At 39.0% G+C, this 57,671-nt stretch carries 40 protein-coding genes and 1 tRNA gene (1 of these 41 running past the window's edge); 17 read left to right on the forward strand and 24 right to left on the reverse strand.

What is annotated here, in order from left to right:
• The first annotated feature begins 299 nt into the window (after positions 1-299).
• The 4 genes from thrS (at position 300) to rplT (ending at position 3,514) form a co-directional block, all read left to right on the forward strand.
• Positions 300-2,240, forward strand: coding sequence for a threonine--tRNA ligase (gene thrS, locus KIM67_RS09045; RefSeq protein ID WP_213831018.1), 1,941 nt, complete (start codon positions 300-302; stop codon positions 2,238-2,240).
• A gap of 37 nt (positions 2,241-2,277) precedes the next feature.
• Positions 2,278-2,826 (forward strand): translation initiation factor IF-3, encoded by a 549-nt coding sequence (infC, locus tag KIM67_RS09050; protein WP_213831155.1) that lies wholly within the window; start codon positions 2,278-2,280, stop codon positions 2,824-2,826.
• A gap of 54 nt (positions 2,827-2,880) precedes the next feature.
• Positions 2,881-3,078 carry a 50S ribosomal protein L35 gene (gene rpmI, locus KIM67_RS09055; RefSeq protein ID WP_046744547.1) on the forward strand — a complete coding sequence of 66 codons (198 nt, stop codon included), beginning with the start codon at positions 2,881-2,883 and terminating at the stop codon, positions 3,076-3,078.
• Between the two features lie 91 nt (positions 3,079-3,169).
• Positions 3,170-3,514: a 50S ribosomal protein L20 gene (gene rplT / locus KIM67_RS09060; RefSeq protein ID WP_163419764.1), complete on the forward strand. Its 345-nt coding sequence runs from the start codon at positions 3,170-3,172 to the stop codon at positions 3,512-3,514.
• Positions 3,515-3,574: 60 nt separating this feature from the next.
• On the opposite strand, the gene KIM67_RS09065 is transcribed toward rplT, so the two are convergent.
• Positions 3,575-3,997, reverse strand: a complete 423-nt coding sequence (locus tag KIM67_RS09065) for a secondary thiamine-phosphate synthase enzyme YjbQ (protein WP_213831019.1) — start codon at positions 3,995-3,997, stop codon at positions 3,575-3,577.
• A gap of 72 nt (positions 3,998-4,069) precedes the next feature.
• Here KIM67_RS09065 and KIM67_RS09070 point away from each other — a divergent pair, with 72 nt between their 5' ends.
• Positions 4,070-4,864, forward strand: coding sequence for an HAD family hydrolase (locus tag KIM67_RS09070; RefSeq protein WP_213831020.1), 795 nt, complete (start codon positions 4,070-4,072; stop codon positions 4,862-4,864).
• Position 4,865: 1 nt separating this feature from the next.
• On the opposite strand, the gene KIM67_RS09075 is transcribed toward KIM67_RS09070, so the two are convergent.
• The 5 genes from KIM67_RS09075 to tgt all read right to left on the reverse strand — a co-directional run bounded on the left by KIM67_RS09075 (position 4,866) and on the right by tgt (position 11,161).
• Entirely contained in the window at positions 4,866-6,149 is a 1,284-nt protein-coding gene (locus KIM67_RS09075) for an asparagine synthetase B (RefSeq protein ID WP_213831021.1), read from the reverse strand.
• A gap of 31 nt (positions 6,150-6,180) precedes the next feature.
• Positions 6,181-7,728, reverse strand: coding sequence for a replicative DNA helicase (gene dnaB / locus KIM67_RS09080; RefSeq protein WP_213831022.1), 1,548 nt, complete (start codon positions 7,726-7,728; stop codon positions 6,181-6,183).
• Between the two features lie 167 nt (positions 7,729-7,895).
• Positions 7,896-8,849 (reverse strand): acetyl-CoA carboxylase carboxyltransferase subunit alpha, encoded by a 954-nt coding sequence (locus KIM67_RS09085; RefSeq protein ID WP_213831023.1) that lies wholly within the window; start codon positions 8,847-8,849, stop codon positions 7,896-7,898.
• 99 nt (positions 8,850-8,948) lie between these two features.
• A complete protein-coding gene (locus KIM67_RS09090) occupies positions 8,949-10,031 on the reverse strand; it encodes an LptF/LptG family permease (protein WP_213831024.1) in 1,083 nt (360 codons plus the stop codon).
• Positions 10,031-11,161, reverse strand: coding sequence for a tRNA guanosine(34) transglycosylase Tgt (tgt, locus tag KIM67_RS09095; RefSeq protein ID WP_213831025.1), 1,131 nt, complete (start codon positions 11,159-11,161; stop codon positions 10,031-10,033). The genes KIM67_RS09090 and tgt overlap by 1 nt, the downstream gene beginning before the upstream one ends.
• 157 nt (positions 11,162-11,318) lie before the next feature.
• On the opposite strand from tgt, the gene KIM67_RS09100 reads away from it, so the two are divergent.
• From KIM67_RS09100 to KIM67_RS09110, 3 genes are read left to right on the forward strand one after another with little or no spacing between them, the layout of a single operon-like run.
• Entirely contained in the window at positions 11,319-12,164 is an 846-nt protein-coding gene (locus KIM67_RS09100; protein WP_213831026.1) for a transketolase, read from the forward strand.
• Between the two features lie 17 nt (positions 12,165-12,181).
• A complete protein-coding gene (locus tag KIM67_RS09105) occupies positions 12,182-13,135 on the forward strand; it encodes a transketolase family protein (protein ID WP_163419754.1) in 954 nt (317 codons plus the stop codon).
• 50 nt (positions 13,136-13,185) lie between these two features.
• On the forward strand, positions 13,186-13,797 hold the full coding sequence (locus KIM67_RS09110; protein WP_163419753.1) for an outer membrane beta-barrel protein: 612 nt from the start codon (positions 13,186-13,188) through the stop codon (positions 13,795-13,797).
• 68 nt (positions 13,798-13,865) lie between these two features.
• Here KIM67_RS09110 and KIM67_RS09115 read toward each other — a convergent pair whose 3' ends face one another.
• Entirely contained in the window at positions 13,866-14,828 is a 963-nt protein-coding gene (locus tag KIM67_RS09115) for an FKBP-type peptidyl-prolyl cis-trans isomerase (RefSeq protein WP_213831027.1), read from the reverse strand.
• A gap of 78 nt (positions 14,829-14,906) precedes the next feature.
• On the opposite strand from KIM67_RS09115, the gene KIM67_RS09120 reads away from it, so the two are divergent.
• Positions 14,907-15,278: an RNA-binding S4 domain-containing protein gene (locus tag KIM67_RS09120; RefSeq protein WP_213831028.1), complete on the forward strand. Its 372-nt coding sequence runs from the start codon at positions 14,907-14,909 to the stop codon at positions 15,276-15,278.
• A 36-nt stretch (positions 15,279-15,314) separates the two neighbouring features.
• Positions 15,315-15,812, forward strand: a complete 498-nt coding sequence (locus KIM67_RS09125) for a phosphoribosyltransferase family protein (protein ID WP_213831029.1) — start codon at positions 15,315-15,317, stop codon at positions 15,810-15,812.
• On the opposite strand, the gene KIM67_RS09130 is transcribed toward KIM67_RS09125, so the two are convergent.
• Positions 15,804-16,319 (reverse strand): shikimate kinase, encoded by a 516-nt coding sequence (locus KIM67_RS09130; protein ID WP_213831030.1) that lies wholly within the window; start codon positions 16,317-16,319, stop codon positions 15,804-15,806. The two genes, KIM67_RS09125 and KIM67_RS09130, sit on opposite strands and share 9 nt — an antisense overlap.
• Before the next feature lie 122 nt (positions 16,320-16,441).
• Here KIM67_RS09130 and KIM67_RS09135 point away from each other — a divergent pair.
• Positions 16,442-16,514: transfer RNA gene (locus tag KIM67_RS09135), tRNA-Lys, on the forward strand.
• 234 nt (positions 16,515-16,748) lie between these two features.
• On the opposite strand, the gene KIM67_RS09140 is transcribed toward KIM67_RS09135, so the two are convergent.
• The 4 genes from KIM67_RS09140 to KIM67_RS09155 form a co-directional block, all read right to left on the reverse strand.
• Positions 16,749-18,182, reverse strand: a complete 1,434-nt coding sequence (locus KIM67_RS09140; RefSeq protein ID WP_213831031.1) for a glycoside hydrolase family 125 protein — start codon at positions 18,180-18,182, stop codon at positions 16,749-16,751.
• Positions 18,183-18,370: 188 nt separating this feature from the next.
• Positions 18,371-19,780 (reverse strand): sulfatase-like hydrolase/transferase, encoded by a 1,410-nt coding sequence (locus KIM67_RS09145; protein WP_213831032.1) that lies wholly within the window; start codon positions 19,778-19,780, stop codon positions 18,371-18,373.
• Between the two features lie 37 nt (positions 19,781-19,817).
• Positions 19,818-20,402, reverse strand: a complete 585-nt coding sequence (lpcA, locus tag KIM67_RS09150; protein ID WP_213831033.1) for a D-sedoheptulose 7-phosphate isomerase — start codon at positions 20,400-20,402, stop codon at positions 19,818-19,820.
• 3 nt (positions 20,403-20,405) lie between these two features.
• The gene (locus KIM67_RS09155) at positions 20,406-21,335 is read right to left on the reverse strand and encodes an ROK family protein (RefSeq protein WP_250149216.1); all 930 of its coding nucleotides are present in this window, start codon (positions 21,333-21,335) and stop codon (positions 20,406-20,408) included.
• Between the two features lie 167 nt (positions 21,336-21,502).
• On the opposite strand from KIM67_RS09155, the gene KIM67_RS09160 reads away from it, so the two are divergent.
• Positions 21,503-22,906 (forward strand): sugar MFS transporter, encoded by a 1,404-nt coding sequence (locus KIM67_RS09160; protein ID WP_371815716.1) that lies wholly within the window; start codon positions 21,503-21,505, stop codon positions 22,904-22,906.
• A gap of 53 nt (positions 22,907-22,959) precedes the next feature.
• Here the strand turns inward: KIM67_RS09160 and KIM67_RS09165 are convergent, their stop codons facing one another.
• From KIM67_RS09165 to KIM67_RS09190, 6 genes are all read right to left on the reverse strand, one after another.
• Complete coding sequence (locus KIM67_RS09165; RefSeq protein ID WP_213831035.1) at positions 22,960-25,248, reverse strand: GH92 family glycosyl hydrolase; 2,289 nt, start codon at positions 25,246-25,248, stop codon at positions 22,960-22,962.
• Between the two features lie 192 nt (positions 25,249-25,440).
• Positions 25,441-26,544: an AraC family transcriptional regulator gene (locus tag KIM67_RS09170; protein ID WP_213831036.1), complete on the reverse strand. Its 1,104-nt coding sequence runs from the start codon at positions 26,542-26,544 to the stop codon at positions 25,441-25,443.
• A 116-nt stretch (positions 26,545-26,660) separates the two neighbouring features.
• Entirely contained in the window at positions 26,661-28,199 is a 1,539-nt protein-coding gene (locus KIM67_RS09175) for an arylsulfatase (RefSeq protein ID WP_213831037.1), read from the reverse strand.
• A 38-nt stretch (positions 28,200-28,237) separates the two neighbouring features.
• Entirely contained in the window at positions 28,238-29,884 is a 1,647-nt protein-coding gene (locus tag KIM67_RS09180; protein WP_213831038.1) for a sulfatase-like hydrolase/transferase, read from the reverse strand.
• Between the two features lie 101 nt (positions 29,885-29,985).
• Positions 29,986-31,572 carry a hypothetical protein gene (locus KIM67_RS09185; protein ID WP_213831039.1) on the reverse strand — a complete coding sequence of 529 codons (1,587 nt, stop codon included), beginning with the start codon at positions 31,570-31,572 and terminating at the stop codon, positions 29,986-29,988.
• Positions 31,565-33,499, reverse strand: coding sequence for an ADP-ribosylglycohydrolase family protein (locus KIM67_RS09190; RefSeq protein ID WP_213831040.1), 1,935 nt, complete (start codon positions 33,497-33,499; stop codon positions 31,565-31,567). The genes KIM67_RS09185 and KIM67_RS09190 overlap by 8 nt, the downstream gene beginning before the upstream one ends.
• 357 nt (positions 33,500-33,856) lie before the next feature.
• Between KIM67_RS09190 and KIM67_RS09195 the strand changes: the two genes are divergently transcribed.
• The gene (locus KIM67_RS09195) at positions 33,857-36,970 is read left to right on the forward strand and encodes a TonB-dependent receptor (protein WP_213831041.1); all 3,114 of its coding nucleotides are present in this window, start codon (positions 33,857-33,859) and stop codon (positions 36,968-36,970) included.
• A gap of 16 nt (positions 36,971-36,986) precedes the next feature.
• On the forward strand, positions 36,987-38,555 hold the full coding sequence (locus tag KIM67_RS09200; RefSeq protein ID WP_213831042.1) for a RagB/SusD family nutrient uptake outer membrane protein: 1,569 nt from the start codon (positions 36,987-36,989) through the stop codon (positions 38,553-38,555).
• Positions 38,556-38,638: 83 nt separating this feature from the next.
• On the opposite strand, the gene KIM67_RS09205 is transcribed toward KIM67_RS09200, so the two are convergent.
• From KIM67_RS09205 to KIM67_RS09215, 3 genes are read right to left on the reverse strand one after another with little or no spacing between them, the layout of a single operon-like run.
• The gene (locus KIM67_RS09205; RefSeq protein ID WP_213831043.1) at positions 38,639-39,772 is read right to left on the reverse strand and encodes a hypothetical protein; all 1,134 of its coding nucleotides are present in this window, start codon (positions 39,770-39,772) and stop codon (positions 38,639-38,641) included.
• A complete protein-coding gene (locus tag KIM67_RS09210; RefSeq protein WP_213831044.1) occupies positions 39,756-41,183 on the reverse strand; it encodes a sulfatase in 1,428 nt (475 codons plus the stop codon). Before KIM67_RS09210 ends, KIM67_RS09205 begins: the two co-directional genes overlap by 17 nt.
• Positions 41,184-41,192: 9 nt before the next feature.
• Positions 41,193-44,549, reverse strand: a complete 3,357-nt coding sequence (locus KIM67_RS09215) for a glycoside hydrolase family 38 C-terminal domain-containing protein (RefSeq protein ID WP_213831045.1) — start codon at positions 44,547-44,549, stop codon at positions 41,193-41,195.
• A 164-nt stretch (positions 44,550-44,713) separates the two neighbouring features.
• Between KIM67_RS09215 and KIM67_RS09220 the strand changes: the two genes are divergently transcribed.
• Positions 44,714-46,144 (forward strand): cytosine permease, encoded by a 1,431-nt coding sequence (locus KIM67_RS09220; protein WP_213831046.1) that lies wholly within the window; start codon positions 44,714-44,716, stop codon positions 46,142-46,144.
• Positions 46,145-46,433: 289 nt separating this feature from the next.
• Positions 46,434-47,990: a sulfatase gene (locus KIM67_RS09225; RefSeq protein ID WP_213831047.1), complete on the forward strand. Its 1,557-nt coding sequence runs from the start codon at positions 46,434-46,436 to the stop codon at positions 47,988-47,990.
• Between the two features lie 64 nt (positions 47,991-48,054).
• Here KIM67_RS09225 and KIM67_RS09230 read toward each other — a convergent pair whose 3' ends face one another.
• Positions 48,055-49,086 carry a glycoside hydrolase family 43 protein gene (locus KIM67_RS09230; RefSeq protein ID WP_213831048.1) on the reverse strand — a complete coding sequence of 344 codons (1,032 nt, stop codon included), beginning with the start codon at positions 49,084-49,086 and terminating at the stop codon, positions 48,055-48,057.
• A 186-nt stretch (positions 49,087-49,272) separates the two neighbouring features.
• Between KIM67_RS09230 and KIM67_RS09235 the strand changes: the two genes are divergently transcribed.
• Complete coding sequence (locus KIM67_RS09235; RefSeq protein ID WP_213831049.1) at positions 49,273-53,673, forward strand: choice-of-anchor D domain-containing protein; 4,401 nt, start codon at positions 49,273-49,275, stop codon at positions 53,671-53,673.
• Between the two features lie 712 nt (positions 53,674-54,385).
• Here the strand turns inward: KIM67_RS09235 and KIM67_RS09240 are convergent.
• Both KIM67_RS09240 and KIM67_RS09245 read right to left on the reverse strand, forming a co-directional pair.
• The gene (locus tag KIM67_RS09240) at positions 54,386-55,726 is read right to left on the reverse strand and encodes a RagB/SusD family nutrient uptake outer membrane protein (RefSeq protein WP_213831050.1); all 1,341 of its coding nucleotides are present in this window, start codon (positions 55,724-55,726) and stop codon (positions 54,386-54,388) included.
• A gap of 9 nt (positions 55,727-55,735) precedes the next feature.
• Positions 55,736-57,671: the 3' portion of a TonB-dependent receptor gene (locus tag KIM67_RS09245; RefSeq protein ID WP_213831051.1), read on the reverse strand. The gene runs 1,238 nt beyond the window's last position; only the last 1,936 of its 3,174 coding nucleotides appear in the window; the start codon falls outside the window, past its right edge; its stop codon occupies positions 55,736-55,738.

Raw genomic sequence — 57,671 nt, forward strand, 5'->3', positions numbered from 1 at the left:
ACCCCGCATAAGAACTATACAATCCCTCTCTCAAACGCCTGCCTTATCAGCTAAGCGGGTGCAAATATAGAAAGGTTTAAATGATCCTACCAAACAAATTTGAAAAAAAAATCAAAAAAATTTTAATTACCTAAAAATCAATTATTTAAAAACAAAAAACATGATTTAGCGATATACCATTTCACTATTTTAAAGACAAGTTATTGATTAAAAGACCAATATGCTTGAAAGCATTTATCTGTTGTAGGCATCAACTCAAGATAGTATCTTTGCAGACTATCCAAAATAACGGAGAACAAATGATTGAAATTACCTTGCCAGACGGGGCAGTAAAGAAATTTTCTGAAGGCACTACCTCGATGGAGGTTGCAAAAGATATTAGCGAAGGATTGGCCAGAAACGTTATTTCTGCAAAGTTCAATGATACTATTGTTGAAACGACAACTCCTCTTACCCAAGACGGAAACCTTACTTTGTATACTTGGAACAATGAGGAAGGAAAGAAGGCTTTTTGGCATTCTACCTCACATGTTCTTGCTCAAGCGCTTGAAGAATTGTATCCAAGAGCAAAATTAACTATAGGTCCGGCTATTGAAAATGGATTCTATTATGATGTAGATTTTGGTGAGCAATCAATTTCCGAAAAAGATTTTCCCGCTATAGAGAAAAAAGCTTTAGAAATAGCAAGAGGTAAACACGATTACAAAATGCGAAGTGTTTCCAAAGCAGAGGCCTTGTCCTATTACAAAGAGCAAAATAATGAATATAAGGTAGAGTTGATTGAAAATCTGGAGGATGGCACCATAACTTTTTGCGACCACAGTTCTTTTACAGATTTATGTCGCGGTGGTCATATTCCCAACACAGGTATAATAAAAGCTATCAAAGTATTAAGTGTTGCCGGTGCATATTGGAGAGGTGATGAAAATAACAAACAACTCACCAGGGTTTATGGTATTTCTTTTCCAAAGCAAAAGGAGCTTACAAAATACCTTGAACTCTTAGAAGAGGCAAAAAAGAGAGATCATAGAAAATTAGGAAAAGAGTTAGAACTCTTCACTTTTTCTAAAAAGGTAGGTCAGGGATTGCCTTTGTGGTTACCAAATGGTGCTGCTCTAAGGGAGCGACTTGAACAATTTCTGAAAAAAGCCCAAAAGAAGGCAGGCTATGAAATGGTAGTCACTCCTCATATTGGACAAAAGGAACTTTATGTAACGTCTGGACACTATGCCAAATATGGGGAAGATAGTTTTCAACCTATCCATACTCCAAAAGAGGATGAGGAATTTCTCTTGAAACCAATGAACTGTCCGCATCATTGCGAAATATATAATAGCAGTCCTTTCAGCTACAAGGATCTCCCAAAACGATATGCAGAGTTTGGTACCGTGTATCGATATGAGCAGAGCGGTGAACTACATGGTCTTACAAGGGTGAGAGGTTTTACCCAAGATGATGCACATATATTCTGTACTCCAGACCAATTAAATGATGAGTTCAAAAAAGTAATAGATCTTTCTTTATATGTATTGGGTTCTCTTGGGTTTGAAAATTTTACGGCCCAAGTTTCGGTTCGTGACCTAGGCAAGCCAGAAAAATATATAGGAGAACCTGATAATTGGGAAAAGGCAGAGCAAGCAATTATTAATGCAGCAGATGAAAAAGGACTAACTTATATAGTCGAAAGTGGGGAAGCCGCTTTTTACGGTCCAAAGCTAGATTTTATGGTCAAAGATGCCCTAGGCAGAAATTGGCAGCTTGGCACCATTCAAGTAGATTACAATTTGCCGGAACGTTTCGACCTCACCTATAAGGGTAGTGATAATGAACTGCACAGACCCGTCATGATTCACCGTGCACCTTTTGGAAGTTTGGAGCGTTTTGTGGCATTATTGCTAGAGCATACTGGAGGAAACTTCCCATTATGGCTCATTCCAACTCAAGCTATACTATTGCCGGTGAGTGAGAAACATGAAAAATATGCAGAAAAAGTTTTAAGTTCTTTAGAAAATCACGAAATTCGCGCGCTCATTGATAACAGGAACGAGACAGTAGGGAAGAAAATCCGTGAGGCCGAGCTAAAGAAAATCCCATTTATGCTCATCGTTGGAGAGCAAGAAGAAGCATCTCAAACCATATCGGTTAGAAGACATGGAGGAGACGATATGGGAAGTTTAAATATTAGTGCATTTTCCGACTTGGTAGCTACTGAAATAAATAGTACCTTAAAGTCGTTTTAACAAAATTTAGTTTAATTAAAAAGTATACGTCATAGCAATACGAAGAAGATTTAGGCCCCAACCCAGAAGGGAAAACAAAAACCCTCATAATATCAATGAAAGTATTACAGCTCCAGAAGTTAGGCTTGTTGGAGATAATGTAGAAGTTGGAGTGTACCCAATTTCCAAAGCGCTGGCCAAGGCCAACGAACTGGAATTGGACTTAGTGGAAATTTCGCCAAAAGCGAATCCACCGGTCTGTAAAGTTATAGATTACAAAAAGTTTCTTTACGAGCAAAAGAAACGGGACAAGGCAATGAAAGCCAAAGCCACAAAGGTAATCGTTAAAGAAATACGATTTGGTCCGCAGACGGACGACCATGATTATGAATTTAAAAAGCGACATGCCGAAAAATTTTTGAAAGATGGTGCAAAGCTCAAAGCATATGTTTTTTTTAAAGGTCGTTCCATTGTCTACAAGGATCAAGGTGAAATATTATTATTGAAATTGGCACAGGAACTAGAGGAACTTGGAAAAGTTGAACAGATGCCAAAATTAGAAGGTAAGCGTATGACCATGTTCATCGCTCCAAAAACGAAGAAGTAAACAATTTAAGCGGGATACCGAAATTGTTTCGGTTTAATATATAAAGAGGAGAAAATGCCTAAGATGAAAACAAAGTCCAGTGCCAAAAAGCGTTTTAAGCTTACGGGTACGGGTAAAATCAAAAGAAAGCACGCTTTTAAGAGTCATATTTTGACCAAAAAGTCTAAAAAGCGCAAGCTTAAGTTGACACATTCTACTTTAGTTCATGAATCAGATGTCAACAGTATTAAGGAACAGTTACGTTTAAAATAATTGTTCAAAACGGTACATTAAATATTAACCATGGAGTTAGGCTTTTAAAAGTATTCAAAACGAATCGCCTACTACAAAAAAATGAAACATTATGCCAAGATCAGTAAATTCAGTTGCTTCTAGAGCTCGTAGAAAAAAAGTGATGAAGCAAGCCAAAGGTTACTTTGGAAGACGTAAAAACGTTTGGACAGTAGCCAAAAATGCGGTAGAAAAAGCTATGCTTTATGCCTATCGTGATAGAAGAAACAAAAAACGTAATTTCCGTGCACTTTGGATAACCCGTATCAATGCAGGTGCAAGAATGCATGGAATGTCCTACTCTCAATTTATGGGAAAGGTAAAGTCCAATGGTATAGAACTTAACAGAAAAGTTCTTGCAGATTTGGCCATGAACCATCCTGATGCTTTTAAAGCAATAGTAGAAAACGTAAAATAGTTATAATATATATCCCGCTTTTAAAAAGTCCCGCTCGAATGAGCGGGATTTTTTGATATTTCAATTTCCAAAAGCTGTCAATACCAAGCTTCTGCAATTTGCCCTATCTCTGTGTTCACACAAGTAGATTCCCTGCCAAATCCCTAAGTTCAATCTTCCATTCGTAATGGGAACCTGAACAGCGTTTCCCAAGAGAGAAGCTTTGATATGCGCAGGCATATCATCAGGTCCTTCATAGGTATGTACATAGTAAGGAGCATCTTCGGGCACCATTTTATTAAAATGGCTCTCAAAGTCAACTCGGACAGTAGGGTCTGCGTTTTCATTGATTGTTAATCCTGCAGAGGTATGTTTTATAAAAACATTCAATATTCCTGATGTTATCTTTTCTATTTCAGGAAAAGCATCAATAATACTATCTGTGATTAAATGAAAGCCCCTTGGGTAAGGTTTAAGTCTTATTTCTGATTGGTAACATTTCATAATCCGTGAAATTAATATAATCTTTACATCATTCCTTATTCAACCCCTACCTTTGCATTTCTAAAATAGAAAATGGACTTATCAAAAATAAAAATGGTAGTCTCCGACATGGACGGCACCTTATTAAATTCTAATCACGAAGTAAGCGACCGCTTTTTTGAAATTCACGAAAAACTTAAAAAAAGAGACATCAAATTTATGGCTGCCAGTGGCCGTCAATATCATAGCATCATCGAGAAACTTTTACCAATAAAAGATGATATAATCGTTATTGCGGAAAATGGTGCCTTGGTCAAGCAACAGGAAGAAGAACTTCTCGTGACCCCACTTGTGAAAACCCATAGACACAACTTACTTTCAAAAATAAATGAAATAGAAGGGGCACATGCGATGTTATGCGGTAAGTACATATCCTATTTTGATGGAAAATCAGTTTCTTTCTTGGACCAGATTAAAGAATACTACTCAAGTTATGAGATTCATGATGACTATAGCTCAGTAACCGATGAGATTTTAAAAATTGCAATATACCATCCCGTAAGCGCAGAAGCGTTTATTTACCCAGAAATGATGTCGCTGGAACACGAAGTCAAAATCAAAGTTTCAGGTTTGAATTGGGTAGATGTTAACCATATTAATGCCAATAAGGGCTATGCGCTCCAACACGTTTTGGATACTTATGGATTAGCTACAGATGAAGTCTTGGTCTTTGGCGACTATAACAATGATTTAGAAATGCTTCAAGTAGCGGAATATAGCTTTGCAATGGCCAATGCGCATCCTAACGTTAAAAAAGTAGCTAATTTCGAGACTACAAGCAATAATGAATTTGGCGTAGAGCGGGTTTTAGAAAAAATAATCCTTTGACCTAGGTTTTTTGCTTCTTTTTACGAGCCGCTGGAAAGAGCACATTATTCAGGATAAGTCGATATCCTGGAGAAGTTGGGTGCAGTTCCAATTCTGTTTTTGGGTCACCCACCCTATGCTGGTAATCTTCCGGGTCGTGACCTCCATAAAATGTAAAAAAGCCCTTTCCTTTAATTCCATGAATATAGCGAGCTTCACTATTTATTTTGTTTTCACCTAAAACCATTACTGTAGGTTTTACCTCGTCACGAGTGAACGATGTAGTCTGTCCCATAAAACCCTTTACCAAAGCTGTATGATTCTGGGTAAGCATTGTGGGCACCGGGTCCCATTTGGCCGAAAACTCCATTAAGGAAAAATAATCGGATTCTTTGGGAACGTTTCTGCGTTTGTTTGTCATATCTATAGAGGAGAACTCGTAGCGCGATGGGTCACGCTCCAATATAAAGTTGGTAAACGCGAACGTATTGCCATAGTTCAATTTTGACTGGTAATTTGCATCGGAAGCATCTCCATCGAACATGGGTTCACAGATATCTACATTTTCTGCCGCTAAAGCAATATCAAAACTATCCGTTGCGGAACACATGGCGAACATAAAGCCACCGCCTACTACATAATTTCTTATTTTTAAGGCTACGGCACGTTTCGCTTCGGATACCTTAGAAAATCCCAGTTTTTGGGCTAATGCCTCTGCTTCCGATTTGTTCTTTATATACCAAGGTGCTGCTCTGTAGGCCCCATAAAACTTACCATACTGACCTGTAAAATCTTCATGGTGTAGGTGTAGCCAATCATACAACACCAATTTATTATCCAATACTTCTTCATCGTAAATATTGACGTAAGGAATCTCAGCGTATGTCAATACCATGGTGACAGCATCATCCCAAGGCTGATTTCCCTTAGGAGAATATACTGCGATTTTAGGAGCTTTTTCCAAAATAACCGCTTCTTGATTTTGTGAAGGACTGTTAATTTTATCCAAGATTTTTTCCGCTTGCCCATCAGATAGTATTTCAAAGGAAACACCACGAATTTGACATTCTTTACGTATAGCTTCTCCATCTGGCAACAAAAAAGACCCTCCACGGTAGTTTAATAGCCACTGTACTTTTTGCTGTTTGGTGAGTACCCAATAGGTAATACCGTATGCTTTTAAATGGTTCTCTTGTCCGTCGGCATCCATTGGAATGAGAATGACCGAAGCAAAAATATTTACACTAAAGAAAAATGATAAAACAAATAGATAATTCCTTGATCTCAAATTAAGCAAGCTTAACATGAAGAATTTTGGTAATTTAAGAAAAGTGTGTTTAAAAGGGCACATCATTATCGTCTGGGTCATCTCCATCGTTCATTGCACTACCAAAAGCTTCGTCTGTACTCGGCAAATTCGGTGTTGCAAAGGGATTCTCTTCATCCGCGTTCATCTTTGATTGAAACTCGAACGGGGAATCAAAGTCATCCAAGTTATCAAATTTACCCAGAGCTCCAATAAACTTTAACCTAATATTATCCAATCCACCATTACGGTGTTTGGCCACTATAAATTCTGCCTGACCTTGTGTGGGTGTACGTTCTTCATCGTCCCACTCATCTATTTTGTAGTATTCTGGACGATAAATAAAGGATACAATATCTGCATCTTGTTCAATAGCTCCAGATTCCCTTAAATCTGAAAGTATAGGACGTTTGCTACCACCTCTCGTCTCCACCGCACGCGATAATTGGGAAAGTGCTATTACGGGAACACTAAGTTCTTTTGCCAATGCTTTTAGGTTTCTGGAAATAGTAGAAATCTCCTGCTCACGATTTCCCCCTTTTTGACTTCCTCCCGCCGTCATCAATTGCAAATAATCAATAACAATCAATTTTATTTTGTGCTGTGATGCCAATCGCCTTGCCTTGGCCCGTAAGTCAAAAATTGAAAGTGAAGGTGTATCATCAATAAATAGTGGCGCCTTTTCCAGTGCCTTGACCTTTACGTTCAGTTGTTCCCATTCATGTTTTTCCAGCCGCCCAGTACGTAATTTTTCTGATGATAGACCTGTTTCCGATGAAATTAAACGGGTTATCAATTGTACGGATGACATTTCCAAAGAAAAGAACGCTACAGGAATCTCTGAATTGACCGCAATATTACGTGCCATTGAAAGCGTCAATGCTGTTTTACCCATACCAGGTCGCGCAGCAACAATGACCAAATCACTGGGTTGCCAGCCAGACGTTAGCTTATCCAATTTGTCAAAACCTGATGGGATTCCACTAAGACCTTCCTTATTGGAAATTTCTTCAATTTTCTTTTTAGCCTGAATCACCAAATTCTGAGCGGTCTCAGCAGAGCGTTTAAGGTTTCCTTGTGTTACTTCGTATAATTTTGCTTCAGCAGTATCCAATAAATCAAAAACATCTGTAGCATCACTATACGAATCCTCAATGATTTCGTTCGATATTTTTATAAGGCTTCGCTGAATATATTTTTGCAGTATAATCCGGGCATGGAACTCAATATGAGCGGAAGAAGCTACTTTTTGGGTAAGTTTAATAAGATAAAAATCACCTCCTGCTGCTTCTAAACGGGAATCTTTCTTTAACTGTGAAGAAACGGTTAATAAATCCACTGGTTCAGATGATTCAAACAATTTAAAGATGGCTTCGTAAATAAATCGATGGGCGTCTTTATAAAAAACATCTGGATGTAAGATATCTATTACTTCATCCACACCTTTTTTGTCAATCATCATAGCTCCAAGCACAACCTCCTCTAAATCAACTGCTTGAGGTGGTATTTTACCGCGCTCTAAATTAATTAGCGTTGACTTATCAACTTTATGACCAACAATGGGGTTAGGTTTATCCATAGGTACGAAAGTAGGTAATTAACCTTTACTTAACTTTAAATTAATGAGTTGTGATGTCCACAGGTGTTTAACAAAATTACTGTTGATAACTAAAAAAATATGTTAACAACATAAAATTGTTGACTTAAATAAGATACTAAAAATTGGTTAATGCGAGAAAACCGCTGTTAGTCATTAAACACACCCATCTCGGCGTATTTTTCCATTCGGGTTTTAACCAGTTCTTTTGGTGATAACTTTTGTAATTCAGCAAAATGGGTCGAAATTTTATTTTTTACCGTCTCGAAGGTTTTATCTCTATTGGTATGTGCTCCACCTAAAGGTTCTCGAACAATTTCATCTACCAACTTTTGTTTCTTCATATCTGTTGCGGTAAGCTTCAGGGCTTCTGCCGCTTGTTCCTTATATTCCCAGCTCCGCCATAAAATAGAAGAACAGGATTCGGGAGAAATTACTGAATACCAAGTGTTTTCCAACATCAGCACCTTATCTCCCACTCCAATGCCCAATGCACCACCTGAAGCACCTTCTCCTATGATTACAACAATAATTGGAACTTTAAGACGGGTCATTTCGAGGATATTACGGGCAATCGCTTCTCCTTGACCTCTTTCCTCAGCCTCAATACCTGGATAAGCTCCTGGTGTATCTATAAAGCATACTACGGGAATTCCAAACTTCTCAGCAGATTTCATTAGACGTAATGCTTTTCTATATCCCTCTGGGTTTGCCATACCAAAATTACGGTATTGGCGGGTTTTAGTGTTGTATCCTTTTTGCTGACCTACGAACATATAACTTTGGTCACCAATCTTGCCCAAACCACCTATCATTGCCTTATCGTCCTTTACATTTCTATCACCATGAAGTTCTAAAAATGTATCTCCGCATATGGCATTGATATAGTCCATTGTATATGGCCTGTTAGGATGTCTGGACAACTGGACACGTTGCCAAGCACTAAGGTTTTTATAAATATCCTTACGGGTTTCCCCCAGTTTTTTTTCAATTTGCTGGCAGGTTTCGGTAACATCTACTTCACTTTCTTCTCCAATGACCATACATTTTTGCAGTTGGTCTTCGAGTTCTTTAATAGGTAGTTCAAAATCTAAATATTCCATGGAAAGTTGGTTTCAGAAAATAATGTGGACAAATATAAAACTTTAAAGAACACTCCTAATTGGTTGCCTAAATTAATTGAAGAATAAAACTTCAACCCATCAACGCTTGGCCTTCATCAGCATATACACTGCAAAGACACCGAAAATAAGGTTAGGCACAAGTACTGCCAACAGTGGGGAAAAACCAGATTGTTCCGCCAAGGTCCCAAAAACTTTATCGAAGAAAATATAGATAAACGCAACACCTATTCCAAACGCAAGATTTAAGCCCATTCCCCCCCTTCGCTTTACAGAGGATACCGCAACCGCTATCACTGTAAGTATAAAAGCCGCTATTGGCAATGCCCATCTCTTATATTTTACCAAAATATAAGCATTGATATTGGAAGCTCCTTTTTGCTGCTGATCTTCTATAAATTCATTCAGCTCAAATAAATTTTTTGTCTCTGCTACATAGGATACAGGTGTTAGGTCCTCAATCTTAAATGTGAAAAGTGTATCCAACCTTCTTTTGGTCTCTACTATTTCAATATTGTTCCTAAGTTTTCGTTTTGCGTAATTGGTCAACCTGTAGATACTATCTTTTTCTATCCATCTAATATTGGATGCCGATATTTTATAGTCCAATTTTTTAATGGAATCGAAATGTTCGTAGGTGAAATTGTAGCCTATTTTTCTTGCAGGGTCAAAACTGCTCACATATAAATAATCGTTTTCGTTGAGCTGATTGAATATATTACTGGTCACCCTATCTTGACGCCCTTTTTTGAAATATTTATATTCAAATTCATTATACCCAATACTTGCATGTGGAACTATGAACATACCCATCATAAAAATGAGAATTGCCACTAATGAAGCACCAATAAGGTACGGACGCAAAAAGCGGGCATAAGAAACTCCAGAGCTCAGTATGGCAACTATTTCGGTATTGCTCGCCAATTTAGACGTAAAAAAGATAATCGATAGAAATAAAAAGATAGGAAGAAGCAGATTACCGATGACCAAGGTAAAATTGCTGTAAAACACGATTACCTCGCTCAACGGAGCTTCATTATCAATGATCTTACCAATTTTCTCGGCCAGATTGGCCATTATCCCAATTGGCACAAATAGCAACAACATCCCTAAAAAGGTTACCAAATAGCGTTTTAAAATATATCTATCGAGTATGGTAAGCATTATAGTCTTTTGTCCATTTGTTGCACCATTTTAGTTTTCCATTCTAGAAAATCCCCAGCTAAAATACGTTCTCTTGCGGTTCGTACCAACCAGAGATAAAAACCAAGGTTATGTATCGTAGCAATTTGCTTGCCCAAATATTCATTGGCCGCGAACAAATGCCTTAGGTAGGCTTTGGAGTACTCGGTATCCACAAAAGTGATTCCCATTTCGTCTATGGGCGAAAAATCATCTTCCCATTTTTTGTTTTTTATATTGATGGTACCATGGGCCGTAAACAACATTCCGTTTCTAGCATTTCGAGTAGGCATTACACAATCGAACATATCAACTCCCAAGGCAATATTCTCAAGGATATTTATAGGTGTTCCTACGCCCATCAAGTATCTGGGTTTATCTTCTGGCAGAATATCGCATACAATTTCTGCCATCTCGTACATTTCTTCTGCGGGCTCCCCCACGGACAGACCACCAATGGCGTTACCTTCTGCACCTACCGAAGCAATATATTCTGCAGATTGTGCTCTTAGGTCCTTGTAGGTAGAACCCTGTACAATTGGAAAAAAACTCTGGGAATAGCCATACTTAAATGGAAGTTTTTCTAAATGGGAGATACATCTATCCAGCCATCTATGGGTCATATGCATCGATTTTTTAGCATAATCATAGTCACATGGATACGGTGTGCATTCATCAAAGGCCATAATAATATCCGCGCCTATTGTCCGCTGCACTTCCATTACATTCTCAGGAGTAAAAAAATGACTAGATCCATCAATATGAGACTTAAAGTTTACTCCTTCCTCATTGATTTTTCTATTGCTGGACAAAGAATAAACTTGATATCCTCCACTATCCGTAAGAATATTTCTGTCCCAACCCATAAATTTGTGAAGCCCACCTACCTTTTCCAAAATATTGGTTCCAGGCCGTAAATACAGGTGATAGGTGTTTCCTAAAATAATATCGGGGTCAATCTCTTCTCTCAATTCTCGTTGGTGCACCCCTTTTACGGATGCTACCGTGCCCACTGGCATGAATATCGGTGTTTGTATTTTACCATGGTCAGTTACCAGCTCTCCTGTCCTAGCCTTACTCTGTGTATCTTTCTGTAATAAACTAAACTTCAATACTTCCTTTTAAAACCGCAAATATAACCAACTCATTTCCACCAAGCCTTAACAAAAAAATAAAGTTTGTTTGGGGATAGTGTTTTATAAATTAATCTATTCCTACTTGTTTAGCCCAACGAATGCGGTTACTTTTGACACTATTAAAAATCACACTATGGCAAATACCCAAGAACTACAAGATATTGTAATCCAAGTACGCAGAGATATTCTAAGAATGGTGCACAAAGTAAATTCGGGACACCCTGGAGGATCTCTTGGTTGTACCGAATTTTTTGTTGCACTGTATCATGAAATTATGGACCTAAAAGATGGTTTTGATATGGACGGAAAGGATGAAGACCTCTTTTTTCTTTCCAATGGTCATATTTCGCCAGTATTCTATAGTGTCTTGGCAAGAAAAGGATATTTTCCGGTTGAAGAACTAAATACCTTTAGATTGATAGATTCCCGATTACAGGGACACCCTACTACGCATGAAGGGTTACCAGGGGTTAGAGTTGCATCTGGTTCGTTGGGGCAGGGTATGTCCGTTGCCATTGGCGCTGCTCTAGCTAAAAAACTGAATGGTGATGATCATTTGGTTTATAGTTTGCACGGTGATGGAGAATTGCAAGAGGGGCAAAACTGGGAAGCCATTATGTATGCAGCAGGAAATAACGTGGACAATCTTATTGCCACCATAGATTTAAACGGACAACAAATAGACGGAGCTACAAAAGATGTACTCCCATTGGGCGATGTTGCTGAAAAATTTAGGGTCTTTGGCTGGGATGTCTTGGAAATTGAGAATGGTAATGACCTTGCACAAGTCATTGCAGGATTGAACGAAGCAAAAAACAGAACTGGTAAAGGAAAACCCGTTTGTGTTGTAATGACCACAATGATGGGCAATGGAGTCGATTTTATGATGCATACCCATGCATGGCATGGAAAAGCCCCAAATGATGAACAATTGGAGACCGCACTGGCACAAAACCCTGAAACCTTAGGTGATTATTAATTCTGAAGACTACAAACATGACAAAATATACAGATCAAGGAAAACAAGATACTAGAAGTGGCTTTGGAGCTGGAATGACCGAACTGGGAAGAACCAATCCAAACGTTGTAGCACTGTGTGCCGACCTTGTGGGCTCTCTTAAAATTCAAACCTTTATCGATGAAAACCCAGAACGTTTCTTCCAAGTTGGCATAGCCGAGGCAAACATGATGGGTATTGCCGCCGGTTTGACCATTGGAGGCAAAATACCCTTTACCGGAACATTTGCAAACTTCTCTACAGGTAGGGTTTATGACCAAATACGTCAGTCCATTGCCTATTCCGATAAAAATGTGAAGATATGCGCATCCCATGCGGGAATTACCTTGGGTGAAGATGGTGCGACCCACCAAATACTAGAGGACATTGGTCTAATGAAAATGCTTCCTGGCATGACAGTGATCAATCCTTGTGATTTTAACCAAACCAAAGCTGCTACATTGGCCATTGCAGAACATCACGGTCCCGTATATCTTCGTTTTGGAAGGCCAAAAGTGGCTAACTTTACTCCGGTTGACCAAAAATTCGAAATTGGAAAGGCATTACTACTCAATGAGGGTAAAGATGTAACCATAATTGCTACAGGACATTTGGTTTGGCAATCCTTAATTGCTGCCGAGAATTTAGAAAACCAAGGAATATCCGCCGAAGTAATCAATATTCACACCATCAAACCACTGGATGATAAAGCTATTTTAGATTCTGTTAAGAAGACGGGGTGCGTGGTTACCGCAGAAGAACATAATTTTCTTGGTGGTCTTGGCGAAAGTGTTTCAAGAGTATTGGCAAGCCACTATCCTACGCCTCAGGAGTTTGTGGCAACACAAGATACTTTTGGGGAAAGTGGAACCCCAGATCAGCTTATGGATAAGTATGGTCTAAACAATAAAGCCATTGAATCTGCCGTTTTAAAAGTATTGAAGAGAAAATAATTTCGGTATCAAGTTTGATACATCTTCATCAATTAAAACGAGAAATACTTATGAAAAAAACACTTCTAATTGCAGCGGTGTGCCTTATGGGTACGGCTGCATTTGCACAAAGCGGAACTGGCTTCGGTATTAAAGCAGGGCTTAGTTACAACAAAAACGGAGATCTTATTAGTTCGGTGGGTGATGCTGGACAAAACATAACTGAAGGAGCTGAAGGAAAAGCGGGCTATCATTTTGGATTTTGGGGAAAACTGGATTTTCCAAAAATCTATCTTAGGCCAGAGCTTGTTTATACAAGAACCCAGAGTAATTATGACGTTTCTGGAGAATCTAGGGATTATGATGTATCCAGATTGGACCTGCCCGTACTTTTAGGATATAAACTAGTGGGACCTTTACATGTTTTCGCTGGACCGGCTTTTCAATATACCTTGAGCAATGATTTGGAAGGCGTCAATATTGACGATGTTGAAAATGACTTCACCGTTGGCCTAAATATTGGAGCTGGTGTCAATCTTGGAAAATTAGGATTGGATGTTCGCTACGAACGTGGATTTTCCAAGAACGAAGCCAATTTTATTTCCAATAATATTGCGGACATTGAAGGTAGGGTCGATTCAAGGCCGTCTCAAGTCATTTTTGCTGCTTCCCTAAAATTATAGACAAAAAGAATTATTAAAATAAAAAAGGGCAACTTTTTAAGTTGCCCTTTTTTTGATTTATGTTCTAATTAGTTTACATCTGGGTCTAAATAATCTGGTGTACCATCGTTATTTGCATCCGGGTAAGGAAAGATAATATTCCCTTCACTGTCCGAAATCTCATCTCTTGTGGATTTCCCATCTCCATCATCGTCGGCGTCTCGAAAGTTTGGAAATGCAGTCTGCAACCTAGCATCTATTTCACTTTGCAAATCAGTATTGTCATTAAAAAGATTGCCATCTCCATCTAAATCTTCTAAAATTGAAGGTATACCATCATTATCGTTATCAGTGTCTTCGATAAACAATCCAACTTCAAGTTTAAAAAGCAATGGGGCATATTGAGGTATATTACCTCGTATTGCATTATAGTAAGCCAATCCAGATGGCATGACAACTAATCCAATTCCACTGTTAGAAATATTAATTGTGCCATCAGCATTCTGTGTAATTTGATCTGTTGTACCAGAAGAAATCTTCGAGACTCCATTTGAAAAACCTCTTAAAAAAAAGGGTAGTTCTTGCCACAAAAAACTAGTAGATCCGTCAAAAAGAGTACCATCCAGTAATGACCCTTCGTATTTAAGCAATGTGGAATCTGCAATAGTAGGATTCCCCCCTCCTCCATTTCTGGCTATTAAATAATAATATTTATGCTCAATGTCCTCTTCTTCATCTTCGAGACCCAACTCGGACGAAGATACTTTAATGGCACCTACCTCTATATCCTCCCATAAAGATTTTTTATCAGCATTATCTCCAGCAATGGTATCTATTCTAATTTTAAAATCAAAATCGACTGGTGGTACTCTAAATTCGTCGTAATTGTAAAAATGCGTCTTTAGAAATTCCTGTATCTCTTCATCATTCTCTGGAGCTACTTCAGCCAAAAGTCTTGGTGGAACCGACTCAATATCGGGCCCGTTATCATCATTATTACACGATGTCAATAGCACTACACAAAACAAGCAAACAAAAACTCCGTACTTCATCAAGTTTAGATTTTAGCTGCGCAAGATACAATTTTCCGCTATTTTTGTTGATTTCATTAACAAAGATTTGCAGAGTGTATGCGCATTGATAAATACCTTTGGTGTATTAGATACTATAAAACGCGAAACGTTGCTAGTACAGCTGTTAAAAAAGGGCAGGTTCGGGTTAATGGAAGTGTGGTGAAACCATCGCGGGAGGTATATCAAATGGACAAGATAGTTTTGAGAAAGAATCAAATTGAATATCAACTAACGGTATTGGACATTCCTGAAAGCCGTGTTGGTGCGAAATTGGTGGATATCTACAGAAAAGATACCACCCCAAAAGAAGCTTTGGCGCACAACGAACTTGTAAAATCCGCTAAAGACCACTACAGAAAAAAAGGGTTGGGAAGACCCACAAAAAAAGACAGGCGAGATATTGATGACTATTTGGACGAATCTGAATAGTTGGTTTCTTTATCTTTGATTCTAATTCCTTTATCCATGAAGAACCAAATATTAAACCACGAGCAGCTACAGCACACTGTAAAACGAATAGCGTATCAGATTTACGAGGCAAACGTTAACGAAAAGGAAATCATTGTTGCAGGAATAGATGGAGGAGGATTGCTTTTGGCTAAGAAAATAGGTGTAGTTCTCAAAAAAATTACAGAAGCTAAAATTACCTTGTGCAAGATGTTAATGGATAAAAAAGATCCGCTTAAAAGTGGGGTAAGCACCTCTATTTCTAAAGAGGAATACAAAAACAAGTCCATTGTGCTCGTAGACGATGTACTAAATTCGGGAACAACGTTGATCTATGGTGTTCATCATTTTCTTAAGACACCCATAAAGCAATTGAAAACCGCTGTTTTAGTAAATAGAAACCACAAAAAATATCCAATTAAGGCAGATTATAAAGGTATTTCTCTTTCAACTTCTTTACATGAACATATTAGGGTAGAGTTTAAACCGAAGAATGATGCCGTTTATTTAGAGTAACAGTTCTTTAATTTCTGATGTGAGTTCAACTACGCCCTTGTCCGCACTATCAACCGTGTGTTTGGCTTGAGCATAAAACTGTCTTCTTTCAAACAGGTGCTTTCCAATAAATTCAGGTAGTTCAGAGTTCGAAATATCTTTCACCAAAGGTCTTTTTTCCTTTTCATTTTGTATTCTATCGACCAAACTGGGAACAGACAACTGCAGATAAATTGAATGATCGGATTTTTTTAAGATGGTTTCCATGTTGTTGGCATAGCAAGGAGTCCCTCCACCTGTTGAAAGAACTATTGATTTATTGTTATTTAAAACCTTTGTAAGCATTTCATGTTCTTTTTTTCTAAAATAAATTTCTCCTTTCTGTGAAAAAACAGTTGCTATCGATTTGCCCAATTGCTCTTCTATGTATTCATCTAAATCGATAAATTCCATACTTAACTCTTTGGCTAACAATCTACCAATAGATGACTTTCCACTTGCCATATATCCTACTAAAACTACTTTCATTTATTAGAATTAAAATTGATTTCAAAAAAAGACAAATTTATCACTAAATCATCTTGCAAAATAAATTATTGATATTATATTTGCAGCCGCTTAACGCAAGTTCCTTGTGTTGTTAAAAGCAAGACCTGATAGCTCAGTTGGTAGAGCATCTCCCTTTTAAGGAGAGGGTCCTGGGTTCGAGCCCCAGTCAGGTCACAGGAACGGTTATCAAAGAAAACAAAAACCCTGCTAATTATATGATTGTCAGGGTTTTATGTTTTTTTTGGAAAATCATTTTGTTTGATAAAATATGGTATAAAAAGTTCACAAATCGTCAACATAACTCCAAAATGGTCATCTAAGCGATTACCTTCAACATCAGTTAGACATTCTCGTTGGAAAAAATAGAAAAACCTCAACCACTTATTATTAGTTTCTTCTTACATATTTCTATAATAATTCAGGGTAGTCTGTATGTAACTTTATTATCAGTTCACCAAAAAGTGTATTCGCCCAAGCAAACCAATCGCGTGTATAATCGTTAGGGTCGTCTTTGTGAAACGCTTCGTGCATGAACCCAGTTTCCGCATGGGTAGATTTGAGCATATTGAGACATTCTTTAATTTCTTCTTTGTCATTAGATGTCAACGCTCTTAAAATAATACCCATTGGCCATATTTTGTCTTTTCCTGTGTGTGGGCTTCCCTGTCCCTCGGCCACTTTTCCTTTTAAATAGTATGGATTTGCGTCACTGATCAAAAATGACCTGGTATTTTTATAAGTAGTTTCAGTCTGAAATTGATTGCTAAGGTAAGCCAATGACATTAAGGAGGGTACATTCGCATCATCCATAAAAACTTTATTGCCATATCCATCCACTTCATATGCATAGATTTTTCCGAAATCTAGATGTTCCGAAATTGCATATTCATCGATTGCATTCTTAATTTCGTTGGCAAAGTCGTTACATTCTTCTGCAAATTCCGCGTCTTGTAAAACTTCACTATAAATTTTCGTGAGCTGCCTGAGCGATAATTCCGCAAATATGTTCGAAGGAATTAGATACGGATATAGTGTGGCATCATCCGATGGCCGAAACATGGAACAAATCAAACCTGTATATTTAATGGGTCTTCCAGTACCTTCAAACAACGGTGCATCTGTCATTTTACTGGTTTTCCTTATAAATTTATAAGGTGATGAACCATCTTTTCGCTGTTCCGTTTTAAAAGTTTTTACAATTAATCTCATCGCCTTGTCCCAACTATCATCAAAAATCGAGGTATCGCCTGTCAGGTTAAAGTAACCGTCCGATAATCTAATAGTGTAGCAAAGCGAATCAATTTCCCATTTTCGTTCATGTACGCCTGGTACTGTTTTAGGAATATCATCGTTCCATTTGGAAACTTTGGATAAATCCTTATAAAAGGCATTTGCATATGGATCCAGTAAAACGCATTTTACCTGTCGGTTGATCAAACCAGTTATAAGATTCTTAAGTTTTTCATCTTTTTGAATCAATGGCATGTATGGCCATATTTGTGCCGTTGAATCCCGGAGCCACATCGCATCAATATCTCCTGTTATGATAAACGTATCCGGTCTACCATCAATTACTTCATGATCAACAGTGGTATCTAAAGTGTTCGGATAACAATTCTCGAACATCCAGGCCAACTCTTTGTCCTTTATAGAAGACTTGACTTCAAGAATGAGTTTTTCTACTTCGGAACTTATGAATGTTCTCTTTTCCAAGGATGGTCTTCTCGATATAAAATCTTTTGAAACCTCTAGGAAACCCATATCCAAAATGCTGTTCAACGGAAACAGTACAACTCCACTTAGGGCCAATGTATTATTCCTAAAAAAATCTCTTCTCTTCATTTGTTTGACCTGCCTTTAAATTTTTAATTCACTGTTGATTTTTTCTATGGACGCTTAAAATCCAAAGCTTTGATTCCAAAATTTGTAGGACAACCATTGTTGCTTTGGAAATTAAAAAACATAAAAGCTTTAAAATGGGTTTACAAATGAACTTATATGCTTCTTTGGGTCCTTTGCTTAAATAATTATTATCCTTCGGGAACAAACCGTTTCATAAGCTGTTGTAATCTTTCGAGGTGTACTGTAGAGGCTTTATCATTCACTAAATTATTGGTTTCGCCTGGATCTATTTCAAGATGATACAGTTCAGGTGCCATCCCTTCCTCGATATATTGGATGTATTTCCACTTTTCAGTTCGGACGGCTTTCCAAGGACGGATTCGTGGTGCAACTTTTTCAAGGAAATATTCGGTTAAAAATGCTTTGCGACCTTGAGTTTTAGCTTCTTTGAGCAAGGGCACCATGCTTTCGCCATCCATAGGTTCCAAGGGTACTACGCCTGCAAGCTGTAACAAGGTTGGTGCAATATCTATGTTCAAGACCATTTGTTCCCTAGTACTTTTAGATCTGATTACAGGAGGATATCGCATAAGCATAGGAATACGAATAACAGGATCATACGCCCAACGCTTTATGTTGAACTCGCCATGCTCACCCATAAGCATACCATTATCGCTCACATAAACGATAATCGTATTGTCCAATATACTTTTATCTTCCAATGCCTTAAAAAATTGACCTATACCCTCATCTACACTTTTTAGGCAACGGTGTTGATCCCCAACTACGATATTTCGCTCCCGACCACGCCCCCTTCTAGATTCAGGAGGTTCTGGCAATACGTTTTGATACTCATAAAATTTCTTCCGATCTAAGGTCCTTCGCAAATGTGGTTTCCCAGCAAGGTCGTTTTTATCGACCGTAATGGAATCAACCCTAAAATTCGGATAAAGCGACTCGTGCCTTTTGGCGGGAAGCAACGGCCAGTGAATTGCTTTGTGGGCGACAATCATAGCAAAAGGCTGGTTTTTATCGTACTCTTCTAAAAAAGTCAATGCTTTTTCATTGATAATATCCGTCATATAGCCCGTTGTCTGTATCCTTGTATCCTCATCATTGACGACCCCATCAATATAATCACCCTGCCCCTTAAAACTAAACCATCTATCATAACCTGGTCGGCGGGAGTCATCCAGACCCATATGCCATTTTCCAAAAAATGCCGTAGCATATCCTGATTCCCTCAACTGTCTAGGCCATGTCAAGAGTGTATGGCTTATAACATCTAAGCCCAATTTATCATTATTGATAACATTGTGATTGTGGGCATAGTTACCTGTAAGAAAGCTTGTTCTACTTGGCGAACATAAGGGCGTAACCACAAAAGCATTTTCAAAAACAACACCTTCTTTGCCGATACGATCAATATTCGGGGTATTGGAAGTTATATTGCCCTCGATACCCAATAATCCTTTTTGTTGGTCATCAGTTATGATGAAGATAATATTCGGTCTTTCGTTCTGCTGTTGCCCTATAGCACTGTCGGGGGAGAAAACCAATAGCAATAGCAAACTTGTTATATATGTAAGAATTTTCATTTCGATACCTTTTAAAAGAGTTCTAGATGATTTAAAATTAAAGATTCATCATTTTTTCGATACTGAAGATGACTGAATGAATAATTTTAATATGTATTTCTTGAATTCTATCTGCGTAGCCTTCATAAGGAACCAATAGCGAAATATCCGATAGCTGTTTCAATTTTCCGCCCGATTTTCCGGAAAGCAAAATAGTGGTCATGCCTTTGGTCTGTGCAGTTTTGAATGCTTGTACAATACTTTGTGAATTACCACTGGTACTTATTCCTAAAAGTATATCGCCAGAAGCTCCTATACTCTCCACAAATCTGGAAAATACATATTCATAACCATAATCATTGCTGATACACGATAAATGACTTGGGTCAGAAATGGCAATTGCTGGCAATGGTGTGCGATTTTCCCGGTAACGTCCAGTCAGTTCTTCGGCAAAGTGCATTGCATCACAATGAGAACCGCCATTACCGCAGGATATTACTTTGTTTCCACGGTTGAACGCTTCGGTCATCTGCTTTGAGATTTCCAGAATGGTACCAAAATTAGAATCGACAGTTATAAAATCATCAAGCACGTTTCGCGCTTGAATAAATTCTTTTTTTATGTTGCGCTGCAGATGCTCCATAGTTCATATTGTCAACATTGCCGCCCCAAACACGCCAGCACTATCTCCTAATTTTGGTTTCAGGAATGATGTTTCCAGCGTACTATTGAAAATATGTTGTTTTACGCGTTCTATGCCTTCCGTATACAGCAAATCGATATTACCCACACCCCCGCCTAAAACTATGGCCTCTGGGTCAAGAATATTAATAATGGAGGCAATAGCTTTGCCAAAGAAACCCAAGAGTCTTTCTGCCGTTTGTTCTGCATATTCATCATTTCCCTTTTCATAGGCTTCCATGATTTCTTTTAATGTCTTTCGATTTCCACCAAGTGATTTATAGTGACGTTCCAGAGCTGTTCCCGAAATTATGGTCTCTACGCAACCTTTTCGGCCACAATAACATTCACCACCTGAAGCATCCAAAAAATTATGTCCCCATTCTCCACCAATACCATGCTTCCCGTGTATGGACCGGCCATTGACAACCACACCACCACCTACGCCAGTTCCCATAATTACACCAAAGACTACGTTGGCGCTTGGCAACTGTTCGGGTACTGAGCCCATGGTAGCTTCGGCCAATGCAAAGCAGTTGGCATCATTTGCAATTTCAACTTTAAATCCGAATAGTTCTTCCAAGTCTTCTTTTAGTCGCTTTCCATTCAAACAGACGGTGTTGCTATTTTTTAGGGTTTGCGTTCTAGGATCAAGAGTTCCTGGCGTGCCAATACCAAGTTTTGAGATTTGGACATCACCTTTTCCTTCGAGTTCGCCAACCAGTTTACCAATTTGGTCGAGGATATGTTTGTACCCTTTTTGTTGTTCCGTTGGTACGCGAAGCCTTTCGATTATTTCAAAATCATCGTGATTTTTAATGAGTACGATTCCTTCGATTTTAGTACCTCCTAAATCGATTCCGCAGAAAATTTGCTGTGTTTTGCTTTCCTTCAATTTATGTCCTTTTGAAAAGTTTAAGTAATCATTGACCAATTCAAAAATCTTGAAATATGGTGTTCAATAACTTCTATTTCGCAAATTGAAATACAAGTAAATATCAGATGGCATACATTGAATTTTTATAAAAAGTGCTTTTACTCAAAGTAATTTTCCAAGATATAATGACACAAAAAAATCATAGCACCAGTTTATTCATCTTGACCATTCTATTCTTTCTATGGGGATTTTTGACATGCATGAACGATATTCTAATTCCCTATTTGAAGGAAATTTTCGTCTTGAAATATTGGCAGGCCATGTTGATTCAGTTCTGTTTTTTTGGGGCCTATTTTATAGGATCGTTGACCTATTTCTTGATTTCCTTAAAAAAAGGAGACCCTATCAATAGAATTGGCTATAAAAATGGAATCATCATAGGCCTAGCTGTTTCTGGATTGGGATGTTTTATGTTTTATCCCGCGGCTGAGTTTGCAATTTATGGCTTGTTCCTATCAGCTCTGTTCATCTTAGGACTTGGTTTTACGCTGTTGCAGATTGTGGCAAATCCATATGTATCGATTTTGGGCAGACCAGAAACTGCTTCATCACGTCTAAATATGTCACAGGCCTTTAATTCTTTGGGAACTACGATTGCGCCAATTTTTGGAGGTTACCTCATCTATGAATTTTTCTTTATTGAAGGTGCTGAGGGTGATTCAGCCAAAATACCCTACGTCATCTTTGGGGCTGTTTTTATATTTCTTGCTATTGTATTCAGGTTTGTTAAGCTACCTAGATTCAAGAATGAGGATGAAATCGTTAAAGGTATTGGCGCATTGCGTTTTCCCAACTTGTCCATGGGAACAATAGCAATATTCACCTATGTCGGTGCCGAAGTCGCAATTGGAAGTTTTTTGATAAATTTCATTGGACTTGAAAGCATTATGGGACTGGACGAATCTGTGGGGAAAAATTTTCTGGCCTATTATTGGGGTGGTACTATGATAGGTCGTTTTTCGGGGGCGCTATCACTCAGCAGTCTGGATAAATTTAAAAAATACACGTTCATGATTGTTTTGACAGCCCTTTCTTTCACTTTAATCTTTGCCATATCTGGAATTGAATTTAACACGGTGTTACCCTATATTGGTATAGTTGGCTTGAATTTTTTAGTATTCTTGGTAGGAAAAAGTATCCCATCTAGAACCTTGGGACTATTCGCTGTTATGAGTGCAGGCTTGGTGCTATTTACGATAATGGGCACGGGCAGTGCAGCAATGTGGGCACTTATAGGAGTTGGTATCTTTAATTCGATAATGTGGTCGAACATTTTCACTATAGCAATCAAAGGCCTTGGAAAGTATACCAGTCAGGGTTCTTCGTTACTTGTAATGGCAATTCTTGGGGCTGCCCTAGTTCCATTGATTCAAGGAATAATGGCTGACACCTTCGGCTTACAGTTTTCATTCTTTGTGCCTTTTGTATGTTATCTGTATATCATCTTTTACGGCTTTTATAGCCCTAGGTTAACCAAGACAGATGAGTCTCTTGAAGAAGTAGAGCCTAAGAATGTATTACAGGACTAAGTGCTTATTACAGGAATACAAAATGTTTTACGTTGGTAAGTAGAATACATTGTTTAGTCTTCTTGAGACGATTCGCTGTTCTCAGTCTCAATAATCAATAGCTTGTTATCTGAGGTCAATGGTTCATGACGTACCTTGTAATCGACGTCTTTGTCGCCCAAGCGCATTGACTTGATAATACCATCAACAGGACCTTGGCGCTCAATAACAATTTGATTTCCCTTGTAGAAATCATTGTTCAATGCTATTTCAATCTTATCAAATACAGGGGCAGTGACCATATATTCTGGATTGCCTGGGGTGTGGGGATAAAGTCCCATCATGGCAAAGACCGCCCAGGAAGACATTGCACCAGCATCGTCATTACCAGGAAGCCCGTTGGGAGCATTTGGAAAATGTTCTTTTAGAAGACCGTGAACCGTGTGGGCAGTTTTCCAATTCTTTTCTTTCGTCAGATTATAGAAAAACGGAAATCCAAAACCTGGTTCGTTGGTCATGTCGAAGTACTCTTTGTCAAAAATGGTGTTTAAGCTTTTTAAGAATTGTTCTTCCCCCATCCTATTTTTCAGCGTATCGATCCCGTGGGGTATTGAAAACAGGTATTGCCATGCGCTGCCTTCCACAAATCCCGGGCCACCGCGTAGACCAAAATTCATTCTATCCCATAATTCTTGAGTAGGATCAAACGGTTCATACCAGCTACCGTCTTTATTCTTTGGTTGAAGCAAACCGATTTCATCATTATATAAGGACATAAAGGATTTTGATCGTTTCAGGTATTTTATGTAATCTTCTTCGTTGCCCATTAATTTGGCTATTTGGGCTATATTGTAATCCGATAAATTAAACTCCATGGTATTGGACACTGCTCCCCAAACTATCCCATTGTCCCATTGAAAATTTTCTACATCACTGAATTCACCATCCATAGTGATATAGCCGTACAAGTTATAATCCTTTATTCCCCGTCTATTGAGATTTCCTTCTTCATAATTGGCACTTTTGGTAATAGCTTCGTAAGCTTTCTGCACATTAAAACCCTTAATTCCCTTGGTGTACGAGTCACCGATTACGATTGGCGAAGGGTCGCCCACCATTAAGTAAGGCTCAAAATTGAAGATAGGCCATTTGGGAAGCCATCCAGATTCATCATAGATATCCAGCATGTTCTTTACAAATACTTCCTGTTTTTCTGGATAAACCAAGGTCAACAATGGATGTGTAGTCCTATATGTGTCCCAAAATGAAAAACCTGTGTACCTTGTGTATGGTGATTTCCCGATTTCGGTAGTCCCCATTTTCACATATTCCCCATTACAATCACTATATGTCATGGGCATCAAAAGGCTGTGATAAAGAGCGGTGTAAAATACAATCTTGTCATCATCAGAATTACCCGTCACCTTAATTCTACCCAATTCTTTTTCCCATTCTTCCTGGGCCTCTTCTTTGACCTTTTCAAAGTCATAACCAGTTTGCTCCTTAATTAGGTTTTGTGCAGCATTGGTAGTAGATACATAAGATACACCAACCTTAATGTACAGTTCGGCAGGTTTGGTATTATTAAAAACATAGACAATTCCACTAGGTTGATCATCTAAATCTTGATTGAATCTGGTATCTGATTTGTTATTGTACTTTAAATAGGTTGAGTCCGCATTTTTATTTAGGTGCGTACTAAAAAAAACAGCACTTCTATTGGCAGATCCACAGAAATTTCCCTCTAGCTGGTATCCGCTCGCAGTACTATCCGTGTAATTTTCGACGACACCTCCTTTTACGTGCGCTTGTTGTGCAGTAAGGTCTAAATATACCTTTGTACTTCCTTTTGGCAATTCCAATTTGATGAGAGATGACCTTTTAGTGGTGGTAGCGTGCAATACAATAGATTCCTCATCTAATTTTACACTGTAATATCCTGGTTGGGCTATTTGATTGGAGAATGTTGAACCCTTATACCCTGATGGTAAATCGCGTGTAAAGAATTTAAAAGGTATACTTCCCGCAGCAGGACATCCAACACCAGAGAAATTCACATTGCTAAATCCAAAGATTTTTTTCTCCTCATGACGATATCCACTTGGTGATTGCATTTTGGTAAAGTCAAAGGACTGTGGGCTTACGGATACCATTCCCCAAGGACGAACAGCACCTGGATGGACATTACCTATAAAGTGCCTTGTCCCATTCCCTTCAGTACCAATAAAAGGATTAACGTAGGATGTATATTTAAAATTGGTGCCGTGATTATCAAGCTTATTCTTTGAAGGCCCTTTGCAACTTAAAACAAAAACAAACTGCACTAATATAAAGCAAAAAAAGCCATATCTAAATCTTCTCATCCAGCACCTTACTTTGATTAAAAAAAGAAATTTAAAATTAGGGTGCTTAGCAATACTGCTATTTTGAAAAATAAGAGACAATATAATTCACTTAAAATCACTTTAAGTTCTATACTAAATTCTTGGAGGCAAATCTTAATGCAACATTTACATATTTCAACATGTGTTCAGTTATCAAAACATACACACCCTTTATAGTGTCGATGATGTTTCTAAATGCTTCTTTTTATATTGTTTTGGTGTAAGTCCTGTTAGTTTTTTAAAATTCACATAAAATACCGACTCAGAACGAAATCCACTGTCCACCGCTATGGCAAAAATCGTAAGGTCTTTATGGTCTTCACTTTCCAATAATCTTTTTGCTTCGTCTATTCGTTTTTCATTGATATACGAACTAAAGGATTTTCCCAAATGATCATTAAGGACAATCGAAAGTATATAGGATTGGACCTCCAACGTATCCGCTAATTTTTGTTCGTTCAATTCAGTATCTAAATGAATCTTATCCTCTACTATCAATTTGTTCAGTTTATCAATATAGACTTGACCATCTGGAACCTTTGAGGTATTCTTTGATTTAAAAATTGGAAGACCCGATAGTATTTTAGGATATTTGAAAAAGAAATATATTGTTATAAATATGATAGAACACGTAAAAATGATATAATTGAGCTCTACTAGTTTTTGGATAGTATTCCTAACGGGAGAACCCAAATCAAAATTGGGAACGATCAATAAAAAGTAGCATAGATTTAGGAATGTAATATACGTTAGCACTCCTAAAAAATAAGTCAACATTCTGGGCCACCAGAGAATCGCTTTCTTTTTGATAACATCTTTTTGTTCTTGAATGATATTCCATCCTTTTAGGAAAAGAAACGATTTCCATATAAGAATAGTCGTGAGTACCACTTTATGGTATAATGAACCTACGTAATTGTAGAAACTAAAATCAGTCCTTATAAAAGCACTCAGCACCAAAACTACCCCTGCAAGTATGGGAACGTACAAATACTTTTTGTCCTTTTTGCCGATACCACAACCCACAACTGCTTTTATGTAGAGGAATAATAGCGTAGGCAACAAAAGATCTAAAAAATCTGGTACAACCAACAATCTAGGAAATTGAAATTTCCAGTCCTGATAGCGTAAAAGGTATTGAAGCAATATGTTCAGTGAAGTGACAAAAAATATTAGGGAAAGTATATAATTATTTCGGGCCTTTTTAACAATAGGTATGAATATGCCTACTATCAGACTCTGAACACATCCCCAAATAAAAAAAATTACTGCCATTCCTTATTGAAAATTAATCAAGTATAACTATCATTCGAATTTAATTTAATAATAAGAATGAAACCATCCATTACCAATAAATACCTTTAGAAATCGTCAAACTTCAGTTTAAAAGATTAATTCTTGCCTTCTTTCGAAAATTCTTCTAAAGTTTTTACTAGCTCCATGTAACTTTCATCCGTGTCTTTAAAAATATTATTGGTTTCCGAAATATCCGTATTTAGATTAAAAAGTTGAAAGGGTTCTTCATTGAATGAAGGAATCCTATTAAAAGGTATCGTAAACCCACCTGAACCCAAACCAGCAATAAGTTTTAGAGAATCTTTTCGAATGGCAAAAAAGCCCCTTGAAGAGTGATGAATCAAAAAATCTCTTTCTTCCAATTCCTGTTTTTTATCTTTTAAAATTGGCAATATACTAACGCTGTCCTCACCCTCGTTTTCCCCAAGGGTCGCTCCTGTTAAATCGGCAAGTGTTGCCATTAAATCATTTAGCAATATTGGTGTATCCGACTTTGAATTCGCAGGTATCCGATTTTTCCAACTTGCAATGAACGGAATTCTATGACCACCTTCATAGATATCGGCCTTTTGTCCTCTGTAGATAAAATTTCCATCGTGTTCGTAACTGGGGTCTATGTAGGCTTTTTGAAATGTGCCATTATCACTTGTAAATATAAAAAGTGTGTTCCCTGCCAAACCTTGTGACCTCAACGTATTGGAAATGGTATTGACCACCTCATCGACCATATGGATAAAATCCCCATAAGTCCCAGCTCTACTGGTTCCCTTGAATTTTTCCAAAGGCAACAACGGACTATGGGGTGCGGTCAAGGGAAAATATAGAAAGAAAGGCCGCTCCTTGTTCTCCGTTATAAAGTCTACAGCTTTCTCCGTCAATTTTGGCAAGACCTCGGCATGCCTAAAATCAGTTGCCGCCAAACCGGCATGCCATTGCGTTAGGCTATCTCTTTCTATTAAAAATTCCTTTTCTACCGATTTCATTGGAAGACCTTGAATGGTCTGGTTTTCTATGTAGCAATAAGGTCGCATGTCCAAAGATGCCGGAACTCCAAAAAAATAATCAAATCCCACCGAGGTCGGTCCATCCTCAATTGGCTTTGCAAAATCAATGGCATCGCCAGGATATTGAGCTGGATGAAGGTTTTTATTTTCCCAAGGTACTTCCTTGCCTTCTTTAACGGGCCATGTCATACCAAGATGCCATTTTCCAATACATGCTGTTTTATAACCATTAGCTTTTAATAACGAAGCTACCGTTGTTCTGGTTGAATCAATCAATGGTGGTGAGTATCCCCAAGTTACCCCGCGCTTCAGCCGGGTTCGCCATGCGTATCTACCTGTGAGTATACTGTATCGACTTGGAGTACAAACAGAAGAAGAGCTATGGGCATCCGAAAAACTCATTCCCGAAATTATCAAAGAATCCAAGGTTGGCGTATTGACCTTGGCGTCGGGATTAAGGCCGCTTATGTCGCCATACCCCATATCATCGGCCAAAATATACACAATATTGGGCTTTATTAACCTATCTGACGGATTCTGATCTGATAATTTTCTTTCTTTCTCTTTACAAGAAATAGTAGTCAGCATGGCAAACACAAATACCCCAAAGAAAATATTTTTAAAATTCATTGACCTTTGTTTTTAATTAAAGAGTTCGTGATAGAGCTTTAGTTTGAAGGAATCTCATGTAAAATTGGTTCACTTTCTTCATAACCATAGCGCACCGTTTTGATTTCAATTTTTTGAAGAGCTGTTTTTGAAACGGGCCCATCATAAATAAGCCATCTTTTTGTATCATTTGTCCTGTAGGCTATAGTTGCTCCATCTGTTTCACATTCCAGTAAAATACTATCATTCTTAAAAATTATCTTTCCTACTTCGGTTTTTGGTTGCACGCCACCTGGCCACATTTGCTCAGCCTGTTCTACTTCTGGAACATCCTTTAAATCCCCATAGGTGTTTTGCCAATCTTCCAAGGCATTTCCAAAACGCTCCAGCTCTTTGATATAGTTAGGATTTGAAGCCAAATTCTTCAGTTCGAATGGGTCCTCGTTCAAGTTATAAAGTTCTTCACTTGGTTTTGGTTCATTTAACCAATAGGATTGATCTTGATTTAACTTACCCAATTTTTCCATACGTTTGATTTCCACCATCAAAGGCATCTGGTTCAGGAAAGTAATCTCTTGTGAATAGGGTACTTCCGGAGTGAAATTTTTTATGTACTTGTAATTTTTATCCCTAACTGCTCTTCTAATATCGTACCTATTGTCCATACGATCTCGGGCCGCATACACATAATTTCTAGGGGTCTGCACCAATTCGGTGACCATGGACTTGCCCTGAATCCATTGTGGAACTTCGATACCTGCGAGTTCGAGTACGGTAGGCGCCAAATCAACAAAACTATACAGATTTTTATCCCTTGAAGGTTGTTCCCTATTTTTGGGAAGATACTTTTTAGGGTAATGAACTATCAAAGGAACCTTTATGCCACTATCATAAATCCATCTTTTGCTTCTGGGCAGGCAATCTCCATGATCGCTCATGAACATAACTATAGTATTCTCCAAAAGACCATCTTCCTTCAAATTATTTAATACCTCTCCTATTTGAACATCCATCCTGCTTACGTTATCGTACAACCGTGCTATATGGCTACGACTGGTATGGGTATCGGGTAAAAAAGGCGGTACCACTACAGCCTCGGGATTCACGCTATTTTCCTCATTAAAAGTTGGTCGCTTACGGACATCTGGAGTCAAATTTGGTCTTTTGATTTCAAACTCATCAAAAAAGCGATTTTTGGTACTATCTGGCCAAATATTGATTTCGTGGGTAATCTCAAAGGTGTAGTAGATAAAGAAAGGGCGTTCCTTATCCGCTTCGGATCTGTTTCGCCATGATGGATATGCCGATACTTCGTCCCAAATGGTAAATGGCTCCCCAAACTGATAGTCCAACTTTTTATAGGAAGCGGTCCAATATCCATTCTTTCTGAGAATTTCAGGAAACGCTTTTACCTCAGGTGGCGGTACAGCATTGTACTTGGGAAAACCAGGGATGTCAATGACCCCGGATTTTTGCCGCATATGTTGCGTTCCAATGCTTGTAGGATACATGCCCGATATCATCGAAGAGCGACTGGGAGCGCACACACCAGAAACTGTAAAGGCATTTTCATACACAATACCATTTTTTGTCAATTGGTCTATATTCGGTGTATGGGCCAAACTGTCTCCATATGCAGCAAATCTTGGACTAAGATCCTCTGCCACCAACCAAATAATATTGGGGCGATTTTCTACAGAATCCATTTCTTTAGTTGTCTTCGTATTTTTAGGATTGCATGCCAGAAAAACTAACACAAATGTTGAGATTATTGAAGTGTATCGTAGTCTATATTTCATTGGGTCAACTATTGAAATTTTATTACAGCTATGGAATGTGGAGGCAATTTGATGGTATCTACAAAATCTACCGTATCCATTAGAATGTTTTTCAAGCCTATTACTGGTTCTGAGGGGTTGGAAGAATAAATGTTCATCCTTCCCTTGGAATCGGGACTAGAGACAAACTCAACTTTCTGCTCGATAAAATCATAGTTTACGATGATAGCAGTTTCTACTTCATTTTTCCTGAATATATACCCTTTCAAAGAATTAGATTGTTCTCCCCTATCATCGGTCATAGTGGTAACGGCATCAAAATCCAAAACAGCTCCCTCTACCTTATCCTCCATCGCATCACCAAATAATTTTGTTATCATACCGCCTGCGGATAACGTATAGGGTATTGATTTTACACTTTTGGATTTTAGATGTTGATAGTTAAGCGAATCGGTATGCACCATTCCAAAAAGTGTTCCTGTTAGGTTGTGCATGTGGGCCAATTCAACCTCAGTTTCCAGAAATTTAAAAAGGTATTTGGACAAAATCAAAGCTTGTGCCCAGCTATGTAGCACGACAGAATTATCGTCCCTGATATTAAATTCAGTGATCCACAGATCCATGTCATCGGGCACATAAAAATCGTCTATTTTTTTTAGGTTTTTTGTAGCGATTGTAAACATATTGCTGTACGCCTGTTTGTCCTGAAGGAGCTCCAGTTCCCACTGTTGTCTTTCATCAATCCCTTTTGGGCCTGTCCTAGTGGCAGTTTGGGATGCTCCCAACCCTTCTTTGCCAGGGGCAATCTTTTTCCGCTCCAAACGTCCGTCCAGACCAGAAGGTGAGTACATATGCAGTACAATTGCATCAGCATTAGTGCATTTTTCCAAGACCCTTTTATTCCAATCTACTTGTCGGGGGTGTCTCGTCATGTAACTACCAACTACAGCAAAGGAAGCTTTCGGGAACTCCTTTTTCAAGGTTGCTATCCAAGTTTGACAGGTTTCGCCGTAAGATTCTGGGGTTGGATATCTTAAAAGCGGAAAAGGAATATTGAAATATAGTTCGTTGCCCATTTCAATATACTTAATGGGAATTCCTAAAGATTCGGCTTTTTTTAAATTTCTGACACTATGTTCCAAATCTTTGCTCAGCATATTCAACATAAAAACTGGAACTATCCCTGTTTGTTGATACATTTTTGCCAGACCCTCAATAGTGTATCGGTCGGGGCTCTCCGTATGATTGTTCTCGACCACCCATTTTATCATTAAACTATCGGGGACATTTCTATCAATGGCGCCTATATCCCAATCCCAATAATTACCGATGGTACCACCAGGATACCGCAATGTTTTTATTTGCGTCTGCCTAGTGATTCCAATTAAATCTTTATTGGCCCAAGGATCATTAAAACTGATAAGATTTGCATTTGCCCCAAGGAGATTTTCTTGAATAGGTTTCCATTTACCAATATTTGCTTTGGCAGCTTTTTCTTGCGATGTTTCAGATTTACAGCTATAAAACAGTGTGAAAACAGTACAAAAAAAGAAAATCTTCAAGTCAGTTTCAATTATTTTTTTTTGAAAAACGTGTAAAATACTTTTGTCAATCATGATGCAAATCTTGTATGTTAAACAACAATTCCGTATCCCATTGCGATTGATGGGGATGCTTTTCTTTATGCTCTTTTAAGCCTATATTGACCAAAAAATCATCGTTGATAAAATCAAATCGAAGCAATAGCCCATTAGTTCCTTTATTTAGTTGGAGCTCAACAGCTTCTGTTCCTGGCCATCTTCGCTTGGACGTACCCGTTGCATGAAGTTTTTTGCTATTTAGCCATACGGTACAATAATTACTATGACCAAGACATAGCCATTTTTTCGTATTTTCTGAAGATTCAATCTGGGTGTACAAATAGAGTGTCCGTTCGCCCTTTCCATAAAAGTAATCTCCCAAATCTATTTCCATGGATTTAGGAAAAATAAGCTTACATCCATACGGAACTTTTTTAAAATCGTCCGATTCTAAAATACTATCAATAGCTTCTTGATTTATAAATTCGGTAGTCGGTCGTTGGGCATCGTGATTCATATAAGTTACCGAAGGTAATGAGCTCATACCGTGATCAGGATATTTTTCATCCATAGGTATTAAACTGGAATCATCCTCAATAAAGGGTCCTAGCAATAGCCACTTACCATAGTTGGGCATCCCTTTTTCAAAAATTCTTTTTTCCGTTCCTGAATCAACCTCTATAGTATATGTAAGGCTTGGTTTGGTCGGAAAAGCATCAATTTTACAAACAAGTCTTACATCTATACATTCTATTTGACCAGCTGATACAGTTATTTTCTCAGAAAAATTTTCAAAAAACTCTGATTTTATATGAATTTCAAGCAAAAGTAACGAGTCCTTAAAATTTTCAATGGTCAGCGTCAACAATCCCAGTTTATGTAATCTTAGGCGGGGATATTCCTTAACGCTACTATGAAGTGCATATTCCTTTAATGGGATTTTGGTTGTCGATTTGCCAATAGGAAAGTCTAAAATTTCAAAATCTGGATTCAAATCAAGAAAAGGCTTTGCTGCACTACAGGTGAGGCCCGTGAGTTGGGTTATCGTGCTGGGACAATTGATTCCTGTTATTTCAGGACTTACAAGAATCTCGTCCCCCACCCTGTTTTTCCAAGTTTCGGGTAATGCTTCAAACCCCGTTATAACACCCATTAAAGCACCAGCTGTAGCTATGACACAATCACTATCATGTCCATAGTGCAATGCCGTATTCAAGTTGTCTAAATTTCCTTCAGAATTTAATAAAGAAAGAATGGTGAATCCGGTATTCATAGGTGCCGATGTAAAATCGGCATCACCATATAGACTCTTTATTTTCTTGGAAGCTATAGTGGCACCGTATTCACGATTCCAAAAGATTACCGCACGAATTAAGCGAGCGCAAAGTCCTTGTTTTGGTATAAATTCCAGCGCTCTGGTCAAAATAGTGAACATATCATCTTCTACAAAAGCGATTGCGGTACATGCAGATAGATATTGTTCCGCTTCTACCGAAAACCCTTCATGGTCGAGTGTTGAGTCCATCTTTGCATAAAATGCAGCCTTTTCTGGGTTTGCCGCACATAACATTCCCCATATCTCACTGCGTATGGGCGAACCCATGCTATGCTTCCAGTAATCGTTATTGTGCGAACCAGAATCAGGATTGTCCAGACCAAGACGTATATTCCTTGTGGCTATTCCATATTCGTTCCAAGGAAAAGCGACATGATTTATCCAATGCTCCTTAAAATCACTTTCTCTTACCTGTGCCCCTTTTTTAAGGACCATATCCAACCATAATAATTGCAGATCAAGGTCATCGTTGGCAAAATTGCTTTCAAAAAGCGTGTCGTTTAATTCGATGGAATTAAATTTTTTATACCCTTCAATTGGAGCACCAAGAATTCCCCCAGCACACTTACCTACCCAACCACCTCTTATTTTGTCTATATAGTTGGCATATTCCAATGTTTTTTTCATTTAAACCTTTAGTTCTTTGAGTTTTATTTTTTGACTTTACAATAAAACTTATCCTTTTATTCTTTTCCTTCGGATTTGAAACTTCTTAGTATAAAAATGCCTTGAAAAAGTATAAAAAAACTGATGCGATACTAACGGTTCTATGATTTTTTTTAAGTGCAACCAATCTTGCATCCCATAAAAAGCGTTATTGATGTCATCTTTCTATTTTATGTGAATTTGGAAATTAAAAGGGATATGATTTCTATAAATTCAATTTTAGCTTTGTTAAATTGACGATTCTCCAATTAAGTGAATTATCAATACTAACCAGCAAACTGAAATAACAAAAACTAACTTCAAAAAAACTAAGCTACTATGATGAAAATGTTGTTGAAAAAAGAAACAATAGCTTTCTGTATACTTTTTTGTGGGCTAAGTACAATTATGTATTCCCAACAAATTACAGGAACAGTAACGGACCCTGGTGGTGTTCCATTGTCGGGCGCCACAATTATTGAAAAGGGCACCACCAATGGTGTCCAAGCAGACTTTGATGGAAACTATACCATTATACCGAGCAATGATAACGCTATATTGGTCTTTTCATATATTGGATTTTCCAATAAGGAAGAAAATGTAAGTGGTAGGACAACCATTAATGTTACATTGCAAGAAGATGTTTCAAAACTGGACGAAGTCGTTGTCATAGGATATGGAACACAGCGACGTCAAAATGTTTCTGCTGCTATATCCACAGTAGACTCCGAAGCTCTAGAAGGTAGGCCCGTTGCAGATTTTCAAAGCGCACTGCAAGGGCAAGTTGCAGGGTTACAGATTACGAGTAATTCAGGTAGACCGGGCGCAGGGAACAATATCCAAATAAGAGGTGCAGGAACAATTACAGGTAACAGTAGTCCGCTTTATGTTATTGACGGCGCTATAGTAGAAAATGGTATCGGTGGTGGCGGTGATCCCTTTGCCACAATAAATCCAGCTGATATCGCATCTATAAATGTATTGAAAGATGCTTCTGCAGCGGCGATTTATGGTGCAAGGGCAGCCAATGGGGTAATCATCGTTACTACTAAAAAAGGAAAGCCAGGTAAAGCTAGCATCAATTTCAATACTTTTAGTGGCTTTCAGAATGTAACGAACAAACTTGACCTTTTAGATTCCCAACAGTATCAAGAAGCTTACAATACTGCTAGAGATAATGCTGGACAAGCTAGAATACCAAACCTTGATGGCACTACGATAACCACCAATACAGATTGGCAAGATGCCATATTAAGAACTGGAATCATACAAAACTATGAGTTAAGCGCTTCTGGTGGCAATGAAAAAACAAGATATTATACATCTGTAGCACATTATGATGAGGAAGGTATTGTATTGAACACGGGTTTGGAACGAACTACCTTGCGTTTTAATTCGACTACCGAACTGGGCAAGTTCACTTTTGGTAATTCGATTACCTATTCCCGTTCTGTATTTGATAGGGAATATTCAGGGAATGGTTTCAATGTTCTCAATTGGGCAATCAGAAACCCACCAACAGTTGAAGTTTTCAATCCAGAAACGGTCGGTGGTTTCGGCGGACCTGTCGAAGATGATGGTAATGATAGAATTCTGAATCCTGTTGCTGCACAATCGCTTATCACGAACCAAAGTACGGTGAACAGATTACTGGGCAACATTTACGGGGCATATAAAGTTCTGGATGGTCTTGAGTTTAAAATAAGTGTCTCCGCAGATTTGAATACCTTCAAAAATCGAGAGTATTCCCCTTTCTTCAATCAAATTCCTGGGGCTGGCGTAGGTTCTGTAGTAACATTGGACGATGGGGCTTTTGTTGAAGAGCGCAGGGGAGATGGCAATTCGTTTATCGTTGAAAACACTTTGAACTATCGAAAGGATTTCAATAAGCATACTGTTGATGCCCTTATTGGCTTCACTACCCAAGAGCGTACCAATAGTTTCATGGAGGCAAGAAATGTGGGCGGAGCCATTAGCGATGGTTTTCCAGTTTTGACCGCTTCTGTAGATGATAATTTAGGAGCGGCAACAGGTACCATCTCCGAAGTACGTACTGTTTCCTATATCGGAAGGATGATCTATGATTATGATGACCGCTATTTGGCCACCGCCAATTTTAGGAGGGATGGTTCATCCGTATTCTCTGCAGGCAATTATTTTGACAATTTTTTTTCTGGATCTGTTGGATGGGTCGTTAGCAATGAAAAATTTCTAAGAAATAGCGAAGCTATCAGTAACCTAAAGATTAGGGCCAGTTATGGTTTTCTAGGTAACGATCGTATCAATGCCAATGCGGCAAGATCGACCCTGCAAAACAACATACGCTATATTTTAGGTATCAATGGAGAAGAAGTTTTGGGAACAGCCAGAGCAGGTAGAGTGGGAAACTCGGCCTTACAATGGGAAAAGCAGGAACAATTGAATATTGGTCTTGATGCAGCATTTGCAAAAAATAAATTAACACTTACCGCCGACTATTTTGTGAAGAGTTCTATTGATCTACTTCTCAATTTTGATTTACCCGAAACCACCGGTTTTAACAATATCATCATTAATTCAGGTGAAGTGGAAAACAGAGGATTGGAACTGGCCATTGGCTATCGTGATCAGTTTGGTGATTTCAGCTTCGGATTTTCTGCGAATGCAACATTTTTGGACAATGAGGTAACACAACTTACGGACGGGTTGGATTTTATAGGCAGGAATTCTAGTAATCTCTATGGAAATCAACCAAGAAACAGAGTTGAGGTAGGCAGGCCTATTTCATCCTTTTTTGGTTACAGAGTCGAAGGTATTTATCAATCCCAAGAAGAAATTGATAATGGCCCTACACCTATAGCTGCGGCCCAACCGGGTGATTTGCGTTTTTCAGATGTTAGTGGGCCCGATGGTGTTCCAGATGGTATTATAAACGAGGATGACCAGACTTTTATAGGTGATGCAACACAAGATCTACAATACGGCTTTAGCCTTAATTTAGGTTACAAGGGCTTTGATCTTTCGGCACAGTTTCAAGGTGTAGCAGGTAATGATATTTGGAACGATACTAAATTCAATACAGATACTTATTTTCTTTCTGGTAACCTATCTACACGCGTTTTAAATGCGTGGACACCTGAAAATCCATCCAACACAGTGCCAAGAGCAACAACCGATGCTACGTTCTTCGCACAACCTTCATCATTTTACGTGGAAGACGGATCATACCTTAGACTCAAAAACCTACAGGTAGGCTATTCCTTTTCTGTAGGAACACTAGACCAGATCGGTGTGGGTCTTACAAATGCCCGAATTTATTTTGCAGGACAAAATATTTTTACAATTACCAATTACAGTGGCTATGATCCAGAGATAGGGATAACAAATCCCAATAACAGTAATGCACTTGGCTTTGACAACGTATCATACCCCCAAGCAAGAACTTTAACTGTGGGACTTCAATTAGGATTTTAAAATAAAAATGAGAAAAATGAGAAAACATAATAAGGCCGTTTCAACTATTCTAAAACTAAGTATATGCACTTTCGTGGCATTGCTTTTCACAAGATGTGGTGATAGCTATCTTGAGGATGCTTTGGTGGCTACACAGTTAGAGGATGGTAATTTCTTTGCAAGTCAAGAAGACGCCGTAAGTGCACTTAATGCAACTTATGACCCTTTCCATTCAGGGGGTTATTTCAAATATCACTACATAAGTATAGGTCATATGGCCGGTGACACACGACAGACAGATGGCACTACCCAACCCGCGGAACAGGCTTATCCAGGATTTAAATTCAATGCAGGTACAGGACATTTGATACCTGGTGTATGGAGAGCATGTTACCTAGGTATTCAAAGGGCTAATAATTCTATTGCTGGAATTACGGATATGGACGATGTATTGTTTTCAAATCCTGAGCTAAAACAACAATATATTGCTGAGGCACGTTTTCTAAGGGCATTCTACTATTTTGAACTTGTTCGCTTATATGGCGGTGTCCCACTTATCACTGAAGTATTTGATGGTGATATTACTAATGAAACAGCTATTTTCCCCACCCGTAACAGTGTTGAAGAAGTGTATGCCCAGATTGAAAGTGACTTCATGGCAGGAGCAGACAATTTGCCCAATAGCTATAGTGATGCAGATATAGGGCGTCCAACCGCTGGTGCGGCACAAGCCTTTCTTGGTAAAGCATATTTGTATCAAAAAAAGTATGCCCAAGCAAGGGATGCCTTTAAATCTATTATAGATGGTAATTTCGCAACATATGTTTTGACCGAAAATTTTGGGGAGACCTTCACATTGGCAGGTGAGAACAATGCAGAATCTGTTTTTGAGATTCAATTTCAATCCGGTTTCGGCACCGCATTTGCAGTTCCCGTGAATGAAGCCAATTGGATTGCCAATTGGTTTAATCCTACCGCACAATTTCCGTTCGGTTTTAGAAACTCCGTACCTTCAAAACAAGCAATAGAATTTTTCGAGCAATATCCCGAGGAAGATGCCGAACGTAGATTTTATACTTATGCTAAACCAGGAGACACATGGGGAAGATGGGATCCTGTAGCAGAAGATCCTGTAGCCGCGCAACAATGGCGTGCCAGAAATATATTGGTTCCCTATCCTGACGATCCAGATTTTCAGTTATTGGCCATTCGGAAGCACTCTGGTGGATTTGAGGAACGCGGCGGGTTTAACCAAAATCCCAATAATCATAGAGTAATGCGATATTCAGACGTACTATTGATGTTCGCTGAAGCAGAAAACGAAGTCAACGGACCTAGCGGTGATGCTTATAATGCCATAAATATGGTTAGGCAACGTGCAGGCGTACCAGTTGTAAGTGGTCTTTCAAAGGAAGAATTTTTTGAGCAAATCGTGGTAGAAAGACGACTGGAATTTATGTATGAATTCCACAGATATTTTGATTTACTTCGTTGGGGAAGGGGTGACGAAATGCCAGGTTTTGTGGCCAACAAGAATGAATTGTTACCAATACCCGCAGCACAGGTAACGAACAACCCTAATTTAAATCAGAATCCTGGGTATTAAGCAAATGATTTTTTTAGTTAAGTTTAGTTTAAGGGCTGCTCTCGCTGAGAGCAGTCTTTTTTTAAAACCGTAAAGAAATTGAATTAATACAATTTTAAAAAAGTCTTTTCAGCTTCACCTCTACTAGCAAGATATTTTACAACGACCTTATCGTTGCTCAATAGCACGTTGGTTGTTTCTAAAAAATCAACTGGAACCTCCATGGTGAACATATAGTAGGTTTTGGTCAAAGTCTGTTCGGCGTCTATAAATTCAAAAGAAAGATTTCCAAAATAATCGTAATCCTTAGATATCAGCTTCTTAAAGCCAAGCCCCATGCCGCAGGTAGCAAATTCGATAGCCCTACCTGCTACTTTGCCACTCACAGCTTGATGCCAAACATTCAACCAAGGATATTCTTCGGTTTTCCAAACATAGCCCACCATTAGTTTTTTATAAGGGTTGGTGGCGGTTGCCCATCCAATAGTATCCGATTCAGAAAATATATGGGACGTCAAATAGGTCTTTTCCCGACTGCCAGAAGTTCTTAAATCGATTCGACCATCTGGCAAGATTCCATTGGGCCAATGGAAGGAATCGGCTTCCAAATTGTCATAAGAGGTTCTGGGATAGGCTCCTTTTTGATAGAATCCTCTTCCAGCATTGGTATCGATTCGTAAGTTTTTGGAAGCAAATTCACCACCAAATGTAGGGTGCTGTAAAAAATTATACACCCTGGATATGGGCAAATCGTTCGTAACCGATTCTCCCACTTTTACCAGTGCTTCATTATGGTACAATGTGATTTTCCTCTCCAGACTTAGACCTTCGATCTTTGATTGAAAACTTGTTTTCAATATCTTATTTCCTAGACTATCAATATCGAGGTTATTTCTTTTCCAAATTTGTGCTGTAGGTTCGCCGTATAACCGAATACCCGCATTTTGCTCGCCCTCCGTTGGCATTCCCCAAGTTCCGAGGCTTATAAAGTGTCCTCGAAAATCAAAACCATTTTTATTTATTTCAGGCTGATTTTCTACAGCAAGCGACCAATCAAATGGGTTAACGGGATTGTTCTTAAATTTTAAAGAAGTGATTGCACCTCCGCTTAAGCTTTGAACCAGTTGAAGGTTTTTGTTCTTCAATACAACCGAATCGTTGGTATGTTGCATGCTTTGAGCCTCAACAGAAATCAAGATTAAAAATACGAATAGACTATAACTATTTATTTGTTTCATCCCCTATTTTATTGATTGGCATTGGAGCGTTGGTGTCATCTAGCCATTTAACAATGCTCTCTTTCATTTGGGAAGTAACATCCGGAAACTCTGTACTTAAATCTTCCTGCTCTCCCAAATCATTTTTCAAGTCGTATAGTTCTGTAGTTTCGTCCTCCAAGGACAAAATTAGTTTCATGTCACCTAGTCGTAACGCGGCCTTTGGTCTTCCACCTTGATTGCTAAAATGCGGATAATGAAAATAAAGGGATTCCCTAGTCAAGGTTTCCCCAGCTTCAAAAGCTTTGAGCTTGTTTTCACCATCAATGGTCTGCGGTACATTTTCATCTTCCCGAACAAGTTTCAAGAACGTCGGGAATATATCAATTGTCGATATGACGGACGAATTAACGTACCCCCCTTCCCAATTCCCTTTCCAATAAGCAATCATAGGTACCCGCAAACCGCCTTCGTACATCGTTCCTTTTCCAGACCTCAGCGGATCGTTCACCGTAGGTTTTCTTCCCGCTTCACCGACCGCAAGCCCACCGTTATCCGAAACAAATACTAGCAACGTATTTTCCATCAATCCATTTTCCTCAAGGCTTTTTACAATTTTACCTACCGATGTATCCATCTGTTCTATCATGGCGCCATACACAGGATTAAAGTCGTTTGGTCTTGGATTTTCCTTCATTTTATACTTCGCTACTAATGTGGAATCTCCTTGAAGCGGTAGATGAACGGCGAAATGGGCCACGGTCATAAAAAAAGTGGTATCCTTGTTCTGTTCAATAAATTTTATGGAATTCTGCGTAATTTCATCTGTTATATGCGGTAATTCATAAGCTTCGGTATTGTCACCAATCTTGTACCATTTATAGGTTTCATTTACGGGCAGCAATTCATAATCAAATCCTTCGGTAATGTCAAAACCTTGGAACTTGGGGTCGGATTTTCCAAAAGTTGTATTCTCTCCCAAGTGCCATTTACCTATTAACGCCGTTTTGTAACCATCTTTTTTAAGTTCCTCCGCTATCGTGATTTCATCCAACGGTAGATGGTTCTCATATTCGGCAGGCAATACTGGCGAATCCTCAACTTGTTTCGTGCCATAAAGATAATTCGTCAACCCTACCCTAGCTGGGTAACGACCTGTTAACAGACTTGCTCTGGTAGGGGAACAGACATGACTACCGGCATAGGCATTATCGAACCGCATGCCGTTTCTGGCCAATTCATCCAAGTTTGGGCTCTCAAAATAGGTATTTCCGTAAACGCCAAGATCCGACCATCCCAAGTCATCGGCCACAATCAGTACAATATTTGGTTTACGCTGTGTTTCAATGGGCGAATCCGTGGAATTGTTTTTTTTATATTTACAAGAAGTGATGCAAATTGATAGTATCAGTACTCCTACTATTTTTTTCATGGTCATATTTTAGTTATTGGTTTTTAACCGTATCGTTTTGATTTCAAAAGGTTTGAATTCTAGTTGAATCGTATCGGATACTTTTGGAATTTCGAATAGTATCTTTTCGCTCAAATCGGTTTCAAATACTGTTGTAATATTTTCAGAAAGTACCATAGAAGCGGTGGTAGTTTTTTTCTCAGTCTCGTAGAGTCTTGCTATGAGACCTTTACCATCCTCTGCTTTTTTGATGGTTTGCAATATGATGTTGTCGGGTAGGTTTCTTAAAAGTGATGTCAGTTTTTCTGGATGGGTCGATTTTTCAACACTTTTGGCCAACAAAGGCGTATTGAACATTTTGGCTTTTTGAACCACATTGGCCGTTATTAAATTTCCCCGATGTGGATATAAGGCATAAGAGAATGTTTCCCCATCCAAATCTCCCGATGCTTCATTGTCCCACTTAAGGTTTTTTATTTCCGAATAATCGTGTGGTTTACGCCCGTAAGAAAGAATCAGCCCGATTCCGCCCTCTTTAAGATTGTACCCATAGCGAACGTTATCGAACAGCGCAATTCCATAATCAGCATCGGACACATCTGCCCATTGAAATGCGCATACTGTATTATCAATGGATTTGGTATTCTTTGGGTCAACTCTAGCAATTTTATCATGACCCCATTGAATTCCGTAATGTGCTATATCGGTTTTCAAAGTCATGGGAAATGCTACTTCCAATGCATTTGGTTCTTGCCAATTGGTGGTTGTTGAAAAATCCAGCTGTTTGCTTCCTTTTTTTAAGAGGATAGTTTGATGGATATTGGAATTCTTATACTTTTTTTCCACGTCCAAGGAAGCCGTTAAATAGCTAGCCCTTGGGTTTTGAACAGTAACGCTCATAGGAGATGTCTCGATGGTATTCTCCGAGATTTTTAATCGTGGTACCAACGAACCATTTTCCTTATGGGTTCTTTCATAAAATTTGTTCCAAACCTGCCCTTTCGGAACAAGCTCCTTTTTAACTTCTTTATCAAAATAGCTCGTGATCTCACCATTAGAATTGAATACAATTTTGACTAGTTCATTTTCCAGTGATTTGGTCGTAGCCTTAAGTTCAGTTTCTTTCTTAGTTTTCTTGCCTTCATCCCAATAATATTTTTTAAAGGACATAGGTGCAAGGCTATCGATAGCTATAAACATTTGATTATCGACAACAGTGTATTCGGTAGCCGTACCCGCACTATCTTGCAACTCCAATTCATCGGTATTTGTCACATTGGGGATTTTGGTTACACCATTCATAGTAATTCCAGAGGGATTAAAAACCACAAAACCATCTTTTTCCATGTTCAATTTTTCTGATAGTAGATCAAACTTGGAATCTCTTATTTTTTTAGCCTCATTATCGATCTTAAGAAGACTGTCACGAGCTGAAATCAGGACTTCTGGTACTGCCATGCCCGTAATAATATCATGAAAGTGATTGATCAAAAGTGACTTCCAAAGTTTTTTTGTTTTTTCCCTTGGATAAGAATTGCCGAACTGTTCCGCCATAGCGGACAAAGCTTCCGCTTCGCGTAATCGTTGTTCCACCTTTCTATTTAGGGTTTTTATGCCATTTGCCATTAAAAACGTGCGATGAATCCAACTGGAAGAAAGAATACGTCTGTCAAAGACCGCCAATTTCTCGATATTCTTTTTTTGTTCGGTCATGTAGTCATGAAGGGTAGTCCATTCCGTTTTTGGAAAAGACGGTAGGGAACTTACGCTGCGCTTCAATTCGATTTGGTCTTCGGTACCTCCTCCGCCCCCATCGCCCCAACCAATCAATAATAGCTGGTTATCGGTGACCTCTTTATTCTTGAACTGTTCCCAAGTTCCTTTAAGTCTTCTGGGACCAGGTTCAGGAGCATTATATGTAGTAATGGTTTCTGGGTTTTTTATTCGGTATTTATGGACTGCATCCACAAAGGGATATTCCCAAGCTGGGGTACTCAATCCGTTAACCAAAAGTTTTGAACCATCGATTCCCTTCCATTGATAAAGTGTATGTTCAAATTCAGGTGAAATAGTTCGCATCCCAATTAAATGGTCTAGTCCGAAACCCTGCGCTATTTGGGGCAAAAATCTAGGGAAACCGAAGGTGTCTGGCAAAAAGAGCACATTTTTTTCAACATCCAATTTGTTCTGGTAATAATCCAAACCATAAAGGAATTGACGAACAATACTTTCGTTGCCTGGTAAATTCATATCGTTCTCCACATACGTGCTCCCGTTGGCGATCCATTGCCCTTCTTTCATCTTTGCCATTACCTTTTCAAATAAATAGGGATAAAGACTGCTAAGTCTTTCGTAATGATAGGGTGTTGTAAAAACGTATTTGTACTCGGGATAACGATCCATCAAATAGAGATTGTTCCTGACCAAACGTTCAATTTTTTCATCAGTATGCTGCAACGTCCATCGCCATGCGGTATCCAAATGACCGTGCGCCAAAATTTTTAAAGTAGGTTGATCAATGGATAGGGATTCCAGCTTCTTGTATTTTTCAGAAATTATAGGCAAAACCTGTTCAAGTTTTTGTCTGAATTGACTGGTTCCGCTCAGGTTTAAATCCAAGGCATTCATGGAATAGTCAGCTAATGCTTTGATTTCATTATAACCAACCTCTTCTTCAGAGAGGATCGATTTGGCCTCTATCAACACCCGAAGCTTCCAATAATAGGTATCAATTAAAGGGTCTCTTTCCACCACGCTTATCACCCTGTACCCTCTAGGGGTATCGAAAACTCCGTAGGACTTTAAGCAGATTTTATTGGGTTTGGTGTCATCAAAAATCTGTTCCGTGGCCCAATAAAAATGGTTTCGCAATAAAGCTGCTTTGGATTTGCCATTTACATAGATAGCGGTTTCAGGCCATCCGCTCAATGCCATTTCCATAGGTTTAATACAAAGAAACCTTTCCCAACTATTGATTTTTTTAGGGAGGTCAGGTACAGTAAACCAATAGGTTTCATAGGTATGCCTACCACCTGAAATATAGTTTGCACCGACCTTTTTTGAATTTACCTTATGTGGTTCTTTGAAAGGAAAATCTTCATTCCACCCTTCTTTAAAGTGAAGGCTATCTGCTTTCCAGATGGTTTTGTGCCGCGATTCGCTTAATCGATAGAGGTAGAGAACTTCATGTGCTTCAAAAAAAGGATAGGGCATTACATGACCATCCAAGGCAAGATGTCCACCTTCAAGAGCCAAATGATCTCCATCTGCAGCTCTTCTTATATAGTCAAGAATATCCTCGGATTGTTCTTCTGAAATTTGGGCGCCTAAAAAACTGCTTGATAAAACTATAAGGATAAGGATTGTAAAATTTATATATCGTTTCATATCATCAATTTTGAAGGCTCTATTAGTTACGTCCCTTTTTTGCTGAAGTTGAAATATCCTCAAAAACTATCCTTAATACCTTGTGTTTTCCAAATTGAAAGAGAAAGACAGTTTAAAAACATGAATTTGAGACAGTGTTTAATCCATGAAAGGATAAATCAGGTATGAAAGAAAATACAATTTCGTATAAAGAGAAGTTGACCGAAATCGATGAATACGAAAAGGAACCTGTTCCCAAAAAATCGGTCAAGGGACTCAAGAGCTTTATAGGCATGGTTGCTGGCGAACACATTGCTGGAACTGAATTCATTATTGGGCCCTTGTTCGTATTGCACGGTGTTGCAATGGCCGATATTTTTCTAGGGCTGTTTATCGGTAATTTATTGGCAACGCTAAGTTGGGCATTGATCTGTGCTCCTGCCGCCGTAAAGACCAGACTTACCATTTTTTACCAACTGGAAAAAATAAGTGGTGTTGGTTTAGTGTCCATTTATAATTTGGTGAACGGTCTTTTGTTCTGTGTTACTGCTTCTGCCATGATAGGGGTTTCGGCTTCTGCCATTGGTTTGCTCCTAAACATTCCTGGACCGGGGCTTACCGATTTATACCCAACCAGCTTTTTATGGATCTTGATTATTGCTTTCATTGGCCTGGTCATCACCATCGTGGCAACTTTTGGTTTTGACAGAGTGTCCAGGTTCGCCAATATTTTTGCACCATGGATGCCGCTAATCTTCTTGGCCGCTGGTATTGCCATGCTCCCTTCTCTTGGGATAAATTCTTTGGATAGCTTTTGGGAGATTGGAAGTGAAAAAATATGGACAGGCGTTCCCGCCCAAGGACAGACCAAATATACGTTTTGGCATGTCCTCATTTTTGCCTGGCTCTGTAATAGTTCCATGCACATTGGTCTTGCGGATATGTCGATTTACAGATATGCAAAAAAATCATACTACGGACTGGCTTCGGCATTTGGAATGTTCATAGGCCATTTTATGGCGTGGATTGCCTCTGGAATTCTCTGCGCTGTGGCATTGCAAGCTGGAAACTCAAATCCCACTCCAGGCGAAATAGCGTTTATGGGTGCTGGGCTTTCGGGGGCAATCTGCGTAGTCGTTGCTGGCTGGACAACCGCTAATCCAACTATTTATAGAGCGGGACTTGCCATACAGGCATTATTGCCAAAATTCAAACGCTGGAAAATTACGATGATTGTTGGAATCACAGCAACAATTCTGGCTTGCTCTCCTATTATCATCAGTAAACTGGATCAGTTTTTAGGTCTGTACGCTCTGTTAGCCTCTCCCGTAGGTGCAGTGGTCATTCTCGATATTTTTCTATTTCCTAAAATTGGTCTGCAATCCAACCTGGCATCCTTTAAAAATATCAAAGTGAATTTTTCGGTATTGGGTGCATGGGTAATTGCAATTGCCGCAAGTTACTTCATCTACGAATATACCAATGCTGATTTTTACTTCTTCGTTGCTGTACCGGGATGGATAATAGGTGGTATTTGTTACCTGTTCCTAGCTTTCATACAACAAAATTATATGATGAAAAAGGAAACCATCGAGTTGACTTCAACCGTTAAATAAAAAAATGAAAGTAGTAAAACTAATATCGTACGTAGGCCTTATTTTAACGCTAGTTCCATCATTTTTGGTGTTCATGCAAGTTTTAGAGTTAGAGCTTTACAAGAACTTAATGTTTTTAGGAACACTTATTTGGTGCGCAACGGCTCCTTTTTGGATAAATAGGACAAAAAAGAATTAAAGCTATACAATGAAGATACTTTGGGGTCGGGTATTGCAATAGAAAATACTTTTCCTGTGAGGCTTCGAAGTGAACACCACTCAACCTATATAATACAATGCTTATTTTTTAATGGAGAAAATTCGCAAGAATGTCATGAGAATCTTTAATTACTTTAAAAGTACGATAGCATCAGACAAGGTTGGCTTTCTGAATATCTTGATTGTAGCAATTTTAATGATGTCGTTCACCCAGGATTCGACTTTTAAAGATTATAATTCATGGAGTGGTTTGAGAAAGCTACCAGAGCTGGCCAAAAGCAATTACAAAAGACCAAACATACTTTTAATTTTGGCTGATGATTGGTCTTATCCACATGCCAGTGCATATGGTGACAAGGTAATCAAAACTCCAAACTTTGATAGGATTGCCAAAAATGGTTTTCTTTTCACCAATGCTTTTGCGGCATCTCCTTCTTGTACACCATCAAGGGCCGCTCTATTGACAGGACGATATCCGCATGCATTGAAAGAGAGTGGAAATCTCTGGGGAACACTTTCCAAATCCTATCGCAATTATGTAACATTATTGGAAAAGGCTGGCTACATTGTTGGTTTTCAAGATAAAGGATGGGGGCCAGGAAACTATGAGGCTGGTGGATATACTCGAAATCCTTCAGGACATGAAGAGGCAAATTTTGATCACTTCTTTAAAAATTTAAAAGGTAACCAACCCTTTTGTTTTTGGTTCGGTACCAGAGACCCCCATAGACCGTATGCTTCAGGTTTGGGAATTGAATCAGGTATGGATGTAGATGCTGTCTCACTTCCTGATTTCTATCCAAAGGATTCCATCATTAAAGCGGACTTATTGGACTATTACTACGAGATACAGCGATTGGATTACGACCTTGGGCGTATTCTGTTTAGATTGGAAAGAACCGGTATGTTGGAAAATACGTTGATAGTGGTCACTAGCGATAATGGAATGCCCTTTCCCCGCGCTAAAGCCAACTGTTATGATTTAGGTACAAGAGTGCCTTTGGCTATCTCTTGGGGCAATAAGCTGGAAAAAGGCATAGTAAACGACAATTTCATCAATCTAATCGACTTGGCACCAACATTCCTAGAAGCTGCACAAATCACTGTTCCAAAAAGTATGCAAGGTGAGAGCCTTTTGTCCTTACTTCTGGGAGAGAAAAAATCCTATTCAAAAAATCATGTTTTCTTGGAACGCGAAAGACATGCTTACGTTAGAAAAAGTAATCTATCTTATCCCATAAGAGCTGTAAGGGATAGTAGCTATCTCTTTGTACACAACCTTTTTCCAGATAGATGGCCGGCTGGTGACCCACTAAGAAAATCATTGTTAAAAAGTTTTGGTGATATAGATGACAGCCCTTCAAAACAGGCTATGTTAAAAAAAAGGGAAAAAAGTGCAATCTATCGAGATTTCTTCCAGTTATCGACTTCCAAAAGACCGGAATTTGAACTGTACCATATACCCTCAGATCAATATCAGACAAATAATTTGGTAGGGCAGCAGAAATACAATGGAATCGTCGAGGCATATAGGAAGCAATTAAGAAAATGGCGCACGGAAACCCAAGATGTAGAAATTTCAGAGAAGACAACTCCATTTGACTTCTACCCCTATTTCGGAAAAGATAACAACGTAATTGAAAGATAGCTTACTGTTAAATGAAGTGGGCTACTCTATCTTCCATGACGCAATTTATTGAAATTAAGAACTCTCATTTTTTGCCATTTGAAATAAGTGGTACAGCTCCCACCCCTTCAAAAGTCATTTTTATGGGCTTTATAGTGCCATCATCGTTAAATTCCATTTTATCAATACAAACAACTCTATGGTTTCGATGTTCGTTGGGTATGGGTCTACGATGATAAACAATGTACCAATCATCTGTATCTGGCATATGCAGTACCGAATTATGTCCAGCGCCTGTGGCAATATTAGGGTCAGATTCTAAAATAGTCGCTATCCTATCAAACGGACCGAACGGTCTATCTGCAACGCCATAGGCTACTTTGTAAGAATCTTTTCCCCAACTGCCTTCGGACCACATCATGTAATATTTCTCCTCACGGTAGAACATTAATGGGCCTTCAACATAATTTTCTGGTGTAATCTCCTTTACAAGTTGTCCGTCTTCAAACGGTACCAAGTCCGTAAAATCATCATTTAACTTTCCAATGTTGCATCGGCCCCAACCACCATATACAATATAGTAAATCCCATCCTTGGCTTTAAAGACAAACTGATCTATCGGTTGGGCTTTGTTCAAAACCTTACCGATCAATGGTTTGCCAATATGATCGGTATAGGGTCCTTGCGGTTTTCTGGATACCGCAACGCCGATTCCACCCACTTCCGTACTATCATGTTTTTGCGGATCCCACCAATGACTGTCGGGAGTCTGAATATCGTTGGCGCTGAAAAAGACAAAGTATTTTCCATCTTTTTCAATTGCCGAAGGTGCCCATAGCTCATTGTTTATCCATGCCACGTTCTTGGGTGTTACTATGTTCTCATGCTTTTTCCAGTTGACCAAATCCTTGGAGGAAAAGGCATCCATAAAATCCTGTTTTTTTACAATTCCCGAAAAAGTGGGAAATATCCAGTATGTATTATCGAAGATTACGATTTCTGGGTCGGCGTACCACTCTTTTAATATGGGATTGCCAGTTTTTACTTCTTGTTGTGCATTGATTTTTACAGAAATGGATAAGAAAATAATCAATAAAAAGAATCTGTAATATGTCATGGTTGAATGTGTTATTTAAGTTAAGTCGAGTTCGCTAAAACTTCAGAATCTTGAAAATGAACTACTACCGCAATTAAAAGATTACACCTACATAATAGCTTTTGATTTACAAATCCATCGTTTTAGCTCAACACATTTTATGATTTTCGTTAAGAATTAGTTAAAAAACTGATAAACCCCATAACAATGAAAACAAAAATTACTTTACTGATTTTTTTCCTTTCCTTATTCGTTGTACATGCACAAATACAGGTAACAGAAGGAACCACGATTTCCAACAATCCTAATATTATAGGATGTAATAACAACACTACCCTTATAGAAGAACCTTGGAACAACGAGAATAGAATATCATCATTGATTGAGTCAAGAGTGACGAACCTACGCTTTCCTGGCGGAACGGTATCCGAGAACTGGGATTACAGAAACGATACTTTTTTCCCTGCCAAAGGAACTTCAGGTAGTGAGGATGGTTGGGTAGACCCCACACAAATGATAGGGTTTGTAAAATCGATTATAGAAAACGGAACGGGAAAGATCAACTCCATCGAAAATTTTTCAAAAGCACAAGAAGCCAATGATTTTCAGCCCGTGTACGTTATGAACATGACCACTCCGGGTCTAGATTATTATGCCGAGAAATTCAGTGTCCCAGAGGATAGTGAAACTTTTCAACCCTTGCAACCAGATTGGTGGCGGGCTTTTGAGGACAGGTTGCAACGTAATTTAGAGATGTTGAGGCGTGCCGAGGCAAGTGGAATGCCCGTTAAATTTATAGAACTGTCCAATGAGGTATATTTTGGTGCTGGAAAATATCAATTCTTGAATTTTCAAGGCTTTAGGGAAGACAATGCGGGATTCGGTTACCCTGAAGCATGCCATTACTTTATAACCGAAATAAAAAAGGAATTTCCGAATGCCAAATTCTCTGCCGTGGCCTACTTCGACACAGAAGGTTCTGAAGGAAAACGGAAGGACTTTTGGAACGGCTACGTCATTCCTAGATTGGATAGAAATCTGGTCGACGCGCTTACCATGCATGCGTACATAGAGTCAAATCCCAACCAAACGGCAACAAATCAGGCTGAATTGAATACGATGTTAGATTCTTTTCGTACAGTATTCGACCAAGCAAAGATCAATACCGATTTTGCCAATGTGGTAACTGCCGCTAATTGGGACGTTTGGTGGACAGAGTACATGCCCAATTTTTTTAATATCGGTGCTGGAGTCAACCAGGATAGGTTCAGTTGGGAAAATGCACTGGTCGTAAATTATAACATTGCCAGTTATCTCGAATTGCCATCCTCAGAACTTTTACAGATGCATGAGTTCAGTGGGATGACTACCAATAATGGAGGCATAAATGCCGTTGGTCGTGCAATTTCTTTGGCCAGTTTGGCTACTTCCGGAATGGATCAACGGCAAGAATTGTCTTTTTCTGGAATTTCCAACCTTGCTGGAACAAATGTTCCAGAGCTATTTGGTTTCTCATTTTCGGACAATAACAATAAAAACTTTTGGATTACCAATGCGAGCGGAGAGAATAAAACATTGGATATTTCCAATTTGGGGTTTTCAGGTAAAGTCATGTACCAATCCGCCGGTACGCTGGGGAGCAAAAACGATCCGATGGAAACAGTCATTCTACCTAATGGTACCATCGAACTTCCGCCTAATTCCATAACCACATTGTTGACTACTAACCTACCCGATATTCAAGTGGTTGCAGGAGTTGATTTAACCCTGGAAGATGGTGGTACATTCGATTTTGGAACCTTACGGTTGGGGAGCAATGGCGTTGTAAATGATTTTGAAATCACAAATTTAGGAGGTGGCAATCTCAATCTTTCGAACATTACCATTGATGGAGCAAACGCAAACGATTTTCAGATTACGGTACAGCCCAGCACATCTTTGGCCAATAGGGAAAATACGATTTTATCCATTAAATTTGAACCTACCGGTGATGGTACACGCGCTGCAACAGTGAACATTGCCAACAATGACCCGGATGAGTCCCCATTTAGTTTTACCTTAACGGGAACAACATCACGAGCCTTTGCTTTTAATCGATTGGATGTTACGGTGATTGCAGATGGTTTCAAGGACATTCCATATAACGGCAATGATTCGGGAAAACAGAATACCGGATTGCGTTTGACTTCTTTTGGAAGGGTCAAAGATACAAACGGCAACAGCCTTTACACAATTTGGAGGGTAAGGAACTCATCAGAAGAGAACAAACAGGTAGTTCTAAAATCTGTCGACAACAGTTTTGATTATCCATTTACCATCAAGAAAAACAAAGAAGCTTTTATCCGAAGTACGTACATCACCAATAGTGCAACGCATAAATTATTCTTTGAGGGAAACAATCTGGACACCAAAGCTTCTAGCCAAACTAGTTATGCAGATGGGAGAACTGTTTTTGTTGCCAAGAATGGAAACGTAGGTGGAGCAAACCCACCAGGAAGTGTAAGTTCATCCAACGGCGCATTTACCATGGATGCTTCAGGGTCTGGAATTAATGGAACCTCGGACCAATTTAGATTTATCTATGAAAGACTGGAAGGTGATTTTGAATTTACCACAAAACTATCAACGGTACCACAGACAGGAATTTTTGGAATTATGGTGCGTAAATCAAATGTTGCGGACAGTGAAAACCTGTTTCTGGGATTATCGGACGCAACAGCATTGGTACTTCAACAAAGAACAATGCGTGGCATTGAAACAGAACAAATTTCTACAGTAAGTGCATCTGCACCAATATGGTTAAAGGTCGACCGCTCTGGGAATAGGTTTACTGCTTCGTATTCAACAGATGGGATAGCTTTTGAAGTTCTGGAAAGCACCATTGTTGTATTTCCTTTTGAGGTATCATTGGGACTTGCAGGCTCAAGTACCATTAATGGTCAGCTTGCTACGGCTGTTTTTGAAGAAGCTGTCATAGTTCCAGACTCAGGGCAGCCTGAACCGGATATAGCCCTTTATGATGCAGGAACAAACACTTTGATAGCGAGCGGTTCCTTGGATTTTGGCCTTATTGATTTAAATACTTCCAAGACCAAGACTATAAATGTGACAAATGTAGGTACAGCTTTATTACAGCTCAACAGTATTGTGGTAGAAGGGCCCGATGCACAACTTTTTACCTTTCAGAACCAAACTGGCAATACATTGGAGCCTGGAGCATCTGCTGCATTGGAAGTAACGTTTACTGCTTCGCAATCCAGTTCAAGAAGGGCGAGTTTGATTATTGAAAGTAATGACCCCGAAGAAGCAACGGTTACATTATCGCTGAACGGTCAGGGACCTGGGAACCTTTTGAGTAATGGGGATTTTGAAGACCCATCAAAAACGCCTTGGACAAATGCAGGAACGGTTGTAGATGATCAAACCAATGCGAGGTCGGGCAGTAAAGCACTTCGCTTGTTTTTACCGCAGGACACGCCCGAAGGTTCACGCTTTTTTGGTGCGGTACAAACAGTACCTGTACAACCATTGGGACAATACTCGGTACAAGGTTATTTTAAAGGAGAACGGACTTCTGAAACGGGCGCTTTCCGGATTTTAATAAAGTTTTTGGATGCGGGCAACAATGAAATTGGACAGGCTACCTCTAATTTCTTTGCCAACTCGCCCAGTTATAAATTGATGACGACCAGCTTTACCACTCCCGAGGGCTGTACACAGGTAGAGGTAACGCCTCAGATTTTGGCAGCTACAGGAACTGCATGGTTCGATGATATTGAAATGGCGGACAATAGCAATAGCGAACCCACAAGTATTCTAAGAAATGGTGATTTTAATAGCGGTCAAAAAAGTCCATGGACGAATGGCGGTACCGTAGAAACAGATATTGTGAATGCACAGGGCGCCGAAAGTCCGATCATGCGACTTTTCCGTTCTTCGAAAGGCTTTAGCGGATCTAGACAATTGGTAAAAATCAACGAGGGTAGTACGTACAACTTATCAGGAAAAGTTAAAAGGTCGCTTACCGAAGGATTCTCTCGATTTTTTGTTCAATTTGTTGATGAAAACGGAAGTTACATTCAAGATGGAAATGGAAAGAATATTACCAAGGCTACTCAATTTGGCAGTTTTGGTGGTGTGGACCTAACCTATAAATTCATTGGTTTGAACAACATTGTTCCGCCTACTGGCACAGCAAATATGGAGATTAACCTTCAGCTTTTCAACGGCACTGGCTCTGTATGGTGGGAAGATATCAGGTTAGAAGAAATACTTCCTGCTACAAGCAGTACGGCACTAAGAGCTTCGATTCCTATAGAATCCATCGATTCTGACGGGCTATTTGCATTGTATCCCAACCCAGCATCAGAATACGTAACGGTTTCTTTTTCTGAGTTACAACGGGAATCTGGGCTTACAAAAGAAATTATAAAAGTTCGGATTTATGATATGACGGGAAGAGTAATAGCAAGTTATTCGTATGGTCCAAATCAATTTGCAAAAGATAGCATCATCGTGCCTGTGGAAACACTGGAAGAAGGACTGTATATTTTTAAGATTGGTTTTGTAAATGGTGATACCGAAGAAAAACTCCTTCGGATAAATTAAGATTTGATTGATTAGCGCGGCAACCCATTGAACGATACAACATGTTCAATGGGTTTCTTTTAATTTTTAAAAAAAGTATTTATGAGGATCCATTTCTTTTCTTTTGAGATTCTATTAGTTCCATACCTGTATGAATTCAAGTCATAATTGTGGAGCACTTATATTATCGGTATAGTTCTTTTTTCCTTTTTCCGTGATTTTATTTCTTACGCACTAATTGATGGCGATTTTGTTACCGGACAGTAAGCAAACGCTGTAAAACTGTTGTTGGAAAGAATATCTAAATAACGAAATGATAGTAAAAATAAACCTCAATCCATTATAGGTGTGGTATCGTATTAAACTAATTATTCAAAAAACCTATTTTATGGATAAATCATTAACTTTAAATCACGAAAGCAAATTTGACATAATGCTTTGATTTAGCATTCACTAATCGTCAAAAAAAATAAACAATTAGCGAGCAACCGACTTTAACCAGCCTCCCAACTGCGGGTTCAAACCTCAGTAAGGTCACTGGAACGGTTATTAAAGAAAGACAAAACCCTGCCAATTTAATAATCGGCAGGGTTTTACTTTTTTGAAAATCATTTTATAATGAATTATTGAAAAATTCTTAAAAGGCCATTGACCTAATAGTGCCAACGGCCTTATCAAAAACTAAACTAACTCAATATACTTAACTACTTATCTTCTACTGATCGATCTCAAATCAATACCCAGGATTCTGCGTAATGACTCCATCGGTTGCCAGAATTTCGGAGATAGGAATAGGAAACACATGATAATTGGCATTTATTGTTTCTCCCATTTCCGCATCTACGGTACCTGTTCTTACCAAATCAAACCATCGTTGTCCCTCAAAGGCCAGTTCCAAGCGTCTTTCATCTAGAATAGCTTGTTTAACCTCGGCCTGTGAACTTATTGTCCCTATCAAGCTATTTAGGCCCGCTCTTGCTCTTATATCGTCCAATAATGGAAGTACCTCTGCTGCAGGAGCACCATTTTCATTTAAGGTTTCCGCATATAAAAGGATAATATCCGCCAATCTTATTTCTATCCAATCATGGTCAGGCCCTAAATCACCTTCTTTAGGAAACTTTACAGCTGTCAATCCATCATCGTTAAGTGTTACCGCCCTTCTTAAATCGGTTCCACCACCGCTGGCATCGCTCGCATCAAAAGCGGCAATCAAATCCGCATCTACCGGAAAATCGGATTTTGAATCATCCCCTACAAACCAATTCCAAAAACGGGAAGCAGGACTATATTCATCGACTATTGACCTTTCTATCTGTGTTGAAAATATAATCTCTGAATTCTCTACCTCATTTTGTGCCCCAAAAATCTCATCAAAGTTTTCTTTTAAGCTAACTCCTGCCGCTTCCGCTCCGTCCACAACAGCAGCCAGAAATGGTTCTGCATTGGCATAATCGCCCCTGAAGGAATATACCTTGCCCAATAGGCTCTGAGCCGCAAGGCTAGAAGCTCTTCCATCAACAATTTCAACATCCAAAGCTGCGATGGCGTCTTCCAAATCTGGGATGATCACATTATCATATACTTCCGAAGTAGGTCGTCTTACCAAAATAGAGGTATCTGTAAAGTCTGGATCCGGAGATAGATTTACCGTGATATCCCCAAAAACCTGTACGAGCTTGAAATAGGACAACGCCCTTAAAAACTTGGCTTCACCTATCTCGGTAGCATCCGAGGAATTTTCAATGACGATATTCGTACTTAATATTGACCTGAACAATGCGGTGTAAAAAGGCCCAAAAAAATCATCTTCCATAACGGGTAAGCCATTATCGTATTCATCAAATTCAGTGTATGGCGGCTCAAACATAAATGCATTATCTGATCTGAACTCACCCATTATTGCCATGGGTGTTACCGCACCAAGCTGATAGTAATATGCGGCATTCAACACTCCACTAAAATCCGTTAAGGAATCAGCTTTGGCTTTATTGGGTGGAACTTGATCTAAATCATCACCACATGCTGTTATCAGGAACAATAATCCGATTGATAGTTTATATATTGTTTTCATTTCTTTTTTTTAAAAATTAACGTTCAAACCAAGTGTAAAGCTTCTAACAATTGGACTTGCACCTACTTGTGCCCCATACGTTGTAGGGCCTAAATAATCACTACCGGCCGTTTGCACACCTTCCGGGTTGTAAGAGGTGTAATCATCACCCCAGAGATACAGTAAATTGGTTGCCGCAACGTACAGTCTGACATTGTTTACGCCCACTTTTCCAGTAAGTTCTGGATTAAGCGTATAGCCGATGGTAAGGTTTCGCAACGCTACGTATGAAGCATCTTGAATATAAGCATCGGTCTGAAACCTTTTACCAATGTAAAATTCGCCGTTATTATCGGCGATACCATCCTCATTGGCGTCAAAACTGTCCACTAATCTACCTCCAAATTCCGACCCATAATAATGGGGGTCGATATTGTAAACCTCTCCTCCATGTGCCCCTTGAAATTGGAACGACATGTCAAAAGCTTTGTAATTGATTGAACTGTTTAAACCCCAATAAAAATCTGGTGTATTCTGACCAATTTTGACCAAGTCTCCGCCATCTTCAACAGTTCTGGTATTATCGATAACCCCATCACCGTTTTGGTCTACCACATACGCTGTACCTGTTCTATTGTTGGGATTTCTCGTACCATCCTCCAAATAAATCATTTCAACGTTTCCGATAGTCTCCAATCCCCACATTTCACCGATTTCACCACCAACATAATTTCTAAATACCGGACCTCTTCCACTTTGCCCGTAAACTGCTTGGGGCAATTCGGTTAGGCCACCTAAATCGGTTATTTCGGTTTCAACTGTAGCTAAGTTGGCCCCAAAATTCCATGAGAAGTCTTCATTGTTCACTACTTTTGCATTCAATTCAAACTCGAAACCAGAACTTCTCACATCACCCGAATTTAATATTACTGAGCGAGTCCCTAGTACTTCCGAAACACTTTGGTTGATTAAAATGTCTTCAATATCCGAAGTATAGTAATCCACACCTAATCGAATGCGATTGGAAAAGAATCCCAAATCAATACCATAGTTGCGTTCTGTATTGGTTTGCCACGTCAATTCTGGATTCTCCACATTATCGGGAATCAAGAAGCCAATCCCATAAACCGTGGGTTGTGGCTCCAAAAGTCTCAAGGCACTGAACGACCCCAAGAAGGAAGTGGTCCCTAAAGAGCCCATGCTAAATCTTGGTTTGAAAATACTTACCCATTCTGAAAGAGGCTCCCAAAATGCTTCATTATGAAGGTTCCAACCCACAGAAAGCGCTGGGAATGTCTCGAATCTTCTATTTGCTCCAAAACGGGAATCCCCATCCCTTCTTAAGGATACAGAGAATAAGAAACGATTGTCATACGTATAGTTAATTCTTCCAAAAACACTTTCCCGTGCCACAGTTTCATCTCTTTCCGTTACTGTAATATCCTCAGGCTCGAACAATTCGAAATTTTGAATTTCTGTATCTGGCACATTAGTACCCGATAAGGCAGTCCCTATAAATTTGTTGGTTTGAAATTCAAGACCCAATACAGCGGATATGTCATGCTTGCCAAAGGTTCTTGCAAAGTTCAAGGTAGTCTCACTCAATACCGAGAACTCCTTTAAATCCGTTTGGTTCATGTAGGTTTCGGTAGACCTTGCCCTGGAATCAAATCCCAATAGTCGGTGTTCATAAAATTGGGTATCCCTTAAATCACCACCCAAAACGGTTTTTATATTCAGCCCATCTATAATTTCATATTGCAAATAAGTGCTAATGTTCCCAAAAAATGTTCTTTCCCAACGCTCGGTATTATCAAGTTTGGCTGCTGGACCGGCATCACCAGAACCACCAATACCATTATTCGCCCTACCGTAGTGCCAATCTTGAGCGGCCATACCGGGCTGTAGCTCAGAGATACTACTTGCTTCGTATGTAGAACCTCTAAAACCATTATCAAACGGATCT

The sequence above is a fragment of the Flagellimonas sp. 389 genome (assembly GCF_018449435.1).
In the GTDB taxonomy this organism is placed as follows: Bacteria; Bacteroidota; Bacteroidia; order Flavobacteriales; family Flavobacteriaceae; genus Flagellimonas.

Bases quoted from the DNA above. Each gene is read 5' to 3' on its own strand.
- thrS (WP_213831018.1), top strand. From the start codon at position 300: ATGATTGAAATTACCTTGCCAGACGGGGCAGTAAAGAAATTTTCTGAA.
- rpmI (WP_046744547.1), top strand. From the start codon at position 2,881: ATGCCTAAGATGAAAACAAAGTCCAGTGCCAAAAAGCGTTTTAAGCTT.
- rplT (WP_163419764.1), top strand. From the start codon at position 3,170: ATGCCAAGATCAGTAAATTCAGTTGCTTCTAGAGCTCGTAGAAAAAAA.
- KIM67_RS09065 (WP_213831019.1), bottom strand. From the start codon at position 3,997: ATGAAATGTTACCAATCAGAAATAAGACTTAAACCTTACCCAAGGGGC.
- KIM67_RS09070 (WP_213831020.1), top strand. From the start codon at position 4,070: ATGGACTTATCAAAAATAAAAATGGTAGTCTCCGACATGGACGGCACC.
- KIM67_RS09075 (WP_213831021.1), bottom strand. From the start codon at position 6,149: ATGTTAAGCTTGCTTAATTTGAGATCAAGGAATTATCTATTTGTTTTA.
- dnaB (WP_213831022.1), bottom strand. From the start codon at position 7,728: ATGGATAAACCTAACCCCATTGTTGGTCATAAAGTTGATAAGTCAACG.
- KIM67_RS09085 (WP_213831023.1), bottom strand. From the start codon at position 8,849: ATGGAATATTTAGATTTTGAACTACCTATTAAAGAACTCGAAGACCAA.
- KIM67_RS09090 (WP_213831024.1), bottom strand. From the start codon at position 10,031: ATGCTTACCATACTCGATAGATATATTTTAAAACGCTATTTGGTAACC.
- KIM67_RS09100 (WP_213831026.1), top strand. From the start codon at position 11,319: ATGGCAAATACCCAAGAACTACAAGATATTGTAATCCAAGTACGCAGA.
- KIM67_RS09105 (WP_163419754.1), top strand. From the start codon at position 12,182: ATGACAAAATATACAGATCAAGGAAAACAAGATACTAGAAGTGGCTTT.
- KIM67_RS09110 (WP_163419753.1), top strand. From the start codon at position 13,186: ATGAAAAAAACACTTCTAATTGCAGCGGTGTGCCTTATGGGTACGGCT.
- KIM67_RS09115 (WP_213831027.1), bottom strand. From the start codon at position 14,828: ATGAAGTACGGAGTTTTTGTTTGCTTGTTTTGTGTAGTGCTATTGACA.
- KIM67_RS09120 (WP_213831028.1), top strand. From the start codon at position 14,907: ATGCGCATTGATAAATACCTTTGGTGTATTAGATACTATAAAACGCGA.
- KIM67_RS09125 (WP_213831029.1), top strand. From the start codon at position 15,315: ATGAAGAACCAAATATTAAACCACGAGCAGCTACAGCACACTGTAAAA.
- KIM67_RS09130 (WP_213831030.1), bottom strand. From the start codon at position 16,319: ATGAAAGTAGTTTTAGTAGGATATATGGCAAGTGGAAAGTCATCTATT.
- KIM67_RS09140 (WP_213831031.1), bottom strand. From the start codon at position 18,182: ATGAAGAGAAGAGATTTTTTTAGGAATAATACATTGGCCCTAAGTGGA.
- KIM67_RS09145 (WP_213831032.1), bottom strand. From the start codon at position 19,780: ATGAAAATTCTTACATATATAACAAGTTTGCTATTGCTATTGGTTTTC.
- lpcA (WP_213831033.1), bottom strand. From the start codon at position 20,402: ATGGAGCATCTGCAGCGCAACATAAAAAAAGAATTTATTCAAGCGCGA.
- KIM67_RS09160 (WP_371815716.1), top strand. From the start codon at position 21,503: ATGACACAAAAAAATCATAGCACCAGTTTATTCATCTTGACCATTCTA.
- KIM67_RS09165 (WP_213831035.1), bottom strand. From the start codon at position 25,248: ATGAGAAGATTTAGATATGGCTTTTTTTGCTTTATATTAGTGCAGTTT.
- KIM67_RS09170 (WP_213831036.1), bottom strand. From the start codon at position 26,544: ATGGCAGTAATTTTTTTTATTTGGGGATGTGTTCAGAGTCTGATAGTA.
- KIM67_RS09175 (WP_213831037.1), bottom strand. From the start codon at position 28,199: ATGAATTTTAAAAATATTTTCTTTGGGGTATTTGTGTTTGCCATGCTG.
- KIM67_RS09180 (WP_213831038.1), bottom strand. From the start codon at position 29,884: ATGGATTCTGTAGAAAATCGCCCCAATATTATTTGGTTGGTGGCAGAG.
- KIM67_RS09185 (WP_213831039.1), bottom strand. From the start codon at position 31,572: ATGATTGACAAAAGTATTTTACACGTTTTTCAAAAAAAAATAATTGAA.
- KIM67_RS09190 (WP_213831040.1), bottom strand. From the start codon at position 33,499: ATGAAAAAAACATTGGAATATGCCAACTATATAGACAAAATAAGAGGT.
- KIM67_RS09195 (WP_213831041.1), top strand. From the start codon at position 33,857: ATGATGAAAATGTTGTTGAAAAAAGAAACAATAGCTTTCTGTATACTT.
- KIM67_RS09200 (WP_213831042.1), top strand. From the start codon at position 36,987: ATGAGAAAACATAATAAGGCCGTTTCAACTATTCTAAAACTAAGTATA.
- KIM67_RS09205 (WP_213831043.1), bottom strand. From the start codon at position 39,772: ATGAAACAAATAAATAGTTATAGTCTATTCGTATTTTTAATCTTGATT.
- KIM67_RS09210 (WP_213831044.1), bottom strand. From the start codon at position 41,183: ATGAAAAAAATAGTAGGAGTACTGATACTATCAATTTGCATCACTTCT.
- KIM67_RS09215 (WP_213831045.1), bottom strand. From the start codon at position 44,549: ATGAAACGATATATAAATTTTACAATCCTTATCCTTATAGTTTTATCA.
- KIM67_RS09220 (WP_213831046.1), top strand. From the start codon at position 44,714: ATGAAAGAAAATACAATTTCGTATAAAGAGAAGTTGACCGAAATCGAT.
- KIM67_RS09225 (WP_213831047.1), top strand. From the start codon at position 46,434: ATGGAGAAAATTCGCAAGAATGTCATGAGAATCTTTAATTACTTTAAA.
- KIM67_RS09230 (WP_213831048.1), bottom strand. From the start codon at position 49,086: ATGACATATTACAGATTCTTTTTATTGATTATTTTCTTATCCATTTCT.
- KIM67_RS09235 (WP_213831049.1), top strand. From the start codon at position 49,273: ATGAAAACAAAAATTACTTTACTGATTTTTTTCCTTTCCTTATTCGTT.
- KIM67_RS09240 (WP_213831050.1), bottom strand. From the start codon at position 55,726: ATGAAAACAATATATAAACTATCAATCGGATTATTGTTCCTGATAACA.